Consider the following 44,912-nt stretch of genomic DNA (forward strand, 5'->3'; position numbering starts at 1 on the left):
AGGAGAACGCCTGGGGCGCCTCCCCCAGGACCCGGCTGAGCACGGCGCTGGATTGATCCAGTTCCTGCTCGAACTCCGCCGCGCTGATGGAGCACCGGGGGACGTGGTGGTGGCCGTGGCTACCCAGCTCGTGGCCGGCGTCCCGGGCCCGGCGCAGGTGGGACTCGTTGGGGTAAAGGCGATCGGCCGCTGAGGCCAGCTCGCCGGCCGTGCCCCAGCGCTCCGCCATCTGTGCGAGCAGCTCCCGCACCTCGGCCATGGGGGTGGTGTCCCGCAGCCGGGCGATCAGGGCCGCGCCCTCCAGTTCGGCCGGCAAAGCCAGGCGCTGCTGGGCCAGAGCCGCCAGCTGGGGCGCCAGGACGGGGTGGGCGCCATACCAATAGAGGGCATGCTCCCAGACCAGCCCCCCGCCGGAGAGCATCCCGGAGGACTGGAAGAACACGGCAGGCAGGCCCAGCCCTTCGAGCACCTCCAGCCCCTCTTCGTAGTTGCTGCGCAGGCCGTCATCGAAGCTGACGATCACAGCAAACTCCTCGGCGGCGGGAAAGCGGCCCGCCCGCAGATCGGCGTAGGTGAGGAAGCGGGCGCCGCGGCGCTGCAGGAAGGCCAGTTCCGCGGCCAGCGCGGCAGGGGGGATCGGTGGCACCCCGAAGCGGTCCAGGAAGGGCACCCGGCCCGGCTGGTCCACCCGGTGATACAGCAGACACAGCACCTTCCCCCGCAGGCGCCGGCGCCAGAAGCGATCCAGCGGCGGCAGGAACAGCAGGTCCGCTGCCCGGTTGGCGAGGCGCCCCAGGCGACTCATGGCTGCTCCCCCCGCACCACCCGCACGGCCCCATCGCGGCGTACCTGGTCGGCCAGGTAGGCCCGCACCAGGCCCCGGGCGATGCGGCGGTTGGCCATCAGCCGCTGCCAGGGCTCGTACACGTAGCCGGTGCGCCGCAGGAACAGCTTGCCCTGCTCCCACTGGGGCACCCGGGGGGCGGTGCCGGCTTCAAGCCGGCGGGCCGCCTCGATCAGCAGCTCGATGCCCACCTGGAAGCTGCGCACGTCGATGGTCTCGACGTCGTCGTCAGGCTCCATCGGCACGTGGGCCGACAGGATGATGTCGCCGCTGTCGATGCCGGGGTCGATGTGGTGCACCGTGACCCCCACCAGCTCCGGGTGACCCTCCATGAGCATGTAGAGGTTGCAGTTGGCCCCCCGGGAATAGGGCGACAGACCGGTGTGCAGGTTGATGAGGCCGTGGCGGATCGAGGGGATCAGCTCCAGCACCGGCGCCCGCAGCAGCTGGGTGCCGTTGACCAGCACGATGTCGGCGGCGACCTGGCGCAGGAAGCTGGCGGTGCGCTCCTCGTTGATGGCGGCGGTGACCAGCAGCGGCACCCCCTCCGGCAGCTCGGGCGGGGCGCCGTTGTGGTGGAACAGCTGCCGTTGCAGGGCCGCGCCGCGGCGGTCGTGGGGCCGCAGCAGGACCCGGGCGATCAGCTGGCGCAGCAGCCGCAGGGGCCGGCGGTACTTCGCCAGCCGGGAGAGCGCTCCGCGGCTGGCCGGTGGCGACACCTGCAGGACCACGCCCACCAGGGTGAACTCCTCGGCCGCCCGCCGCACCAGGTGGCGCTGGTAGAGGCCGTCGCAGCAGAGCACGGCCACCCGCAGGGAGCTCATGGCCATGGATTCGCCGCATGCAGAACCATCAGCGGATGGTACGGACGTGGCGCTTCGAAGGCGTCACAGTGGGACCGATCCAGAGCCGCCCATGGCTGTCCGCGACGTCCTGACGATCGGAGACCCCCGCCTGCGGCTGGTGAGCGCGCCGGTGCAGCGGTTTGACGACCCCGCCCTGCCGGCCCTGCTGCAGGATCTGCGCGACACCATGGCCGCCACCAACGGCGCCGGCCTGGCGGCCCCCCAGATCAGCGTGCCCCTGCGGGTCGTGATCTTCGGCCTCACCCACAACCCCCGCTACCCGGAGGCCGCGCCCATCCCGGAGACGGTGCTGATCAATCCGGAGCTCACCCCCCTCGGTGAGGAGATCGACGACGGCGCCTGGGAGGGCTGTTTGAGCGTGCCGGGCTGGCGGGCCCTGGTGCCCCGCTGGCGCTGTCTGCACTACCGGGCCTTTGACCCCGCCGGGCGTCCCTTTGAGCGGCAGGTGGAGGGCTTCCATGCCCGGGTGGTCCAGCACGAGTGCGACCACCTCGATGGCGTGCTGTTTCCGGATCGGATGCCGGCGGGGTTACCCCGTGGCTGAACTCTCCGGAGCCTCCCCCCGCTGGTGGGTGCGCGGAGACCTGGACGGCTTCCTGGGCCTCGGCCTCGACAACCTCATCCAGATCCTGCTGATTGTGGGTCTCTGCCGCGGCGTTTTGGGCTACCCCGATGAGCTGATCTTCGCCACGATCCTGCCGGCCACCGGCGTCAGCCTGGTGGTGGGCAACGTGGCCTATGCCGTCCAGGCCCACCGCCTGGGCCGGCGCGAGGGACGCGATGACCGCACCGCCCTGCCCTACGGCATCAACACGGTCAGCCTGTTCGCCTATGTGTTTCTGGTGATGCTGCCGGTGAAGCTGGCGGCCACCGGCCAGGGCCTGGATCCCCAGGAGGCCGCCTTGCTGTCCTGGCGCGCCGGCCTGCTGGCCTGCCTGGGATCGGGGCTGATCGAAGCGGGCGGCGCCTTCCTGGTGGCCCCCCTGCGGCACTGGCTGCCCCGGGCGGCCCTGCTCTCCACCCTGGCCGGCATTGCCCTCGGTTACATCGGGCTGGGGTTTCTGCTGCGCACCTACGCCGTACCCGTGGTGGGGCTGGCGGTGCTGGCGGTGATCCTGCTGGCCTACTTCGGCCAGGCCCGGCTGCCCCTGCCGGGCGGCGTGCTGGCGGTGCTGGTGGGCATCGCCCTGGCGGCGGCCACGGGCCTGCTGCGGCTGGATGGCCCCACCTGGCAGACCAACCTCGCCCAGGTGGGGCTGCACCTGCCCGTGCCCCAGGTCGGCGCCCTCTGGGCCGGCCGCGATGCGCTGTTGCCCTGGTTGGGGGTCACCGTGCCCATGGGTCTGTTCAACCTGCTGGGGTCGCTGCAGAACCTGGAGAGCGCCGAGGCGGCGGGCGATGCCTACCCGGTGAAAAGCTCCCTGCTGATCAACGGCATCGGCACGGTGGCTGCCGCCCTGCTGGGGTCCTGCTTCCCCACCACCATCTACATCGGCCACCCCGGTTGGAAGGGCATGGGTGCCCGCATCGGCTACTCCTGGCTCAACGGCCTGGTGATGGGCCTGGGTTGCTTGCTGGGGCTGTTCGGCGTGGTGGGCCAGCTGGTGCCGATCGAGGCCGGCATGGCGATCGTGCTCTACATCGCCCTGGTGATGGCGGCCCAGGCCTTCCAGGCCACCCCCCCGGCCCATGCCCCCGCCGTCGCCCTGGGGCTGCTGCCCGGCCTGGCCGGCTGGGGCTCCCTGATGCTGAAGGCGGGGCTGCGGGCCGGAGGCAGCGGCACCCCGGCCAACCCCTTCGGTCCCCAGCTGCTGCTGCCGCTGCAGCAGGCGGACGTGTGGGCTGCGGGCGCCTTTGCCCTCGAACAGGGCCAGATCCTGGCGGCGATGCTGCTGGCCGCGATGCTCGTGTACGTGATCGAGCAGCGCTTCCGCGCCGCCGCCGCCTGCGCCCTGGTGGCGGCGGCCGCCTCCTGGCTGGGCCTGATCCACGCCTGGAGCTTCACCCTGGCCGACACGGTTCTCGACCCCGGCTGGGGCAGCGGCACCCCCTGGGCCCTGGGCTATCTGGCGATGGCGGTGGTCTTCCTGCTGGGGCGACGGCCCCGCTGAAGCCGACGCCAACGGGCGCCATGCTGGCTGAGCCCACGCTTCGGGTCATGGCAATGGAGGACAAGGCCGTTCACGCCAGCGCTCACCAGTCCCATGGAGGACGTCGCCACCGCGAACAGCACCGGAGTCAGCGGGCCGGCTGGTTGCGGGCCGTGGTGCTGGGAGCCAACGACGGCACCATTTCGGTGGCGTCCCTGGTGGTCGGCATCGCCGCTTCCGGTGCCACCCGAGACTTCATCCTGCTCTCGGGCCTTGCCGCCACCGTGGCCGGGGCCATGTCGATGGCCGCCGGGGAATTCGTTTCCGTGCAATCTCAGGTCGACACCGAGCGGGCCGATCTGGCCAAGGAGCAGCGTGAGCTGCTGATGGATCCGGCCGGCGAGCTGGCCGAGCTCACCGAGATCTACCGGCAACGGGGGCTTGATTCGGCCCTGGCCCGGCAGGTGGCCGAACAGCTCACCCTGCACGACGCCCTCGGTGCCCATGCTCGGGAGGAGCTGGGCCTCAGCGAGACCCTGCGGGCGCGGCCGATTCAGGCGGCCCTCTCCTCGGCCGCCAGTTTCGCGGTGGGCTCGGTCGTCCCGATCACCGCGATCCTGCTCAGCCCCCAGCGGCAGATCACCCCGGTCACCACCACCAGCGCCCTGGTGGCCCTGGCGGCCCTCGGCGCCCTGGCGGCTCGTGCGGGAGGGGCCTCGCTCCGGAAGGGAGCTCTGCGGATGCTGTTCTGGGGGGGCCTGGCCATGGCGCTCACGGCGGGGGTCGGCCGTCTGTTCGGCGTGGCCCATCCATGAGCGTTTCGCCATCGCCGGGTGCATCGGATCCGGACACCTGACCGAAACCACAACGCTCCCTAAGGTTGGCCGAACGCATCTCCGGCTCCATGGCCTCGAGTATGAAGGGCCGATTCAAGCGGTTTGAGCATCGCTTCGAGCGGGTTCTGTGGCGCCTGCGGCTGATCGCCATCCTGCCGGTGATCATGAGCCTGGTCAGCACGGTGGTCGCCTTCGTGCTCGGCACGCTCGAGATCTGCAAGGCCCTGGTCAGCCTGGGGGATGTGGCCTCCAGCAAGAAGACCTTCGTGGCCGAACTGCTGGGGGCGATCGTTACCGGGATCGATCTCTATCTGATCGGCATCGCCCTGCTGATCTTCGGCTATGGGGTGTATGAGCTGCTGATCTCGCCGATCGAGGCGGCCCGCGAACACGACCAGGGGGGCGGCGGCCTGCTCGACATCCGCGACCTTGACCAGCTGAAGGAGAAGCTGGTCAAGGTGCTGGTGGTGGCCCTGATCGTGTCGGCCTTCAAGGCGATGCTGACCCTGCCGATCAATGACGGGCCTTCGCTGGCCTTCTTCTGCCTGAGCGTGCTGCTGCTGTCCCTGAGCGGCTACCTGGTCACGGGCAGCGGCGGCAAGCGGCTGTTCTAGAGACTGGGTGACATGAACCGGTTCCTCAAGGCCTCGCGATGGTGACCTCCCGGCTGAGCCTGCGGTGTCCCGACGACTGGCATGTGCATCTCCGGGACGGTGCGCTGCTGCAGACGGTGGCCCCGGCCACGGCCCGGACCTTCGCCCGGGCGATCGTGATGCCGAACCTCAGCCCACCGATCACCACGGTGGCGGCCGCGGTGGCCTACGGCGCCAGGATCCGGGCGGCCTTGCCTGAGGGCAGCCGTTTCACCCCCCTGCTCACCGCCTACCTCACCGACACCATGGAGCCGGCGGAGATCGAACGCGGCCATGGCGAGGGGGTGTTCACCGCCTGCAAGCTTTACCCGGCCCATGCCACCACCAACGCCGCCGCCGGCGTCAGCGACCTGGCCCGGATCGGGGCGGTGCTGGCCACGATGGAGCGCATCGGCATGCCCCTGCTCATCCACGGCGAGGTGACCGACGCGGAGATCGACATCTTCGATCGCGAGGCGGTGTTCATCGAGCGCCACCTGGCCCCGCTCCTCCAGCGGCATCCGGGCTTGAAGGTGGTGCTGGAGCACATCACCACCGCCGAGGCCGTGGCGTTCGTGCGCCAGGCGGGGCCCAACCTGGCCGCCACCATCACCCCCCACCACCTGCACATCAACCGCAACGCCATGTTCCAGGGCGGGCTGCGGCCCGACTTCTACTGCCTGCCGGTGGCCAAGCGCGAACGGCATCGGCTGGCCCTGCGCCAGGCGGCCACCTCGGGGGAACCCTGCTTCTTCCTGGGCACCGATTCGGCCCCCCACCCCCGCACGGCCAAGGAAAGCGCCTGTGGCTGCGCGGGCATCTACAACGCTCCTTACGCCCTGGAGAGCTACGCGGCGGTGTTCGAGCAGGAGGGGGCCCTGGATCGCCTCGAGGCCTTCGCCAGCCTGCATGGGCCCGCTTTCTACGGATTGCCCATGAATGAGGGGACGATCACCCTGGTGCGGGAGGCCCACACGGTGCCGCCCCGGTTGCACGGCAACACGGCGGGAGGCGCCACCACCGAACTGGTGCCCTTTCACGCGGGCCAGGTTCTGCAGTGGCGGCTGGCGGAGGAGGGCTGAGGTCGGTGGATCAGTGTCGCCACTCAGCACGGGATTCCCAGAGGAGAGTCCCCCCATCCGCCAGCGAACTGAGGTGGAGGCGGCCGTCCCGCAGCATGTAGCCCCTCACGTAGGGAAGCTGGCGGGCCAGCGGCTCCCCGAGGCTGGGCGACGGGCAGAGGGCCCTGATCGAGGCCAGGTGTCCGGCGCGGAAGCCGCCGTTGCTGGCCTCGGCACTCGGCTCTACCCGCCATTTGCCAGGTGGTGCCTTGCGGCGGCAGCGTCTGGGGGGCTCCATGAAGCGGTAACCACGCAGCGGGAAGGAGGGAGGCCAGTCCCACCCCGCAGAGACGCCAGCTGAACCGGAGGCGCACGGTGCTGGATGTGGAGGTCATCGGGCTGCGTCGGCTCGCCCCGCTGCAGGGATGAACAACATGGTGAGAAAGCCCACCGAAGCAGACCTCCCGAGATTGAGTTGCTGCCGGCCTCAGCGACTTGCCATTACATCACCATTGCAGCAACCTGGTGTCACCAGGAGGGAAGCCACCTGCTGAGCCCCGATAACTGAATTTAACGAGGAAAGCAACACCCCCGATCCACCTCCCATGGCTACAACCCAGGCCCTTGTCGGATCGGCACTCTTCTGCCTCGGCGTGGCCGCAGGCTCGCTGCTGGCTCCGCTGGCAGCATCGGCTGTTGACTTCACCTTCTCATTCGGAGGGGTTACGGGCCTCATCGAGGGCTTGAGTGAAGGCACAAATCCGTGCCTATCAACTCATGATCCCTGTCGAGTCACCGTCACGAACAATGGAGGCACCGGCGCTCCGGTGGGCCCATCGCACCCTTATTCGGAATTCTCGGGTGGGGAGGGGACTGGCTCGCCCGGGGGGTTTGAGGTTTTCACCCCCAATGGCGGAGCCCCCACCATCGTCTCAGCGAATTGGGTCGGCTTGAGGGGCACCCTCAATCCCGGTTTCATTCCTCCTGGAGCTGGGACGCTCTACTTGGTGAATGATGACGTCGGATTTCTTGGAGGTTTGGTCGGCTGGGGCAGTCGAGTCGGAGGCCCCGCGCATTTCGCAGCCTTCTCTACGGCCGTTCCTGCACCCCTTCCCGTCTTCGGTGCTGCCGCCGCTTTCGGCTACAGCCGCAGGCTGAGACGGCGAATCAAAGGTACCCACAACACCGTCACCACAGCCCCTTTCGCCTGATCAACTCCTCGGCGATACCTGGCACCTACTGGTCCCCTGGGCCCCATTGGCGATCAGCGATTGGGGCCTTGTGCTTCCTCCTTGACAGCACCCAGCAGCAAGCTGGCCGATCCTGCTGGTGGTTTCTTTGCTTGGCCGCCCCTTCCATCAGTCTCCCGCTTCTCTTTGCCTCAGAACACATCCCAGTTGGTTCCCCGGGCTCCATTGACCCGCCGGAAGGTCTCCGCCAGCTGATGCCATTCCACCGGCAGCGGCAGATCCTCCCCACCGCCATGCCACTGCAGCAATCAGGTGCAGGTGATTGGCCATCAGGCAGATCCCATGCAGCCGGAAGCCGAACGTCTCCTGCCCCTTGCCCAGCAACACCACCACCAGCTCCTTGAGCCCCAGCCCTCCACCCGCCGCAGTCCTCAGCGCCTCCCGTCCCCGCCTGCTGGAGGCCCTCTCAATCGTGCTGGTGGTGGTGTTCCTCGCCGCGGTGCTCACCACCGCCCTGCCACCCAGGCTCCTGGATCCCCAGTGGCAGCTGGGTTTCACCGAGACGCTGATCAACAACGCCTCCCTCGCCCTCATCGGTGCTCTGCTGCTGCCCCTGGCCGGCTGGTTCGATCCGGCCCACAAGCGGCTGCGGGCCCTCTGGAAAGCCATCCACCGCTGCGCCCTGGCGGCCTCCCTCGGCTTCCTGCTGCTTGTGCCCCTGCAGGGCTATGCCGGCTGGACGTTCTACAGCACTGTCACGGCCAGCCAGCAGCAGCAGACCAGCCAGGCCAGCCAGAAGCTGGCGGACCTGCGCCAGGCCATCGCCACGGCCACGACCCATGACGAACTGCAGGTCCGGGTGCGGAAGCTGTTCGGACAGAACGCGGGCCTCTCACCGGCGGAATTCCGCACCCCCATGGCCGTGTTGCGCCCCATGCTGCTGGCTCGGGCGCAGCAGGCCTCCAACCAACTGATGCAGCGCGTCGAGGCGCAGGCCGCCATGAAGCCGGATCGGCTGGTGAAGGAAACCATCCGCATCACCGTTTCCGCCATTGCCTATGCGATCGGCTTTGCCTTCCTCGCCGGGGTTCTTCCTCGGAACCACGCGCCCGGTGCTCCCCGTTGGTCACGCCCTTTCAAGACGTAGGCGAAGCGGTGAGACAACACACCTATGCCCCGCCAGCGCTGGGCCGTGGCTCCACCACCACGGCGGTGCCATAGCAGAGCACTTCGGTGGCGGCGGCGGTGCCGCCCTGCACCTCCGAACCGTCGTAGCGGGTCCCGACGATGGCGTTGGCCCCCAGGGTCCTGGCGTGCTGGATCATCTGCTCATAGGCCTGCTCCCTGGCCTGCTCGCACATCTCGGTATAGGCGCCGATCCGGCCGCCCACGATCTGCTTGAGCCCGCCCAGGAAGCCCTGCACCAGGGTGGGGGAGCGCACGACGATGCCGCGCACCAGGCCCCGGTAGGCGGTGATGTCGTAGCCCTCGATCGTGAAGGTGGTGGTCACGAACACGGGTTTCACCATCGGGACAGGGGCGCTGAACGCCCCATCCTGGGGGGCCAGGGCCTGGGCTTCAAGCCGTTGGTGCGAGGGCGGCCTGCAGCAGGGGAATCACCCGCTCCATCGCCACGCCGCGGCTGGCCTTGAGCAGCACCCGGTCCCCCGGCTGTAGCCATCCGAGCAGGACGCCCGCTGCCGCTTCGGGCGAGGCCACCCGCTGCAGCCGCGGCAGCCCGGCGCCGGCAGCTTCCATCGCCTGCGCTTCGGCTTCGGCGGCCACGATCAGCAGCCCGTCGAGACCCAACGCCCGGGCCCGGGCGGCCACCTGGGCGTGCAGCTCCAGGCTGCGCTCCCCGAGCTCGAGCATCGTGCCCAGTACCGCATAGCGACGGCCCCCCGTTTCGGTGCCGGTGGCTGCCAGCAGATCCAGGGCCGCCAGCACCGCCTCCGGCGAGGCGTTGTAGGTCTCATCGAGCAGGTCCACCCCGCCCAGGCGCCAGCGTCGGGACCGCCCCCCCGGCAGCTCCACCGCCAGGTCGACGAGGGCTGTTGCCGGCACGCCCAGGTCCTGGGCCACCGCCACCGCCAGCAGCAGGTTGCGGGCGTTGTGGCGTCCCTCCAGGGGCAGCCCCAGGCTCGGCCCACCCACCAGATGGAGGCGAGGGCCCTCCAGCCGTCCCACCAGGTCCGGCGCCGGGATCCCTGCTGGGAATCCCGCCAGCTCGTCCTCCAGGGCCACCCGCACCACCCGTCCCCCCCAGACCTTCGCCAGGGAGAGCTCCAGCAGGGGATCCCCGGCCGGAATCACCAGCACCCCGTCCGGCCCCAGGCCGGCGGTGATCTCGCACTTGGCCTGGCCGATCGCCTCGCGGCTGCCCAGCCGGCCGATGTGGGCGGTGCCGATGTTGGTGATCACGGCCACATCCGGCTCGGCGCAGCGGCTGAGGCGATCGATTTCCCCCAGGCCCCGCATCCCCATTTCCACCACCAGGGCCGCCGTGGCTTCGTTGGCCTTCAGCAGGGTGAGGGGCGCCCCAACGTCGTTGTTCTCGTTACCGCTGCTGGCCACCACCGGCCCCAGGGAGGCCAGGGCCGCCTTGATCAGTTCCCGCGTCGTGGTCTTGCCCGCCGAGCCGGTCACCGCCACCACCGGTAACTCCAGCCGTCGGCGCCACAGCAGGGCCAGCTCCTGGTAGGCCACCAGGGTGTCGTCCACCAGCCAGATCGGCCGCCCGCCAGTGGCCAAAAGCTGCGTCACCCCGTCCCCATCCAGGCGGTCCTTCTGCACCAGGGTTGCCGCCGCCCCGGCGCTGAGGGCCCCAGCCAGGAAGCGGTGCCCATCGAAGCGTTCTCCCACCAGGGGCACGAACAGGGCGCCGGCCAGCGCGCCGCGGCTGTCGGTGCTCACGCTGGCGAAGCCTTCCGGTGCGGTGGTTCCGGGGGCCATCAGGGGCTCACCCCACAGCTGGCGCAAGGACTTGAACGGCAGCGGCATCAGCCTGAGGCACCGGGATCGAGCAGGATCATGCCGGAGCCCACCAGGGCCCTCCGGGCCAGCAGCCGCTGGCGGCCGTCGACCAGCTCCAACCGTTCGTAGCCCAGGGCCAGGGCGCGCTGCTGCCAGCGCTCCGCCCAGCGCCGCCGGGTCGCTTCGCTGAGGCGGGTGTAGGTCGGCTCCATGGTGAGCACCAGGCGGCCTTCGCTGGGCGCCGGATGGGCCGAGGCGACCAGATGGTCGGGATCGTCCTGGGCCAGCAGCGCCAGGAGGGGATCGAGCTCCAGGGGCGGCGGTGGCTCAGGCTCCGGCTTGGGCCTGGGCATGGACTCGTCCACGGCCACGGGGGCCGGGGCCTCCAGTGCTGGCGCAGCGATGGCTGGGGCCTGCAGCTGCACCGCAGAAGCGGCTGCTTCTCCAGGCGCCTGCGGCGCCGCCTGGGACAGCCCGCGCCACACCGTTCCAGCCAGGATCAGGGCCAGCGCCAGCAGGGTGGCCAGCAGCAACGGCCAGAACAGGGGGGCCAGGCCCTGGGGCCAGAAGCCCGGCACCGACAGGTCCCCCTCCCGGTTGCGCCGCCACAGTTCGCGCAGCTTCAGGCCCAGGGACGCCAGGACGGCCCGCAGGGCGTTGGCGAGCTGGCCCCAGGGACTGGCGTAGGGCGCCGGCAGATCGGAAGGTGGTGGAACCAGATCAGCCATGGGCGCCGGACTCAGGAGTCGTTACGGCGACGCAGCAGGGCCAGGGGGTTGCGGGGGCGCGGCGCCGGTGGGGGTTCCTTGCTGCTCACGTCCGGCCTGGGCTCGTCGTGCAACAGGCTGGGGTCGGCTCCCTGGCCCTGGGAGAAGCGCTCCACCTGGGCGGCGTCGGGGGTGGGCTCCTTGACGCCGCAGACTTCGCGGTACATGGCGTCGTACTCCAGGGCCGAGCGGTTCCAGCTGAAGTCGGTGGTCATGGCCCGGCGCTGCAGCTCCTGCCAGCTGGGCTCGTTGCGGTAGGCCTCCCAGGAACGCACGATCGTGGTGTAGAAGTCGATGGCTTCGTAGCGGTCGAAGCCGTAGCCCGTGCCGGTGCCGGCGGTGGGATCGTTGGGGGGCACGGTGTCCACCAGCCCGCCGACCCGGCGCACCACCGGAATCGAGCCGTAGCGCATGGCCAGCATCTGACTGATGCCACAGGGCTCGAAGCGGCTCGGCATCAGAAAGGCGTCGCTGCCCGCATAGATCAGGCGCGAGAGGGCATCGTCGTAGGTGAGGAACACGGCGAAGCGGCCGGGGTGGCGGGCCGCCATCTGCCAGAGGCCCGACTCATAGCCGCGCTCACCCGTTCCCAGCACCACGAACTGGCTGTCGCTGTAGGCCAGCACCCGGTCGGCCACCTGCAGTAGCAGGTCGACGCCCTTCTGGTCCACCAGCCGGCTCACCATCCCCATCAGGTAGCTGCGGGGACTCACGGTCAGCCCCATCCGTTCCTGCAGCAGTCGTTTGCTGGCGCTGCGGCCGGAGAGATCGTCGGCTGAGAAGGGTTCCGGCAGGGTGGTGTCGGTGGCGGGATCCCAGGCCTCGGTGTCGATGCCATTGAGGATGCCGCGCAACTTGCCGCTGACGAAATTGAGCAGTCCGTCGATGCGCTCGCCGTACTCCGGCGTGCGGATCTCCATGGCATAAGTGGGTGACACAGCATTCACCCGGTCGGCGTAGAGCAGGGCCGCGGCCATGGTGTGGTCACCCTGCATGTACCAGGGACACCAGGTGATCCGGTCCAGCTTCCAGCGCCAGGGGCCCTGATAGCGCAGGTTGTGGATAGTGAACACCGTGCTGATTTCGGGGTCCTGGTGCATCCACACCGGAATCATGCCCGTGTGCCAGTCGTGGCAATGCAGGACCTGGGGTTTCCAGCCACCGTTCCAGGCGAATTCAGCCGTGGCGTTGGCGAAAAAGGTGAAGCGCCAGTCTTCGTCTTCACCGCCGTAGATGCGCTCTGAATCGAACACCGGATGGCCCACCAGATAGATGGGCAGGCCGCAGCTGGGGTGACGGGTTTCGTAGATGGCGAAATCGGTACCCATGGCGTGGCCGCGCCACATCGGCTCAGCAGGAATCTTCAGGCAACTCCATAACTTGCCGTAGCCCGGCAGGATGATGCGAACGTCATGGCCCAGTGCCGCCAGGGCCGGTGGCAGGGAGCCCACCACATCTCCCATGCCCCCCACCTTGATCATCGGAGCGCACTCCGCAGCGGCAAACAGAACCCTCATCCGCTCTCGATCCCTGGTGCGCCAGGAACTCTACGGGCTGCCCCGGTGGGCGGCTGCCGGCGTCAGCGGGCTCAGGGCAGCACTGTCACCGGGGTGCCCAGCTGAACCAGCTCAAACAGCTCCTTCACGTCCTCGTCAAACAACCGCACGCAGCCATGGGACACGGCGCCGCCGACGCTGTCGCGATTCGGCGTGCCATGGAAGCCTGAGGTCACGCACCCCTTCACCTCGAGATGCTCCTGGCCGTTGAACCCACGCCGGCCCTTGCAGTCGCGGTGAAAGCCGATCCAACGGGAACCGAGGGGATTGGTGGGGCCCGGCGGAATGCGCACGCCCTTGGCCGGATGCTCCCAGATCGGATCGGCGGTCTTCTCGATCACGCTGAACGACCCCACCGGCGTCTCCCAGCCGGGCATGCCCACACCGACGCGAAAACGGCGCACCTCCCGTTCCCCTTCCATCACCCTCAGCAGGCGCTGGCGTCGGTTCAGCACCAGCTGGCGCGAGGACGGGCTGGCGGTGGCCGTCTCGGATGGAGGAGAGGCGGCAAGCGATGGCGCCGGCACCAGCACCCCGCTGATGGAGCCGATCAAAGCAACGGCCAGGGGCAGGATGGCTCGGCGATACACGATCGGGTGGCTGTCGGCATGGGGCTGACACTTGATCGTAGCCAGCGAAAAGGTGATATCGGCCCTTGGCCAAGGTTGGCCACGCCAACCGTCCGGCTACGTTGACAGAGAAGGCCGGGATGGTAAGGACGGTTGCATCCAATCTCTGCATGGACGTCTGCCGCTCTGCTTATGGGTCTGGAGATCACGGCTTCATCACTTGGGTCCCTGGAACACCATCCCGGCGTTCTCTACAGCTACAAGAACGACGCCGTACCGCCAACCTGCTCAAGAAGCTTCTGGTTGCTGCATAAGAGCAAGAAAGTCTGGTTCAGACTGGATGAGAAGCTCCGGGGCCTGGCCATGGAGCCAGGGTTCTACTACAGGGGCCGCAGAATTATCTACCGGGGCGATCTGATGAAGCTCCCTAAGGAGAAGAGAACATCGCTGGAAGCCAACAGCATCATCTGGGGCCAGAACCTGGACAATGGTTGGGGACGGGGACCGCAGGGGACGAACTACTACCTTCACCTCTGGACCCGTTGGTCAGTCTTTCAACCCGCCCGTTGTCATCCAGAATTTTTCAGTATGACCCGCCAACCACTCCATCACCGCTGAGCGGGTGGCTCAAAGAAAGGCAATTTGATTGGTCATCGCGTCTTGTGTAGCTGATGGTCCACCCATACGCCTTCTGGAGTTTAAGAAACATCACCAGCCCCCAATGGGCTTCCCTGGCGAGGGGATCCGAAGCGCTTTCTGTGATTTCAGCTTCCACCCTGGCCATGGCCGACTCCAACGCGAACGGTTGGCCGTGATCAATGATCTCCAGAAAGAACAAACTGCTGGACAACCGCAACGAAAGTTGCACCTGGGGCGGCGCAACCAGGTGGGCATGGGCATGACGAACGGCATTGGTGAAACCTTCCACAAGCGCCATTTGAGCCTGCATCCATAGATCCGAAGGAACGTCAGGGTGCTGTTGTCGTTCAAACCAAGACAGCACGGTCTCCAGTTCACCGAGATCGCTGATGACGGCCAGTTCGCTGTTGGGTCGCAATGCATCGGTTGACAGGTTCGGATTCATGTCGCCCCCGAATCCTTGCTGAGCAGCACAAGGAATGTTTTGGCAATCAGCTTCAGGTCATAGCTCAAACTCCAATTCTGTTGGTAGCGGAGGTCGAGCTTGATCACGTCCTCGAAATCACGGATCGACGACCTGCCACTCACCTGCCATTCGCCACTTAGCCCGGGGCGCACATCAAAGCGCTGCCAGCTTGGAATGGCATAGCGAAGGACCTCATCCGGTGTGGCCGGCCGGGTTCCAATCAGGCTCATATCACCGATCAGCACATTCCAGAACTGGGGCAGCTCATCGAGGCTGGTCTTGCGCAGGATGCGACCCACTTTGGTGATTCTGGGGTCGTTGTCGTTCTTGAAGAAGGCGCCCTGGGCCTGGTTCGCCACAGTGCCTTTGAGTGTCTCGGCATTGCTGACCATCGAGCGGAACTTCCAGATGCGGAAATGACGGCCCATCCAGCCGCAGCGAACCTGGCTGAACAGAATCGGCCCCGGGCTGTCCAGACGGATCGCCAGGGCCATGGGCAGGAACAGCAGCCCCGTGACGCCAAGTCCGATCAGCGCACCACAGATGTCCATGAACCGCTTGACTCCGGAGCGCACCGAAGGATGGGTCAGGGGAGGGCGTTGATCTTCGACGTGCGAGAGCTGGGGGAGCAGTCCCTCCGAGTGGGCCGCCACCGGCAACACCTTCTCCAGCCCGGTCATCTGCAGGGCCAGGAACACCTGCCGGTGCAGGCTCCAGGCGCAGAGGGGAACGCCTTGCTCCTTGGCGGTCTTGATGGCGCCCACCAGGGCGCCGATGCCACTGCTGTCAATGACGGCCGTCCGTCCGAAATCCAGGATCACTACGCGCAGGTCTTCCGCCTCCCCCAGCCAGTCGGCGAACCCGGCACGAAAGGCCACGGCTTCGCTGACGGTCAGCCGTGGTGGCAGCTGGAGGAACAGGATGCCGTTCTGTACGGTCCTGACGAAAGCAGAGTGGGGAGACTGACTTCCCATCATGTCGCAGCAAAATTGGCAGAAAAATGGCTCTGGAGACTGCGACACAGGGACTGGGCGGAAATGTCCGTCACATCACTGATGGAGGTCTTGATCGGGGCCTCAAGAAAGCGAACCAGATCGCCCGGACTCCAGGCAATGGGTACACCCATTTCCGTCAGAGCCAGGGCGAGTTCCACCTGGTGGTCGTCGACATGCTCCTGGTAGCGAACGCTGCGTGGCACAAGAATGAAGGGCTGCCGCATTTCATCAAGCAACAGCACCGTGCCCTCTCCGCAATGGGCAATCACCACCCGTGCCTTGCGAATCAGTGAGCGAAAGGTGTCTTCCTTCACCAATCGATAGACCGTGGTGCCACTGGGAAGAAACGTACAGGTACCGTACTGAACGACGATGTCCTCGTTGATCAGCTCCTGTTGGATCAGCAGCTCCACCCACTGCATCAGCCGGTTAAAGGGAAATTGCTCCGTACCGACGCTGACGAGAATCATGATCCGATCTTGCTTTGAACAAGCTCGGCGCGGGGATAACGAAGCTGCAACTGGGGCCAGTGAACGTACAAAATATCAAGAAACGGATGGACGAGCCGTGCCGAAAGACTGAGCGTTTGAATGCGGGTCACGGATTCGATGAACACGGTCTTGCATCCAAACAGCTTACCGATCAGAAGAAAGGGAACGGCAACTCCGGCGCCGGTTGAAAGGATCACGTCAGGCCGCTCGGTGCGGACCACCTGCAAGGCCAACCAGAGGTTACGCAGCAGATTGGGTAGGTTGCGGTTGGTGGGGCTGTGGGCCCAGAGCACCTGCTCCTGGGCCAGGGCCGTTTCCGTGGTGGCGGTTCGAAACGTGACCCAGAGATGGGGATGGCGCTGCCAGAAATCGGCCAGCTGCTGCAGCGCCTTGAAGTGCCCCCCTGATGAGCAGACCAGCAAGACCTTCATCGGCTGAGTTCCCCACGCATACGCCGCTGCTGGCTGGCTCCGGTGGAGCGCAGCATCAGACCCTCCAGCCAGCGATAGGGACCCTCCGGCAACACCCTCAGCAGGTAGGCGGCCAGCAGCGTGATCAGGGTGCGTCGTGGTTCCTCCAGCAGCACCCTCCAGTCGGTGGCCAGGGATTGGTGCAACAGACGCACGGCCAGGGCGCCATCCCGCTGGCGGGTGGCGCGGCGGGCCAGGTAGCGCAGCTGATAGGCGCGGGCCCTGGAGCCCCACTCGGCGACAAACTCCGGATGGGTGGCTTCGGTCTTGAGCAGAACCCGCTCCCAGGAGGCGTACTGCTTCATCAGGTTGGCCGAGAGTCCACCGTCGCTGATGCGGTAGAGCGTCAGCGCCTCGGGGAGGCCTTCGATCCGCCAGTGGGTCTGGAGCGCAATCCGCAGCCAGCATTCAATGTCTTCGGATTGTCGAAAGGTGTCGTCAAAGTAGAAGTCTTCCACCTCGCCGTAGAGATTCGCCTCAAAGCGAATGGCGGCAAAGACGTCCCGGCGGATCACCACAGCCGAGCCATTGCCGATCGGATTGCGGCAGAAGACGATCTCCGGGGTGATGTCCTGCAGCTTCGGCATCTGGTAGATCCCGATCGGCCTGGAGCTCTCATCGATGAATCCGGAGCGGGAAAAGCTGACGCCCACTTCCTGCCTCGATTGAAGATGGGCCACATGGCGCTCCACTTTGGTGGGCAACCACAGATCATCACTGTCCAGAAATCCCAGGAATTCCCCTTTCGCCTGCCGGATGCCTGTGTTCCGAGCCCCGGCCAGGCCCCGGTTCTGCTGATGCACCACACGAAGGCGCGCGTCCTCATACCTCTGGCAGATCGCCACCCCGTCGTCGGTGGAGCCGTCGTTCACCACCAGGATCTCCAGGTTGGGGTAGGTCTGGCTGAGAACGGATTCCAGGCTTTCCCTGACCGTGGCGGCGGAGTTGTAGAGCGGCATCACCACGGAGACCAGGGGAGATTGGCTCATGGGAGTGCGCTCACAGGCAGAAGGGCGTTGACATAAGTCATCATGGCCTTGCTCTGTCGTGGCGGCTACCCAGGCGCCGGAAGGGGGCCAGCAGCTGGCGCGCGAAAATGGCCAGGGCAGTAAGCACGCTACGGCGCGGTTGCCGCAGCAGGATCCGCCAATCGGAGCGCAAGGCCCGCAGCATGAAATCGGTGCCGATGGCGGGGGCTCCTCCCAGGCGCAGCGAGCGCCGGGCCAGGTAGCGCAGGTGGATGGCCTGGGCCGTGGCGAAGTGTCGCGCCACCAGCTCGGGCGCATAGCGACGGGCTTCCTGGATCAGCCGCAGCCAACCCTGCTCCATGCGCTGCAGGCTTGAGGAGAGTCCCCCGGCCGAGGTGCGGTAGTAGGTGAGTACCTGGGACAGTCCGGCGATCTGCCAGCGGCCATCGCAGGCCACCCGCAGCAGCCATTCCAGATCCTCCGAATAACTCATGTCGGCGACGAATCCGCCCACCGATTCGAACACCTGCCGCCGCAGCACCCAATTGGATGTGGTGTTGGTGGGGTTCTCACAGAGAAAATCCACTGGCCGATGCGATTCCCGGGGCAGGGCCGCCAGCAGGCCCGTGGGCGTCCCCTCGGGAGACAGGAACTCGACGCGGGCGAAAGTCACGCCCACATCAGGATGGTTGGCGTGGTAACCCGCATGCAGGCGCAGTTTGTCGGGATGCCAGAGGTCATCGGCATCGAGGAACGCGATCAGGGGCGCACGGCTGCGGGCCACCCCGCGGTTGCGGGCCAGCGAGACTCCGGCATTGGGCTGGCTCACAAGGTGCACCCGGGGATCATCCCCGAACAGGCGGGAGACGATGGCGAGGCTGTCATCAGTGGACCCGTCATCCACGGCGATCAGTTCCCAGTTGCTCAGACTCTGCGACTGCACCGAGCGCAAGGTTTGCTCGAGGTGCGGCGCCGCGTTGTAGATCGGAACCACCACGGAAATGGACGGTGCTTCCAGCTCTGCTGACTCTGGAACAGCTGGAGCAGTCTCGTGTTGATCAATGTTTGCCATCGTGGCGGCTACGACGTATGGCTGGAGCGGTGGCCACCTAGAAGCCGACGCAGGAAGGCCTTGAACCGCCCCATCAAGGTGATCCGGATCATCCGCAGGCGTTTGGCGTAGTAATCGAACTGGTTGATCGTTGGCGGCTGACCCTCCTGGAAGTGGTTCAGCTGGCGCGCAGGCAGCAGTTTGGATGTCCAGTCGACCGAGTTGATATGGCGAAACTGTTCATGGCCGAAACGGGCCTGAAGCTTCTCCTTGATCTGGTCAGGAGTGCGGTACGGGTAGTGGCGATTGTAGAGACGCTGCGAGCAGGCTTTGGTGAGTCCGTTGGGCCACTGTGGGGCCACCGCTTCGTTCCAGGCTTGATGGGGCTGGTTGCGGAAGAAGCGATACTCTCGCCAGTTGGCTGAGTAGTACCGTCGCCGTTCGGTGATGGGTCGGTTGGGCTCTAACTGTTCGGCCTCCCAGTTCTTGTAATCGGCATCCGTGTAGTAGAACTGAAGATTCCAGGCCGTCACGAAGTCGGCCTTTTCACGGTTTGCCTTGGCCAGCACCTCCCTGGGGTCCCCTTCGAGGAACTCATCCCCATCGAGCCGCAGCCACCAATCCTGATCACCCAGTTCGTGGTTGTATTTGTTGTAGACGACCGAGCGCATCCCATCGCGGAAGGGCACCAGGAGCTGTTCTTCAATCACGATCGCTGGATACTGCCGAGCCAGGGCGTTCACAGTTTCCCAGGTGCCATCCGTGCTGCCGTTATCAAGAACAAAGATCCGATCGCAGAACTTCAGCCCATGAGTCAGACAATCAGCAATGACATCACCCTCATTCTTGATCAGGCAGATGGCGTAGATCTTCACGAGTGAATCAGGCGGGTGGATGTCAGGGTTGGCTCTGATGGCACCCATGGCACCACGAACGTGATCCAGGCCTGCGGCGGGAGCAGCGAGGCACGAATGCTTCAATCACCATAACCGCGCGTTGCTCGCGGCCCCAACGGCGCGACGATGTTGATGTCTAAGGCTTGCGACGCTGCGTCAAAGGCTTGCCGGCTGAGCCACCTGAATTTTTCGCAGCAGCCGTTGCCCCATCATCAGGTAGATCGGCTGAAGCGTGAGATGGGACGCTGCCACGGCCACGGCCACGCCCAGGGATCCCCAGGTCGTGCCGATCAGGATGGCCACCGTGAGGGCCACGGTGAAGGCCAGGTTCCAGAGCAGATCCACCTGGGGCAAGCCCACAGCTCGGAACAGCATCGAGGAAGCATTGGCGAAGGGGCGTGACAGGGCCGACAGGCAGATCAGCATCAGGATCGGCACGGCACCCTCCGACACCCACTTCTGACCAAAAACGATCGGTACATAGAGGGGGGCCAGGCTGCACTGCAACGCCACCACGGGCACGATCACCTTGGTGATGGTGAGCAGATTCTTGCTGAAGCGCCTTTTCAGTTCAGCGGGTTGGCTTCTGACGTCACAGAAGTCGGAGTAGATGGAGACGGACAGAGCGTTGATCACACTCAGGCTCAGGCCCAATCCTGCGTTGAAGGCGAAGAAGTACACCCCAAGCGCTTTGACACCGATGAACCGACCGATCAGCAGATAGTCCACATTCTCCCGGAAGGTGTTGAGCATCTCCACACCCAGGATGCGACTGCCGAATCCCAGCACGGACTTCCAGCGCTTGAGCGTTAATGTCATCACGGGCCGCCAGGGCTCGAAACGCAGCATCATGGCGACCCAGACTGGAGCCACCAACAGCTTGGGCAGCACAATCGCCCACATGCCCATGCCCATCAGTGCGAAGACCCCCGTCAACAGATTGTCTGTGACCACAGCTGCCAGGTTGGTCATGCTGTAAAACTTCAGCCGATTCTGCCTGCGTACCAACGCCGTTTGGACCATGGAGAGTGGGTAGATCAAATAGCTGAAACTCACCACGATGATCGGCAGAATCAGCGCGTTGTCTTTGTAAACGCTAGCAAAGATAAACGAACCAATGATCTGTACGAGAAAGAGGCTGAAGCCGATCATCCAGTTCAGGCTCCATGCCGTCTGGCAGATCTCCTGGACATCCTCCTCATCGGCCTGCACGATCTTGTCGCCGATGCCATTGCGTGTGAAGACCTTGATAAGCTCACCGGACGTCAACACGATGGCGGCTAGGCCATAGTCCCTGGGGCTCAGCAGCCTGGCCAGCAGAACCGTGGCCAGGAGCCGCGAGACGCGAATCCCCACTTCCCCTACGCCCATCCAGCCAATGTTGCGGATGAATCGATCCTTTGGGATGAACTGTTTCAGGCTGCTGAGCAGGCGTATCAAGGGATAACCCCACGCGGCCGAGCTTTCATTGGCCGGCCTCCTGCCTTTGGATTGCACATCATGGCATCAAAGCGGCTAACGGCTGGCAGAGTGGATGATTCACGATACGGTTTGAACTTCAGGCTGGAGGGGGCTTTTCTTCTCCTGCAGGGCCATTCCCATGATAAGCATTCCAGGCCAGAAGAGGTAAACCAGAATCTCGAGATTTTCGCCAAATGTATACATGAATAGTAGAATGATGATCCCCAGCCCGGCTGAGCCAAGTTGATAGCGGGAGCTGGCAGCGCGGCGCAATAGATCAAGCGCTGTAACCAACATGGGAACAGCCAGGGCGACAAAGCCAACAATACCCTTCACAAAAAGAACTCCGGCCCAGGTGTGATGGGAGCCAATGGCCATGTACTCAACCAGATGGGGTCCGCCCTCTACAACACCATGCCCCCAAATCGGAGCCTCAGTCTCCCAGCGATGGAAGGCTATTCTCTTTAATGCAAAGCGAACACGCGTAGAGCCAGCCCGTGCACCTTTAAATCCTTCCCAGTAATCGTTTATGGCAGTCAGAATAGAAGTGGCAAAGATTCCGCCAAGATAAGATAGAAAGCCAAGAGAAATCAGCATAGACGGTTTGCGGAGCCTGGAAACCACCGCCGTAACGGTTGGGATCAAGATGATGGCAAGCTGGGCAAGACGCGACTTGCAGACGAAGCACATAACGATTGAGCCAGTAATGCCAAGAATCTTCCATCTGCGATCCTTTTCCAGAAGACAAATCATGAAGTTGATGTTACCCACAAAGCCAAGGGCCGGCCCCCATGGAGAGAAGAGTCGCCAGCGAAGGTCACCGGTAGTACCGTCAATCTCGTAAAGTGGAACATCAAAGAATTCATTCCCTGGACCACCGACGGCCCTCAATGGCGAGACATAGAGCACTTCTGGCAGGCCCAGATGCGGGGTTAGCAGCAGAAGCGGCATGATCAGGAGCGTATGAAAGCCCACGATGCAAATGGCACGTGTCGGGATGCTGCTCCGAATCGGCAGCGCTCCTGCTAGGGGATAGAGCGCGAGTGCGGCCCAGCCTTTGGCCCAACCAATCGAGGACTTGATGATCGCTCCAGTCCCGAGGTTGAAGTTCACATGACCTGCAATCAAGGCAACTTCCATGATGATCATGCCGATGATCCAAACCCAGATCACAGGTGATATGGAGATTTCTTCATTGTCCTCTGGGTGATCCATTCGGGCCAGGATCTTGATCAGTAGGCACCCCAGGAGCAGCCAGCACAGAACAGACCCCACAACATAAAGGCCCCCGAATAACCAGATAGGGTAAGTGCACACAATCGACCACCAGACCAAACGCTCTGGCCAATTTCTCGGCTGAAGATCATCCTCAGACTGGAATACCCTTGAAAGAAGCGTTTTAAGTCCCAATGAAGTCCCCTTGCTAAGTCGAAATCCAATTGGCGACCCGTTTGATCCAGGGCTTGCGGATCCATAGGATCCAAAGACCTACAGTCGTCAGGATGGAACCAAAGGCTGAGCCAGCAAGCACCAACGTTCGCTTTGGTGACGTAGCTTTTTCTGGCAGAGTCGGCTCTACAGCAATCTGAATCAGCGGGAAAGCTGCAAAGATGTTCGCCTGACCAAGATCCAGTTTGGCCAACGTGGATGCAAAGACTGCTTCTGCGATCTGTTCATTCCGCTTAAGGTTCTCCAAAGAAGACTGCCTCTGGGACATCAACCTGAGTCGCCCCTCCAAGGAGCTGATCTGTTGGTCAAGCTTGCGAACCTGTGATGCTGCACCAGAAGCATCTGACTGGTAGTTCACCAGGTTCTGGAATAGAGAATCACGGCCTGAACTGGCACCAGTCAATGCAAGTCTTGAGAGCGTCTGGGCGGAGGCAGGGCGACCAAGCAACACAGTGGCACGTTGATTCATCGCTTGCCTTGCAGCTTCTTGCCGCTTGATCTCTTTGAGAATCCGAGGATTATTGCGGCCGAACTTAGAAAGTTGTACCTTGAGTATAGCAGTGGCTTCGCTGTAGTCCTTTATATTCTGCTGGAAGATTTGATCAACCTGCAACTTGAATGCATCGGCGGCCTCTGATGGAGACAGGCCCAGGCTAAGGCTCAACTCCTGCAGCCGGCTCTCAGCCTGGGATTGCTGGGCAGCAAGTTCGGCCCTTTGCTTGCGTAGTTGTTCAATATTAGCTGACAGGATTTCAACTTGTTCTATAGAGGTGAGGCCAGATGTGCGCTTGTATGCAGAGACTTGTTGCTGCGCAGTCTCAAGCTTCTGTTGCGTTTCCAGCAGAATCTTCTGTGCTGGACCTTGCCGTTGCTCGATCTCGCTGACACGCAGCTCATTGAGACGCTCTACCATGGCGTCATGCAACGCATAGGCACGTTTGCGTGCATCTACAGGAGACGGACCGGTGGCATCAATTTGCATCAGCGTTGTATTGTCAATGTTCTTAATGCGAGGCTTCGCGAAATCCGCCTTAGGAATATTGGCAATCTTTGCAGCCCGCGCGATGACCTGCTCGCTAACGAAGATGTATTCATAGTTGGCACGAGGATCAAATGTGGCCAATCCAAGGGATTCGTTTGATGCTGTGGCTTGACCAATCTCAGGCAGGCTTAAATTCACAGCGTTAGCGCTTCCAGGTAGGATTAGAGCCCAAGAACTGGTATAGACTGGCTTGGCAAGCACAAGATACAGAATGCTGGAACCCCATATCAGACCATTGGTGCATGTACATACGAATAGATAACGACTCCAGCGAAGCTTGTCAGTTCGACTCAGTCCGTGCCACCAGCCCTTTGGATTGGGAATCTTCAATCCAGGAATATTCTTTCTCTGCTCAGCAAAGAGCCGCGCTGCCTTGCTCAAAGGTTCTTGCACGGCCAGCACATGAGGCCTGAGTCGACGAAAGATATGAGGTGAGTCTTTCACTATGCTCTAGGGAATACTGCGATCATAGATCAAAACGGCTGGATTCAGAAACTGAGTCAAAATGCCAAGGACAGCCTGGAAGTTGGTCATCTTGGAGTCGTAACAAGCAACACCATCGTCTGCCATGAGATAGGGGTTATTGGTGCTGTCTGTAGACGCGCGAAGAAGATCTTCTACCCCTCTTTCGTAGACAGCCGTCTTGCCCGAGATCCTTTCAGTTCTCACCAGGATGGCTCGGCGTCGCGCATTGGTGACCATCGTTCCACCCGCACAGTTGGCCGAGACAACCGCATGGGAGAGACGAGATCCATAGGGAAAATTCCTGGCCTGAGTGCCAATGCCAGCAACGGAGTTTCCAGCGGCTGGAACGGTCAGATTTGAGATGTTAATCTCAACTTCAGTGGGCGTAATCTGAGAAGGGCGAACGATTAGTGGATTAACGGTACCAGTGTCCGGAACAATGACTTGATCACCGGCAATGAGTGGGATGTCGTTAAAAGGTTCTCCCGTGAAAGCACCGGACATGTCAATCACTTGCCTTTTTGAACCTCGTTTCACCTGTATAGCGGCGACATCGGCCGTGGGAGTAATGCCTCCAGCACGACGGAGTGCCGTTGTGAGCATACGATTGAGCGGGGCTTGCCCAGAAAGTTGAACAGGAGTCTGGGTCTGCTCTACATCACTCAACTCGTTGATCAATAACCGTCCAGGCTGAAAAGCAGATCCAATCACAAAGACCGGGACAGGTGCCCACTGGACGACGCTCAGGCTGACCCTGAGGAAAGATGGCTGAAAAAAACCTTGTTGTACAAGGGCTTGAAAGACACGCTTCTGTAACTGTTCCGGCTCAAGACCCACGGCCAAGATTCCCTTGGTAAACGGAAGTTCAAGCTCTCCGCTCAAATTAACTTCAAAGATTCCGCTGAATTCATCCCCTTCCGGAATTGTCACCTTGACACGATCCCCTGGCGAGATCGGTAAGGCTAGAGACGTTCCTGCATTGCCAAGAATGCAAGCCACTCCAAGAAGCCATAAGAGGATTTTCGACATGTGTGTCGATTGGGGAGGGTTTCATTGATTTACAAACCCAAACAACCATAGCGTATCCATAGTCGGAGAGCTACGGGCTTCATCTCTGCGCAAGAATGAGGAGTGAGCGCACAAAAACCTGATGATTTCAATCCCCTGGAGGCACGGCCGTCAAAAAGTCTGCCCGTGTGGCCGCTGGCGGGGCTGTCAGTATTGGGTTTTTCGGCAAATCTCACCGTTCGCGATGTCCGAGACCCATCCCTGCCCCAGTCGATCAGTGGGCGCACGCTGATCTAATCAGTTCACTCAAGCACATCCCGAAAGGTCGCTAGCGCCGTGGGGTGCATTATCCGCAGTGGTTCCCGCTGACGGTGACGAGGCTGGGTTCCTGAGTGGCTGCCACTGCTCCCGTGATCTGGAGGGTCTCGCCTCGTTGCACCGAGAGCCCCTGAACCAAGCGCTGGGCCTGGAGTTCAAGCCCTGGTCGTCCGACGCCACCTTCGTCTAGCTGTTCATTTGCGTCCACCTGCAGGAGTTCTGCGAGGTTCTACACGTCTGGACGATCAGCCAGATCCCAGGCGGAGACGACGCCCTGGAGCAGTGGCTGTGCGACGGAATGTCACTGCGGGGCTCTGCTGTCAAGCCCGAGGATGGCCAGCATCGGTTCGTTGCCGAGGTCAGCGTCTACGCCTGGGCCCTTGGCACGCCCCTGCCCTGGCCCAGAAAGCCCTGTCCAGGCGGCACCGGCATGACATCACCTGAAAGCTGCGGGACAGGGAATCCCCGGATCTCATCCAGACCAACCGGCTAGGTAGCCCCTGCTGCATGGCGGCGATCACCGGAAACCAGCTCCATGAGGATGGCCACCGCTACCGGGGCAATGGAGCCGGGCCGATGGCAACGTTCAGGACGACGGTTTTCACCCTGTGGCGCCTGGCTGGATTTCAGCCGTTCCGGGTCGGACGGCATGCAAGCGGTGATGCACGACATCACGGCGCCAACCACGCCAGAACCAGTGCTGAAACGTTGCACCTGCCCTGGTCCCCCTCCGAGGGTCCTTCTGGCGGAAAGAAGCGTGGATCGCTTCCAGATCCAGTTCAGCCGCCAGGTCCAGTTGGAAGAACACCAAGTGGTTTTCCCTAGCCAATCCACCGGTGAGGGCGGCCGTTAACGGGCCTTCACGGAGTTCCAGGGGCTGAAGATCTCGGTCTTGTCCCCATTGTTCCAGCCTGATCCCTTTCTGTCACAGGCCTCTGGTCGCGTTACACTCCAGGGACATCCTTACCACTCTCTGACGAGCGGGCGAACTCTTCGTCGTTCTGATGTCTGCTTTGAGAGCTTGCTGTTACGCCGGACGGGTCACCCCTTGGGGCAACTGCTTGGTCAAAGACAGAGGCTATATTCTTTTAAAAAGCTTTTTATCGTAACATATCTTTCCCTGGGAAAGACAACCCCTAGGGAACAAGCTTTGGGATTCCCAGGAGTCGTGTCAGATTTTGCGGCCAATTGGCCATCAAGACGGGTCTGAACCAAAATGCTGAGCTAAATTCAATCAGCAAGGTCCCTAGAGGCACAATGGTTAATATTGTGATTGTGGCAACGGCTAATTATCTTTGGGGGGCAGCGGTCACCGTTCGCTCCGCCTTGGAAGCCTGTAGTACAACCCTTAATGCTTATGTCATTAGCGTCGATTTATCTCTAGCAGATAAGCAGCAACTCTCCAATTCCTGGCAAACCTCCAATCTCGGCAATATTACGTTTATTGATTTTGATCTTGATAAGGTTAACAAGTTTAGAAGCACGTTACTCGTCAAGAGCAAGTCTCCATATGCCCGTTTTTTTATACCCGAATATTTGGCTGACGTATCTCGCTGCATTTACTTGGATACAGATTTAATTGTTTGTTCTGACCTGAACAGCTTACAAACCCTTGATCTGCAAGGAAAATCCAGTGCTTGTGTCATTGATGGTGGCATTTCGACCCCAGAGCAACAGCAACGCCTCCGTGTCAAACTAAAACTACAAAACCCCCTTCAGTATTTTAACTCAGGGGTGATGGTGATTGATCTGGACGCTTGGCGACGTCGTCAGATCCAGTCTAAAGCTCTTGACATTGCACTTGATAACTATGATTTGCTTGATCAAATGGATCAGGATGCTCTGAATATAGTCTTAGCAGACGACTGGGTGATCCTCGATCCAAAATGGAATACTTCTAAAGGCAAGGCCGATGCTAACTTCTCAGACGGTATTATCCATTTTTTGGGTAAAGTCAAACCCTGGCATGCAGATTATGCCGCCAATTTTCAAGATCGATGGTTTGCACTACTTGATCGCACCGCATTTGCCGGTGAACGCCCTGTTCGGCTGCTCGGAATAGCCGCCGCCTATCAAAAATTTGCCCGTTCTATCCCAACCTTGGAGATGGTGAAGGGAAAACTCCGCCGACTCATGCGGTCTGCGTGACTTTGTCTCATATTTACTGTCTGTTGACCATTTCGGGTCTTCAGTCTTGAGGAGCAAACTCTCTCTCGACTGGGGACTTTTAAAAAGGCTGAGAACCACTCCCAGGCCAACGATCTGATGAAGCTCTTGCTTACCTGTGTTTGATCCTCAGGATGCGGTTGGCTGATTGCTCAGGAGTGGCACTACAAGGAGATAACATGAATCCAGCAGCCTTACGACGTTCATCACTAGTAAAGCCAATGCAATGGCTGATTCTTGCGTAGCAGGCGATGGCAACGTCAGTGCTCACGGATGCAGTGCTTTCTCGACTTGGTTGCTCTCAATGAGGGCTGTTCGTGGTGCCTTTCGTAGCTGCTGTGGCTGGATCTGCACGGATTGGAACCTGTGTCGGGCTGATACGATGACAACCAATGTCAAGTTCCTGCTTTACGCTGGAACCGGGCGCAACGTGTTGAACGTTCAAGCGCCATATCCATAACACTTTCTTTCTTATTTACCTTCCGTGCGCATTGGCCTGATCAACGCCTACAGCACCCTTAATCTGGGTGATGCAGCCATCTACAGTGCTTTTCGCAAACTGTTACCAGACGTAGAGCTGGTGGGCTGTGTTCAGGATGAAAGTCCGGATCTCACGCTCGGGGTCAATTTCCTGCCCGACAGGCCTCGAAACTGTGACGCTTACGTCAGTGTGGGTGGGGACATTTTCAATAACTCGCGCGAATGGTTCGTCACCAAAGCGTTTCTCAAGAATCTGGCCGAACTGCGCCACAGTCCCAAGCGCACGATTCTTTTCGGCCAGTCGATTCCAAGATCCTGCCACGGCCTCAGCTTCCTGCTACTGCAGCGCTATTTCAAGCGCCTTGCGGCTGTCTGCGTGCGGGATGCCGAAAGCCACAAGCGACTCTGCGCCGCTGGCGTGAAGTCTCGGTTGTCGTACGACATAGCGTTCGTCCTTGAGGGTTCGCCCCTGGCGGCGGCCATGGCGCGTCAATGCCTTGAGAGGTTGGCCATTGATCCCAGCAAGGCGGCTGTGCTGTCGGTCCGTGGCTTTGACAGCATGTATGGCCACGACAATGAGGCCTTTGTGGCCAGGATCGCCCAACTCTGCGTCGAACTCATCGCGGCCGGACTCAGGCCCATCGTGTTGATCCAGTCGGGTGCCTATGGCTCTGACAATGATCTCGAGGTGGCTGCCGCCATCCAGGAACGGGTTCCTGGCACCGCCATTCTCAACCCGTTCGTGGACGACCACATGGTGCCGAGTTGGCAGCTCGCCATGGCCCTGTTCGCCTTGGTGGATCTCGTCATTGCCGTGCGCTTTCACACGGCTGTTCTGGCGCTGGCGGCCGGGCGAGTTCCTTACCACCTCCACTATTCCAATAAGGGACGGGACCTGTGCCGTCGGCTTGACCTCCCCGGCTGTGATCTTGCCAGCCTGGAGCCCGCGTCTGTGATGCCGGCCATCCTGGCCACCCGAGGACGCCTGTTCGATCACCAGCCAGTTCGCGCACAGGTTTGTCGCGACTTCCAGTGGTGCCTCGATCAACTGCCCGGCGAGGCTTGAGAGTAGTTTTCCTGACCATCTGGGCTAGATTCAATTGATTTGGCCGTTAGGGCATGTACGGGCTTGACAACCGGGCGATCCAGCGGATGGTCTGCACCCATCATGGTGAGGATGCCTGGCAACTGATCAAGGACAGGGCCGACCTTCAGGATCTTGATTTCTTCCTGTTATACCAGGTCTATTCCGATGCTATGACCCATCGTCTTGTGGCGGCGGCCACTGAAGAACTTGGCCTATCGGGTGATCAGAATCATGCAGGCTTTTAGTGAGTACTGGCTCACCTACACGGCAGCGGAAGGCTACGAACAGCTGCTTGAGAGCACGGGCGAAACGTTGCCCGAATTCCTCGATCAGCTCGATGATCTCCACGCCCGGGCTGCTGTCGCTTTCCCGGAGCTGCAACCGCCCTCCTTCCGCTGTGAGCACAGGGCTGATCAGTTCATTGCATTGGACTATCGCTCCAAGCGACAAGGCCTGTCTCTGATGGCGACGGGCCTTTTGCTCGGCCTGGATCCACGATTTCGACTCTCTTTGACGGTTGATCAGATCGCTTCTCGGGAGCACGGCGAAGCGCAGGACCTCCCCCACGTTTGCCTCTCTCTGCCGGCAGACGTTCCAGTTGGACATCCTGTTTCAGTTGCCGCGCGCGCATGAAGACGAAGACTCGCTGTTGATCATGGATTCCCTCCCCCAGCTGCCTGGGCCACTTCTCGATCCCCTCTTTCCTTTCCATCTCGTTCTCGATGGTGAGCTGAGGATCCAGTCAGCTGGCTCTGTGCTTCGCCGCATTCTTCCCGGTCCGGATCTGCTCGGACAGTCCCTCTGCGAACAATTCGAGCTGCTGCGTCCTGACGTCCCCTTGGACTATCAAGGGCTTTGTGATTCCGTTCATCGGCATGTGATCCTGAAGGCGCTTTCCACTCCCTTGCAGTTGGAGGGACAGGTCTGTCGCTTTGATGAAGCTAAGCGTCTGCTTTTTGTTGGCAATCCCTCTCTGCTGCATCTCGCAGATCTGAGCTTACTTGGATTGAAGATCGATGACTTTCCTTTACACGGTTCCCTTGTTGACTTTCTATTCCTCTTGCAATCGCGCAATGTGGCACTTGCGAAAAGTCAGAAGCTCAATGGCATTCTGATGATGCAGCGGGCAGAACTTGACGCCACCAACCAGCGCCTCTCCACGCTCAACGCTGAGCTTGAGGCGGCAAGGCAGGCCGCCGAAGATGCCACTATCGCCAAGGATACGTTCCTGGCCACAATGAGCCATGAGATCCGAACGCCCATGAATGCCATCCTCGGCATGGCAGGGCTGCTCCAGGACTCCCATCTCGACCCGGTGGATCGGGAGTATGTCGAGATCATCAACAGCAGTACCGACTCCCTGTTGACGATTATCAATGACATTCTTGACTTCTCTAAGATTGAATCCGGTGCCATGCAACTGGATGAGCAGCGTTTTGATCTCCGTATCTGTATTGAGGAGGCCCTTTTTCTGAGCGCTTCCCGCCTGCTGGATCAGGAGGTGGAATTGATCCTGGACATCGAGCCAGGCACCCCCTCGGCCGTGATCGGCGATCTCACCCGCCTGCGTCAGATCCTATGGAACCTTCTCAGCAACGCCGTCAAGTTCACCTCCCAGGGTGAGATCCTTGTCGCTGTTTCGGCGGAGCCCATCAACGTCGACACCGGCCTGCCGCCATCCTGCCGCTTCAGGTTCCAGGTCCAGGACACCGGCATCGGCGTCTCCAGCGAGCTGATTCCCCACCTGTTCCAACCGTTTCGGCAGGCCGATCCCTCCATGGCCCGGCGCTATGGGGGGACAGGGCTTGGTCTGGCGATCACCCGTCGCCTGTGTGAACTGATGGGCGGCACGATCACGCTGGCAAGCCAGGAGGGCCAGGGCAGCGTCTTCAGCTTCTCGGTGCAGCTACAACTTGATCCTGTCTGTCCTGCGCCCACCACCCCCAGCCCCTCCCTGCTGTTGCCTTCCCAGGCCCCAGCCGCGGTTCTCCTGCTGGTTGGCAATCCCACCCTTCGCCGTCTGCTGCAGCAGCAAGTGGGTCAGATGGGGCTCCGCGTGTTCGCCCCCGATCCTGACGGGGACTCCCTGCGCTCCGATCGTCCCCAGAGTCCAGAGTTCAAGCCTGGCGTCCTGGTGATCGATGGCCGTCTGCTCTGCCGGGAGGGGGATCAGGCTCCAACAACCCTTCTGCAGGACCCCTGGCTTCTCGCCTGTCCATGGATCGTTCTGGCGGACCATGGCAAGTTGCCTGAGCTGGTGTCCCCTTCCGCAACTCCACCAGTGGTGGTGCGCAAGCCTGTTCGATTGGAGCAGCTGCGCCTGGCCCTTCTGCAGCAGTTGAAGAGCCCATTGGAGAATCACCCATCGATGGACACCGGGCTCCCACCGGAGGCAGGTCTACCGGCTCAACCGGCCCCAGAAGCAGGCTCCTATCATCTCGCCGACCGGCTGCCGCTGCGCCTTCTTGTGGTGGATGACATCCCTGTAAACCGCAGGCTTGCCGTACAGATGCTGCAACGCTTCGGCTATCTTCCCGATACGGCGGCTTCCGGTCCCGAAGCGCTCAGCGCCGTGCAGGAGAACTCCTACGACGTTCTGTTCATGGACGTTCAGATGCCCGAGCTTGATGGCTACGGCACCACGCAGGCCATCCGTGGGCTCCCGCCTCCATTTGTGCAACCCTGGATCATCGCCATGACGGCCCATTGTCGTCCAGAGGATCGACAGGCCTGCCTTCGTGCTGGCATGGACGACTTTCTGAGTAAACCGATCCTCCCTGCGCAGCTGTCCTACTCCTTGGAGCACTACCAACCTCGCCCCCAGCCCGTCGCTCCAGTGGGGGGTGATGGGCCCGACCCGATCGATGCCGCTGCCTGGGAGGAGCTGGAGCAGGCCATGGGTGACGGGGCGGCGGCCGTTTTCCAGGAGTTGATCGACCTGTACCTCGATGACGCGATGCGCCTGGTGTCCGCGGTGGTGATGGCTCACCAACATCAGGATCCTGCCGCGATGATCTCCGCCGCCCATGCCCTGCGTTCCCCCAGTGCCAGCCTTGGCGCGTTGCGGCTGGCCACGTTGTGCGCTCAGGTCGAGGAGTCCCTGCGCTCGGATTCGCAGGCGTGGCCCCAGCTCAGAATTGATCAGTTGCTCGTTGAGGCTGGGCGGGTGACCGAAGCCCTGCGGCTCCGCCGCCCCATGGAAACCTGATCCCCCATGGACGAGAGTTCCGCCCCGATGACGATCCTTCTCGTCGATGACGACCGCATCCATTCCCGCATTCTTGAGGTTCGTCTGAGGTCGCAGGGGTATCAGATCCTGGTGGCGGATTCCGGTGAAAGCGCCCTCGCCCAGGCCCGTCTCCTCCCTCCCACCGTGATCCTCTGCGACTGGCTGATGGACGGCATGGATGGTCTTGATGTCTGCCGGGCCTTCAAGGCGGATCCTGCTCTCAAGGCGGCCTATTTCATCCTGCTCACCTCCCGTTCCCGGGTGGAGGACCGGGTCAACGGGCTGGACTGCGGAGCCGATGACTTCCTCAGCAAGCCGGTCGATCCAGAGGAGCTGCTGGCCCGCGTCCGCTCTGGCATCCGTCTGCACCAGGCGAACGAACGGCTCAAGGCCCTGGCAGAGGAGCTACGTCACCAGAAGCTCCGACTGGATGAGGAGCTGGAGGAGGCGGCCAGCTATGTGCGATCCCTGCTGCCACAGCCCATCAGAGGCGCCGTCCGGGTGGATTCCCGCTTCGAACCCACCCATGAACTGGGAGGCGATTCCTTCGACTTCTTCTGGCTCGATGACGATCACGTCGTCATCTACCTCGCCGATGCCTCAGGCCATGGACTGGCGGCGGCGTTCCCCTCGATCTCCGTCCACAACCAGTTGCGTTCCCGTTCGTTGCCCGTCGACCTGCGTGATCCGGCCGCCGTGTTGCAGACCCTGAATTCCGGCTTCCAGATGGAACGTCACCAGGGCCGGTACCTGACGATGTGGTACGGGGTGTACCAACCCTCCAGCCGGACACTGCGCTTTGCCAGTGCGGGCCATCCCCCTGCCCTGCTCTGGAGCCGCTCTGGCGCCTTTTCCTGCCGCTGGCTCACGGGCCAGGGCATGGCGGTGGGTCTGTTCGAAGACTCGACCTATGGCACCGAGAGCCTTGAGGTTGGTGAGGGGGGCTGTCTTCTCGTCTACAGCGATGGCCTCTACGAGGTGCCCAGGCCCGGTGGAGTGATGGGGACGCTGGCCGAATTTATGGAACTGGTAGAGCAATGCCGAGGTCTGCTCGCTGATGACAATGGCCTGGATCGGTTGCTGTCCCAGATCCACGACGTCACGGACAATGCGCCATTCACGGATGACTATTCGGTGATCCGTGCTTTGCTGCGCTGAGGTCTGTTGGTTCTTCTCTGGGATTCAGGCGTCCGATTGATCAGCTGACAGGAAGGCGACACAAGCTTCGCTGCTCGGAAAAATGGTGAAAACCCTTTCGGTGCCGGTGAGTTCAAGAACGATCCGCACCTGGCTGTTGAGCCCACAGAGAAACAATTGCTTTCCCTGTTCCCTGACCCGCTTGAGTACCGAGATCAGGGCGCCGAAGCCGCTGCTGTCCATGAAATCAATCCCCTGGCAATCGATCAGGATGTCCCTGGACTGTTCTGCCAGAACCGAGCCGATGGATTGCCGCAAGTCAGCCCCACTCTGGGCATCAAGCAAGCCCGCGGGCTTCAGGATGTAAAGATCATCCACAAAGTGAACCTCAAATTCTAATGATCCTACCATTCACCAATGGGTGGGGCTCTGCCATCAGCCGTCACCTCATGTCTGGCAGCGCTTGCCAGTTGATCCCTGAATGGCAGCACGACAGTGCTTCAACCCCTGGAATTGGGACGCTGAGCCCTGCCCTGGGTGGAGCTCCTAGGTGTTGGCCCGGAAACACGTCCCGGTTCCGTGGTGGAGGCAGGAACGACCAAATGGACTTCGGCGCTAAGGTTTGTGACTAACCTGGCAAAATCAGCCTCGAGGTTCATGGTCACGATCGAAGAGCTCCGTAACAAATCCCTGCCCTTCGTGGCCGCTGACGAGGAAGGCCTGATCGTCGAAATCAACGACCTGTTTGTGTCGATCTACGGATGGTCATTGGATGATCTCAAGGGCCAGTCGCTTTCCATGATTCTGCCAGCCGCGTATCAAGACGCTCATCACCTTGGCTTCTCACGCTTTCAGATGTTTGGTGAATCACAGATTCTCAACCATCCCCTGGAGCTGATGACCATCTGCAAAGACAGTCGAGCTATCAACTCCGAGCATTTCATTGTGGCCGAGCGCCGTGGGGAGAGCTGGGTGTTTGCGGCCACCTTGCGCCCGCTGACGTGAGGCTGGAATGCCGGATCTGAATCTTCTCAGTCAGCTGCGCACCACCCTGGGGAGGCTTGAGGCGGCCTTGGGAGTTGTTGATGAGGCCCTCGTCTTCACCGATCTCAACGGAATCGTGGAGTGGACGAATGCGTCGTTTGATCGCTTTGTGGGCCTTACCCGCTTGCAGTGCCTTGCCAAATCCCTAAGTCAGATTGTTCCCAGACCTCAGATCTGCGAACTGTCTGATCCCCAAGCCGGCCTACCGTTCTGGGCTTCAGGTTCAGAAGGAACCATCACCTGGGCGTTGCTGACTGAGCCTCCCCGTCGTGTCATCGAGGTGTCATGGGCCACCGTCAATCTCCCCAATAAGCCATCTCTGGTGTTCACGTTCAGGGATCGGAGCGCGATCGTCCAGGCCCAGGACAAATTGATCGATGCCCGGGATCAGCTGGAGGACCAGGTGGCCCAGAGAACCCGCGAGTTGCAGCAGGCCCGTGATGTGGCGCTGGCAGCCAGCCAGTCCAAGACCCGGTTTCTGGCCAACATGAGCCATGAAATCCGAACCCCGCTGAACGCTGTGATCGGCTTGACCGACTTGCTGCTTGCCGGCTCCATGGAGGGGCAGCAACGGGAGATGCTCGAAACGATTCATGACAGTGGCGAGTATCTGTTGAGCCTGATCAATGACATTCTGGATATCTCGCAAATTGAAACCGGGCGCCTTGAACTTAATCCCAGGGGCTTTGAGATCCACTCGTTGCTCCAGGACCTTGCCAATCAATTCCAGCACCAGGCTTCTGCCAGAGGCCTCAGCCTGAAGCTCTACGTCCCAGCGGAAACTCCGAACTGGCTGATCGGCGATGATCTCAAGCTGCGTCAGATTCTTGTCAACCTCTTGGGCAATGCTTGCAAGTACACCAATCAGGGGGAGATTCGCCTCAGCGTTGAGGAATCTCGCAAAGAAGGCAACGAACTGACCCTGTTGTTCCGAGTTTCGGACACGGGCATTGGCATTGCCGCTGAGATCCTGCCACTCATCTTTGAAGAATTCATGGGCCATTCCAACCCAGCCCAGACCCATCAAAGTGCCGGCCTCGGCCTCGCCATCTGCTCAAGACTGGCCCATCTGATGGGGGGTGAGATCTCGGTCGACTCGCGCCTTGGCATTGGCAGTTCTTTTTCCGTAACTCTCCCCTTTGCGTTGGCGATGCCAGCGCATCAAGAGGCCACTGCCACTGGCATCAGTGAGCGCTTTGATTCGGTCATAAGAATCCTGGTTGCTGATGACAATCGCGTCAATCAACGGGTGCTGGAACTGATGCTGGCCAGACTGAATCTCACGGCAGAATCGGTGGGAGACGGTCATGCGGCCGTTCAGTCCGTCAAGGATGGAGGCGTTGATCTTGTGATGATGGATATTGCGATGCCAGATCTGGATGGTGTCGCAGCCACGCGCCAGTTGCGCGCTGAGGGATACTCAGATGTCTACATCATCGCCTTGACAGCCTATTCCTTTGACTCCCATCGACAGGAGTGCCAGGAGGCGGGGATGAACGACTTTCTCTCCAAGCCCCTTCGTCTCGCCGACCTCTGTTCGGCCTTAGATCGCTATCGTGAATGGCGCGACCTCAGGCGGGTATCCCCAGCGACCTGACCCTTCGGCCGCCGCTGTTTCAACCCTGCACCCGCCCCATTGATGGTTCGCTGGGCTCACCCCGGCTGAGCCATTCCCGACAGCCTGGCCTGGTTCAAAGCCCCCGCGGCCCGTTGGAACAGATCCTGGAACCCCGTGTCATCGGACCTGAGGCAGGCCAAACCCCAGCTGACGGGCAATGGATGGCGGACGCCCTCCACCACCCAGCCATGGAGGGCCAGCCCGGCACGGACACCCTCAGCCAGGACTGTACCCTCCTGCCCCTCCAGGCCCGGGCACAGCACGGCGAACTCGTTTTCGCTGACGCGTCCGTAGAAGACACTCTCCCCAAAGTCCGTTTGCAGTTGCCTGGACACCTCCTGAAGCACCCGATCGCCTTGTTGTTGGCCGAATCGCACGCAGAAGCCATGAAGGTCATCAAGACCGAAGAGCATCAGGGTCATCGGTTCACTGCTCTGACGTGCCCGCTGGAACTCCAGCTGACCAGCATCGAAGAAGGGGCGTCGGTTCTTGAGGCCCGTCAGTGGGCAGAGATAGCCATTCCGCCGGGATTCCATGTGCTGGATCACCATGCCGGCGAGGTCCTCCAGCAACTGTTGCTCATTGCCAGTCAGTTGCCTCGGCTGGGGGCTGATCACGCACAGGGTTCCCAGGTTGAAGCCAGAGCGGGTCTGCAGCGGCGCGCCGGCATAGAACCGAATGTGGGGATTTCCGGTGACCAGGGGATTGTCCTTGAAGCGCTCATCCTCGCTGGCGTCATTGACGACCATGACCTCATCGGAGCAGATGGCGTGGGCACAGAAAGCCACGTCCCGGGGTGTTTCACTCGCCTCCAGACCCACCCGGGAGAGAAACCACTGCCGCTCGCGATCGACCAGGGAGATCAGGGCGGTGGGCACGCCCAGCATCTGGCTGGCCAGACGGGTGATGCGGTTGAAATCCTCATCGGACTCCTTGTCGAGAATGTGCTGCTCTTCGAGGGCCGCCTGGCGCTCAGCTTCGTTGTCCGGTATCGGATAGGCGGACATCGCTCGGCGCAGGTTCGGTGGATGGGTCTTGGTCGTCGTGCGTCGGCCATTCTTCCCAGATAATTCAGTATGTCTTGCCTTGTCGCGGAGCCGGGGCCGCTCAGGGCAGCCAGGGCGCTTCTGAAAAGTCCGGATCCCGTTTCTCCAGGAAGGCATTGCGGCCTTCCTGGCCTTCGCTGGTCCGGTAGAAGAGGTGGGTGGCCTGGCCCGCCAGTTCCTGGATCCCCGCCAGGCCATCGGTTTCAGCGTTGAAGGCGGCCTTGAGGCAGCGGATCGCCGTGGGGCTGTGCTGCAGCACTTCCCGGGCCCAGGCCACCCCCTGGCGCTCGAGATCCTCCAGGGGCACCACGGCGTTCACCAGCCCCATGGCCAGGGCCTGATCCGCGTCGTAACGACGGCACAGGAACCAGATCTCCCGGGCCTTGCGCTGCCCCACCACCCGGGCAAGGTAGCCGGCACCGAAGCCACCGTCGAAGCTGCCCACCCGGGGGCCCGTCTGGCCGAAGACGGCATTCTCGGCCGCCAGGCTCAGGTCGCAAAGCAGGTGCAGCACCTGGCCGCCGCCGATGGCGTAGCCGGCCACCAGGGCGATCACCACCTTGGGCAGGCTGCGGATGATCCGTTGCAGGTCAAGCACGTTCAGCCGCGGCAGCCCGGCGTCGTCGAGGTAGCCGCCGTCGCCGCGGACGCTCTGATCACCCCCGGCGCAGAAGGCCCAGACGCCGTCGGCGGCCGGCCCCTCGCCGGTGAACAGAACCACACCGATGGTGGGGTCGTCCCGGACCCGGTTGAAGGCATCGCAGAGCTCCTGCACCGTGAGGGGCCGGAAGGCGTTGCGCTTCTCGGGCCGGTTGAGGCTGATCCGGGCGATTCCATCACCGCTGGTCTCGAAGCGGATGTCGGTGTAGGTGCCGGCGCTGGTCCAGCGCGGCAGGGGCGGGGGAACGGGGGTCATGGGGAAGGGATCGGCCCGGTCGCCAGGGAGGCGGCCATCGCTGCGGCCATTGTGCGCAGCCGCTGCCGCAGGGCGGCATCACGGCGCCGGTCGGTGCTGATCATCAGCAGCGCCATCGGCTGCTGCCGTGCCCAGGCCAGGTCGCTCTCCAGAGCCTCCAGGTTCGCAACCCGCCGGCCAGGCACCCCATGCACCGCCGCCAGCGCCAGGGGATCCACCGCTTGGGGCATGGCGAACAGGCGCTCGAAATCCATCGCCGCCGCCGGCTCGGTGCGGATGGGCAGCTGCTCGAAGATGCCGCCGCCGCCGTTGTCGATCAGCACCACGGTGAGCCGCCCCCGCAGCTGGCTCCGCCACAGCCAGCCATTGGCGTCGTGGAGCAGGGCCAGATCGCCGCTCACCAGCACCAGCTCGCCCAGGGCCTCGGCCAGCCCGCAGGCGCTCGAGAGGGTGCCGTCGATCCCCGAAGCCCCCCGGAAGCCGTGCATCGCCCGCGTGGGGGCGCTCGGGTGGGCAAAGCTTTCCCAGTCACGTACCGGACTGCTGTTGGCCAGCAGCACCGGCAGCCCCGCTGGGAGCAGCCGGCTGAGCCGGCGGGCCAGGGCCGGCTCCCCCTCCTCGTCGGCCAGTTCCTGGTCCAGCAGCGCCTGCACAGCCGCCTCCGCCTGGCGCCAGCGGTCCGCCAGCGCCAGCGATTCCCCAGCGGCCTCGCCCGCCCCGGTGTCCTGCGGTTGCCCCGCCAGCCAGGCCGCCAGACCCTCGCCGCACTGGGCCCGCACCCGCCTGAGGGGATCGAGGGGGCGAGCATCCCCTTCACTCACCAGCACTTGGGGCCCGCCCTGGGCCGCCAGCCAGCGCTGCAGGCGACGGCTGGCCGGCAGGGGCCCCAGGCGCAACACCTGCAGGCCACCGATTGCGGCCGCGCTGGAGGAGCCCTCCGCCAGGATCAGGTCATAGGCGTTCACACTGCCGAGCCCCGGCAAGCCCCGCAGGCCCGAGAGGGCATCGGCTAGCAGTGGCCAGCCGCTGCGCCGCTGCCAGCGCCGCAGGGCTTCCACGTGGGCGGGCCAGGCGGCGGGGCTGCCGCGCCAGGGGCCGGCCACCACCACGCCGGGACGGTCCCGCTCCAGGGTCGCGGCGTCTCCGGTGGCGAAGCGGGGAGGTGCCGGCGGGCTGCCCAGCGGCGGCGTAACGCTGGCGTCCGGTGGCTGGCTGGTGAGCGCCGCGGCCAGCTGCGCCAGCTCCCCGCCGCCGGCATGCAGGGGTTCGGCGAAGGGCAGGTTGAGGTGGACCGCTCCGGCGCTGCGTCCGGCCCCATCCCCTTGGGCGGCGGCCAGGGCCGTGCTGGCAAGGGCCTCCAGAGACTCCGCTGCCATCGCCGCCAGCCCCTCGGGGTCCCCGCTGCCCAGCCAGCGGCAGCTGCAGGCCAGAAAGGCCTCCTGGTTGACGCTCTGGTTGGCGCCGCAGCCCTTGAGCTGGGCCGGCCGGTCGGCCGTGAGCAGCAGCAGGGGCAGGCCGCCGAAATCGGCCTCCACCGCGGCCGGCAGCAGGTTGGCCACCGCCGTGCCCGAGGTGGTGATCACCGCCGCCGGCTGGCCGCTGCCCCGGCCCAGGCCGAGGGCGAAGAAGGCGGCGCTGCGCTCATCGATGGCGGTGTGCAAGCGCAGGCCGCCCGGCTCCAGCAGGGCGGCGGCCACCGCCAGGGGCGCTGAGCGACTGCCCGGGCAGAGCACCGCATGGGCCAGCCCGCCTCGGCGCAGGGCACGCAACAGCGTCAGGGCGGCCTCCACATTGGCCAGTGATGACGGGGGCCCGGCCACCGGGGAACTCCACTGTTCAGGATGGGGGAATCATCCTGATCGACGGCTTCGCCATGGACAGCGACTCCACCATCGCCAGGCCCGCCTCAGCCCCCCCGCGCAGCCCCAGCGGGCTGCTGCAGCAACTGGCCCGCCTGCTGCTTTGGGTGCTGCTGGCCCTGCTGCTGCGCTGGGCGGTGGTGGAGCCCCGCTGGATCCCCTCGGGCTCGATGCTGCCCACCCTCCAGCTCCAGGACCGGATCCTGGTGGAGAAAGTCACCCCCCGTTTCGGCTCGCGTGTGCGCACGGGCAGCATTGTGGTGTTCCATCCGCCGGCCCGGCTGCAGGAGGCTGGCTACGACGCCCGCTCGGCCCTGATCAAGCGGGTGGTGGCAGTGGCCGGCGACCAGGTGGAAGTGAGGGACGGCCAGCTCTGGCGCAATGGCACCCCCGCAGAGCCGGACTGGGCCCGTGAACCGATGGACTACGCCCTGGAGCCCTTCGTGGTGCCCGCCGGCGCGGTGCTGGTGCTGGGGGACAACCGCAATGCCAGCCTGGATTCCCACCTCTGGGGACCCCTGCCGGAGGCGGATCTGATCGGCACCGCCATCTGGCGCTACTGGCCCCTGGCCCGGTTCGGTCCGGTTGGGTTCTCCTCTCCCCACGCAGGGGAAGCCTCCTGAAAGACTGCGTTAGGGTGCGTGTCGTGTTGCAGCGCACACCGGACGGCAAATGTTCAACCCGGAGTTCCTGACCGCCGACAACGAGGCGATCAGCGACAATTCGCTGATCCAGTACCTGCAGGAACAGTCCCCGGACGTGCTGCAGAGGGTGGCTCGCTCGGCCACCGGCGACATTCAGGACATCATCCGCCACAACGTCCAGGGCTTGCTGGGCATGCTCCCAGGCGAGCAGTTCGAAGTGAAGATCCAGGCCAGCCGTGAGAACCTCGCCGGCCTGCTGGCCTCGGCGATGATGACTGGCTACTTCCTGCGCCAGATGGAGCAGCGCATGGAACTGGAATCGGCCATGCTCGGCAGCGGTGGTTTCGAGGCCGGCCTCGACGACGATCCCGGCGAGCTGGAGCTCTAGGGCTGAGGCTTGTGGCCTTGAAGGGCCTCCCCTGGCACCAGCCCCAGGCGCACCAGCGTTTTGTCGATCCCGGCCAGGGTTTGCCAGGACCCTTGATCAGGCGCCCATTCCCCCGTCTCGATCCGATCCGCCAGGGCGGTGAGTTCCGACGCTGAGCTGGGCACGGGGGCCTCGTGGTGGGCCGGCACCACCCAGCGCAGATCCTTCAGGCCCGCCAGGAGCCGGATCCAGGCCACCAGGGCGGCCCTCTGGCGGGGGAACACCAGACGCTCCAGCACCGCCGCCACCTGCAGGCTGCTGCGGCCGCCCGGCGTCAGGGCCTTGAAATCCTCCTGCCAGCCGGGCAGCCAGCGGAACGGGTAGAAGCCGAAGTGGGCCCTGGCGCCCCGGCACCCCGGTGCCAGGCAGTGGCGCAGCACCTCGCCCAGGGGCGGCACCTCCAGGGGCCGGGGGCGCAGGTAGGTGGCGAACAGCACCATCCGCCACCAGCCCTTGCGGCGCCGCTCGGGATCGTCGAGCAGCGGTTCATCGCCCCGTTCGCGGCCATGGAACAGCAGCGGGGTGGGATCCAGGTTGAACACCTCCGGCGGTTCCGGCGGGATCGCCACCAGGGCATCGGTGAGCAGCAGGCTGCCGCTGCCCCGATCGAAGCAGGCGATCTCCAGGAAGGTGCCCAGCCCCAGCTCCAGGGGACCCAGAGGCAACCAGTCGAGCTGATCGCCATGGGGCACGCCATCGCTGAGCAGCACCTTGGTGCGGGAGGCGGGGAACCCCAGCCAGGCGGGCGGCAACGGCAGCGGGAAACTCCATTGCTCTGGCGTCACCCACACCTGGGCCCCGGGGAAGGCCCGGGCCATGGCCGGCACCGGCAACTTGTGCTCCAGCCCGGAAGCGGTGGGCAGCACGATGGTGCACACCCGGCCGTGGCGCTCCTCCAGGTCCCACAGGCGGGCCCGCACCTCGGCGGTGGGCGCCACCGGGGCATAGAGCAGCAGTCCCTCCCGCACCCGCAGCACCAGCATCCGGATCGGCACCGCCACGTACCAGACCCCCTGAACCTGCTCGAAGCTCCACAGCCTGCCGGCGATCAGCTCCCGCACCAGGGTGCGGCGGCGGCCATAGGGGTAGAGGGGCAGCAACGGCCACCAGGGCCAGCGTTGGTCGGCGGGGGAGGGCGTTGCAGCGATGCTGACGGAGTCGCTCACTAGGACGGGAATCGGGAAGCCCGCGGTGAACGGCGCCGCTGGGCCAACAGACCATGGCGAGGCGCCAGCAGGAAGCAGAGCAGGAACAGCAGCGTCTGCACCAGCACGATGCAGCCGGCGGTGGAGGCATCCATCCAGTAGCTCCAGTAGATCCCGGCCACGCTGGAGATCACCGCCGACAGGATCGAGAGCCAGACCATGCGGTCAAAGCGATCGGTGAGCAGGTAGGCGGTGGCCCCCGGGGTGACCAGCATCGCCACGACCAGGATGATGCCCACGGTCTGGAGGCCGGCTACCGCCGCCAGCGACAGCATCGACAGCAGCAGGTAGTGCAGCACGCCGGTGTGGAGACCGATCGAGCGGGCGTGGGTGGGATCGAAGCAGAACAGAAGCAGGTCCTTGCGCAGAACCACCAGAACGGTCAGCACCAGCAGGCTGATCAGCACGGTCTGGAGGATGTCGGAGGAGCTGATGCCCAGCACGTTGCCGAACAGGATGTGCGACAGGTCGATGCTGCTGCGCACCTTGGAGATCAGCGTCAGGCCGAGGGCGAAGAAGCCGGTGAACACCAGCCCGATCACGGTGTCCTCCTTGATCCGGGTCATCTGCTTGATGTAGCCGATCAGGGCCACCGAGCCGACGCCGAAGACGAAGGCCCCCACCGCGAAGGGCAGATTCAGGGCATAGGCGATCACCACGCCGGGCATCACCGCATGCGACACGGCATCGCCCATCAGGGCCCAGCCCTTGAGCGTCATGTAGCAGGAGAGCAGCCCGCAGACACAGGAGACCAGGGTGCTGACCAGCAGGGCCCGCACCATGAACTCCTGCTGCAGCGGTTCGACCAACCAGGTGAGCAGGGTGGTCATGGCGCCTGCGGATCGGGGTCCGTGGCTGCTGCGGGTGTGGCCTCGAGCCGCAGGCCACCGAAGGTCAGGGCCAGGTTCTCGCTGGTGAACACCGACGCGGTCTCGCCGTAGGCCAGCACGGTCTTGTTGATCAGCACCACCTGGTCGCAGAAGCTGGTGACGTGGGAGAGGTCATGGGTGGAAATCATCAAGGTGCGCCCCTCACGACGGAACTGCTCGAACAGTTCGATCATCAGCTTCTCGGTGCGGATGTCGACGCCGTTGAAGGGCTCATCGAGCAGCATCACCGAGGCGCCCTGGGCCAGGGCCCGCGCCAGGAAGGCCCGCTTGCGCTGGCCTCCGGAGAGGGCACCGATCTGGCGGTGGCGTAACGGCCAGAGATCCACCCGATCCAGGGCCTCCTTCACCGCCTCCCGATCGACCGGCCGCGGGATCCGCAGCAGATTCATGGCGCCGTAGCGGCCCATCATCACCACCTCATGGACGTTGACCGGAAAGTTCCAGTCGACGCTTTCGGTCTGGGGGACGTAGGCCACCGCCCGGGCCCGGCGGGCCTCTTTCAGGGGCAGCCCGTTGATGGCGATGCTGCCGGCCGACGGGCGCACGAAGCCCATCAGCGCTTTGAACAGGGTGGATTTGCCGGCTCCGTTCATCCCCACCAGGGCGCAGATGCTGCCGGCATCGAGATGCAGGGAGGCGTCGTGGACGGCCACCACCCCGTGGTAATCGACACAGAGATGGAGGACCGAGATGCGCTCGTTTCCGTCGAGTAGAGGCTGGCCGGAGGGCATGGGTTCAGCTCCCCGCCAGACCCGCTCGCAGGGTCTCCACGTTATGACGCTGCAGCTCCAGCAGGTTGGGGGCCGGGCCGTCCGGAAGGGAGAGGGAGTCCACATGGAACACCCCCCCGAAGCGGGCCCCGGACTGCCTGGCCACCTGTTTCTGGGGCTCGGCGCTGACCGTGCTCTCGCAGAACACCGCTGGCACCTGGCGCTCCTTCACCAGGGCAATCAGCCGGGCCATGCGCTGGGGAGTGACTTGGGATTCGGCGTTCACCGGCCAGAGGTAGGCCTCAGTGAGTCCGTAGTCGCGGGCCAGATAGGAGAAGGCTCCCTCACAGGTGGCGAGCACCCGCTTGGGAGGGGGGATCCGGGCCAGGGAGGTCTTCAGCTCCCTGTCGAGGGCGTCCAGCTGGGCGCTGTAGCGCTCGGCGTTACGGCGGAAGGTGGCATCGCCGGCGGGGTCGAGCTGGGTGAGGGCACGGCGGATGTTCTCCACATAGACCTTCGCCAGCCGCGGGGACATCCAGGCGTGGGGGTTGGGCTGGCCCTGGTAGGCGTCGCCGGCGATCGGCAGGGGGATGATCCCCTCGGTGAGCGTCACGTGGGGGACATCCCGGAGGCTGGCGTAGAAGCGCTCGGCCCAGCGCTCCAGCCCGAAGCCGTTCTCCAGCACCATCTGGGCGCCCGTGGCCCGCTTCAGGTCGCTGGGGGTGGGCTCATAGCCGTGGATCTCGGCGCCGAGCTTGGTGATCGATTCCACCCGCACCCGCTCGCCAGCCACCTGGCGGGCCATGTCCGCCAGGATCGTGAAGGTGGTGAGCACCAGGGGCCGCCCGTCCTGCGTCCCGCCCGTGTCACGGCTCCCACAGCCTCCGGCCAGAAGCGGCACGACAAGGGCGGCGCCCAGCAGAGCCCGCGTCAGATGTGTTCGGAGGCCGCGAAGGCCCTGGCCATCTGTGCGGAGCTCGGGCATGCCGCTGGGGGGAGTAAGAAAGCTTGGAATGAACAGTTTGGCGGTCCTTCGCCCTGGTCGGTGACCGGGCCAGCCCACAGAAAAGCCCCCTCCTCAGAGGGGGCCGGGGGATGGATCACCAGGCCAGTGGGGCCTGGCCAATCGCTGGATCAGCCGATCGCCGGGGCGCGCAGGGCGACGGGAATCGACCCGGTGGTGGCCAGATCGAGCGGGAAGTTGTGCGCGTTGCGCTCGTGCATCACTTCCATGCCCAGACCGGCACGGTTGAGCACGTCGGCCCAGGTGTTGATCACCCGGCCCTGGCCATCCAGGATCGACTGGTTGAAGTTGAAGCCGTTCAGGTTGAAGGCCATCGTGCTCACGCCC

43 protein-coding genes and 1 pseudogene (1 of these 44 only partly in view) are annotated in these 44,912 nt (G+C 63.4%); 16 read left to right on the plus strand and 28 right to left on the minus strand.

The genetic code is table 11. The features are described from left to right. Together KQ305_RS09430 and KQ305_RS09435 are read right to left on the minus strand one after the other, a co-directional pair. Positions 1–805 carry the 5' portion of a polysaccharide deacetylase family protein gene (locus KQ305_RS09430; RefSeq protein WP_259725156.1) on the minus strand. 203 nt of this gene lie to the left of the window's left edge, so the window shows 805 of its 1,008 coding nt (coding positions 1–805); the start codon lies at positions 803–805; the stop codon falls past the left edge of the window. Then, complete coding sequence (locus KQ305_RS09435) at positions 802–1,674, minus strand: formyl transferase (protein ID WP_259725157.1); 873 nt, start codon at positions 1,672–1,674, stop codon at positions 802–804. The genes KQ305_RS09430 and KQ305_RS09435 overlap by 4 nt, the downstream gene beginning before the upstream one ends. An 85-nt stretch (positions 1,675–1,759) precedes the next feature. Here KQ305_RS09435 and def point away from each other — a divergent pair, with 85 nt between their 5' ends. The 5 genes from def to pyrC all read left to right on the plus strand — a co-directional run bounded on the left by def (position 1,760) and on the right by pyrC (position 6,350). Then, complete coding sequence (def, locus tag KQ305_RS09440; RefSeq protein WP_259725158.1) at positions 1,760–2,254, plus strand: peptide deformylase; 495 nt, start codon at positions 1,760–1,762, stop codon at positions 2,252–2,254. Continuing rightward, positions 2,205–3,821, plus strand: coding sequence for an NCS2 family permease (locus tag KQ305_RS09445; RefSeq protein ID WP_259725159.1), 1,617 nt, complete (start codon positions 2,205–2,207; stop codon positions 3,819–3,821). Before def ends, KQ305_RS09445 begins: the two co-directional genes overlap by 50 nt. A gap of 53 nt (positions 3,822–3,874) precedes the next feature. Beyond that, positions 3,875–4,615: a VIT family protein gene (locus tag KQ305_RS09450; protein WP_399231202.1), complete on the plus strand. Its 741-nt coding sequence runs from the start codon at positions 3,875–3,877 to the stop codon at positions 4,613–4,615. A gap of 89 nt (positions 4,616–4,704) precedes the next feature. Further along, a complete protein-coding gene (locus KQ305_RS09455; protein WP_259725161.1) occupies positions 4,705–5,250 on the plus strand; it encodes a YqhA family protein in 546 nt (181 codons plus the stop codon). 38 nt (positions 5,251–5,288) lie between these two features. Then, complete coding sequence (pyrC, locus tag KQ305_RS09460; protein WP_259725162.1) at positions 5,289–6,350, plus strand: dihydroorotase; 1,062 nt, start codon at positions 5,289–5,291, stop codon at positions 6,348–6,350. Between the two features lie 10 nt (positions 6,351–6,360). Here the strand turns inward: pyrC and KQ305_RS09465 are convergent, their stop codons facing one another. After that, positions 6,361–6,627, minus strand: coding sequence for a hypothetical protein (locus tag KQ305_RS09465; RefSeq protein WP_259725163.1), 267 nt, complete (start codon positions 6,625–6,627; stop codon positions 6,361–6,363). Between the two features lie 1,265 nt (positions 6,628–7,892). Here KQ305_RS09465 and KQ305_RS09470 point away from each other — a divergent pair. Next, positions 7,893–8,666 carry an HpsJ family protein gene (locus KQ305_RS09470; RefSeq protein WP_259725164.1) on the plus strand — a complete coding sequence of 258 codons (774 nt, stop codon included), beginning with the start codon at positions 7,893–7,895 and terminating at the stop codon, positions 8,664–8,666. Between the two features lie 22 nt (positions 8,667–8,688). On the opposite strand, the gene KQ305_RS09475 is transcribed toward KQ305_RS09470, so the two are convergent. The 16 genes from KQ305_RS09475 to KQ305_RS09550 form a co-directional block, all read right to left on the minus strand. Continuing rightward, a complete protein-coding gene (locus KQ305_RS09475; protein ID WP_259725165.1) occupies positions 8,689–9,048 on the minus strand; it encodes a YbjQ family protein in 360 nt (119 codons plus the stop codon). 49 nt (positions 9,049–9,097) lie between these two features. Then, positions 9,098–10,519, minus strand: coding sequence for a UDP-N-acetylmuramoyl-tripeptide--D-alanyl-D-alanine ligase (gene murF, locus KQ305_RS09480; RefSeq protein ID WP_259725166.1), 1,422 nt, complete (start codon positions 10,517–10,519; stop codon positions 9,098–9,100). Next, a complete protein-coding gene (locus tag KQ305_RS09485) occupies positions 10,519–11,220 on the minus strand; it encodes a hypothetical protein (protein WP_259725167.1) in 702 nt (233 codons plus the stop codon). The genes murF and KQ305_RS09485 overlap by 1 nt, the downstream gene beginning before the upstream one ends. Before the next feature lie 11 nt (positions 11,221–11,231). Further along, on the minus strand, positions 11,232–12,776 hold the full coding sequence (gene glgA / locus KQ305_RS09490; RefSeq protein ID WP_259725168.1) for a glycogen synthase GlgA: 1,545 nt from the start codon (positions 12,774–12,776) through the stop codon (positions 11,232–11,234). A gap of 71 nt (positions 12,777–12,847) precedes the next feature. Continuing rightward, positions 12,848–13,405, minus strand: coding sequence for a L,D-transpeptidase (locus KQ305_RS09495; protein WP_259725169.1), 558 nt, complete (start codon positions 13,403–13,405; stop codon positions 12,848–12,850). Between the two features lie 562 nt (positions 13,406–13,967). Further along, positions 13,968–14,468 carry an ATP-binding protein gene (locus KQ305_RS09500; protein ID WP_259725170.1) on the minus strand — a complete coding sequence of 167 codons (501 nt, stop codon included), beginning with the start codon at positions 14,466–14,468 and terminating at the stop codon, positions 13,968–13,970. After that, positions 14,465–15,466: a sugar transferase gene (locus tag KQ305_RS09505; protein WP_311134339.1), complete on the minus strand. Its 1,002-nt coding sequence runs from the start codon at positions 15,464–15,466 to the stop codon at positions 14,465–14,467. Before KQ305_RS09505 ends, KQ305_RS09500 begins: the two co-directional genes overlap by 4 nt. After that, positions 15,463–15,954: a glycosyltransferase gene (locus KQ305_RS09510; RefSeq protein WP_259725172.1), complete on the minus strand. Its 492-nt coding sequence runs from the start codon at positions 15,952–15,954 to the stop codon at positions 15,463–15,465. Before KQ305_RS09510 ends, KQ305_RS09505 begins: the two co-directional genes overlap by 4 nt. After that, positions 15,951–16,406 (minus strand): PssD/Cps14F family polysaccharide biosynthesis glycosyltransferase, encoded by a 456-nt coding sequence (pssD, locus tag KQ305_RS09515; RefSeq protein WP_259725173.1) that lies wholly within the window; start codon positions 16,404–16,406, stop codon positions 15,951–15,953. The genes KQ305_RS09510 and pssD overlap by 4 nt, the downstream gene beginning before the upstream one ends. Beyond that, a complete protein-coding gene (locus tag KQ305_RS09520) occupies positions 16,403–17,434 on the minus strand; it encodes a glycosyltransferase (RefSeq protein ID WP_259725174.1) in 1,032 nt (343 codons plus the stop codon). The genes pssD and KQ305_RS09520 overlap by 4 nt, the downstream gene beginning before the upstream one ends. Positions 17,435–17,474: 40 nt before the next feature. Continuing rightward, positions 17,475–18,410, minus strand: a complete 936-nt coding sequence (locus tag KQ305_RS09525; RefSeq protein ID WP_259725175.1) for a glycosyltransferase family 2 protein — start codon at positions 18,408–18,410, stop codon at positions 17,475–17,477. Between the two features lie 83 nt (positions 18,411–18,493). Further along, the gene (locus KQ305_RS09530; protein ID WP_259725176.1) at positions 18,494–19,339 is read right to left on the minus strand and encodes a glycosyltransferase family 2 protein; all 846 of its coding nucleotides are present in this window, start codon (positions 19,337–19,339) and stop codon (positions 18,494–18,496) included. 177 nt (positions 19,340–19,516) lie between these two features. After that, entirely contained in the window at positions 19,517–20,857 is a 1,341-nt protein-coding gene (locus KQ305_RS09535) for a lipopolysaccharide biosynthesis protein (RefSeq protein ID WP_399231188.1), read from the minus strand. A 42-nt stretch (positions 20,858–20,899) separates the two neighbouring features. Beyond that, positions 20,900–22,036, minus strand: coding sequence for an O-antigen ligase domain-containing protein (locus KQ305_RS09540; RefSeq protein WP_259725178.1), 1,137 nt, complete (start codon positions 22,034–22,036; stop codon positions 20,900–20,902). 208 nt (positions 22,037–22,244) lie between these two features. Further along, complete coding sequence (locus KQ305_RS09545) at positions 22,245–23,714, minus strand: hypothetical protein (RefSeq protein WP_259725179.1); 1,470 nt, start codon at positions 23,712–23,714, stop codon at positions 22,245–22,247. A gap of 48 nt (positions 23,715–23,762) precedes the next feature. Beyond that, complete coding sequence (locus KQ305_RS09550) at positions 23,763–24,806, minus strand: polysaccharide biosynthesis/export family protein (RefSeq protein WP_259725180.1); 1,044 nt, start codon at positions 24,804–24,806, stop codon at positions 23,763–23,765. A 1,485-nt stretch (positions 24,807–26,291) separates the two neighbouring features. On the opposite strand from KQ305_RS09550, the gene KQ305_RS09555 reads away from it, so the two are divergent. From KQ305_RS09555 to KQ305_RS09580, 6 genes are all read left to right on the plus strand, one after another. Continuing rightward, positions 26,292–27,251, plus strand: coding sequence for a glycosyltransferase family 8 protein (locus KQ305_RS09555; RefSeq protein WP_259725181.1), 960 nt, complete (start codon positions 26,292–26,294; stop codon positions 27,249–27,251). A gap of 502 nt (positions 27,252–27,753) precedes the next feature. After that, complete coding sequence (locus KQ305_RS09560; RefSeq protein WP_259725182.1) at positions 27,754–28,815, plus strand: polysaccharide pyruvyl transferase family protein; 1,062 nt, start codon at positions 27,754–27,756, stop codon at positions 28,813–28,815. Positions 28,816–28,868: 53 nt separating this feature from the next. Further along, positions 28,869–29,081, plus strand: a complete 213-nt coding sequence (locus KQ305_RS09565; protein WP_259725183.1) for a heme NO-binding domain-containing protein — start codon at positions 28,869–28,871, stop codon at positions 29,079–29,081. Beyond that, positions 29,044–29,469: a heme NO-binding domain-containing protein gene (locus KQ305_RS09570; RefSeq protein WP_259725184.1), complete on the plus strand. Its 426-nt coding sequence runs from the start codon at positions 29,044–29,046 to the stop codon at positions 29,467–29,469. The genes KQ305_RS09565 and KQ305_RS09570 overlap by 38 nt, the downstream gene beginning before the upstream one ends. A 22-nt stretch (positions 29,470–29,491) precedes the next feature. Beyond that, positions 29,492–32,044, plus strand: coding sequence for an ATP-binding protein (locus KQ305_RS09575; protein ID WP_259725185.1), 2,553 nt, complete (start codon positions 29,492–29,494; stop codon positions 32,042–32,044). Positions 32,045–32,071: 27 nt separating this feature from the next. Continuing rightward, positions 32,072–33,223, plus strand: coding sequence for a PP2C family protein-serine/threonine phosphatase (locus tag KQ305_RS09580; RefSeq protein ID WP_259725186.1), 1,152 nt, complete (start codon positions 32,072–32,074; stop codon positions 33,221–33,223). A gap of 24 nt (positions 33,224–33,247) precedes the next feature. Here the strand turns inward: KQ305_RS09580 and KQ305_RS09585 are convergent, their stop codons facing one another. Next, positions 33,248–33,613, minus strand: coding sequence for an STAS domain-containing protein (locus KQ305_RS09585; RefSeq protein WP_259725187.1), 366 nt, complete (start codon positions 33,611–33,613; stop codon positions 33,248–33,250). 246 nt (positions 33,614–33,859) lie between these two features. Between KQ305_RS09585 and KQ305_RS09590 the strand changes: the two genes are divergently transcribed. Then, positions 33,860–34,207, plus strand: coding sequence for a PAS domain S-box protein (locus KQ305_RS09590; RefSeq protein ID WP_259725188.1), 348 nt, complete (start codon positions 33,860–33,862; stop codon positions 34,205–34,207). Between the two features lie 7 nt (positions 34,208–34,214). Further along, positions 34,215–35,843 (plus strand): ATP-binding protein, encoded by a 1,629-nt coding sequence (locus tag KQ305_RS09595; protein ID WP_259725189.1) that lies wholly within the window; start codon positions 34,215–34,217, stop codon positions 35,841–35,843. A gap of 56 nt (positions 35,844–35,899) precedes the next feature. Here KQ305_RS09595 and KQ305_RS09600 read toward each other — a convergent pair whose 3' ends face one another. The 3 genes from KQ305_RS09600 to menD all read right to left on the minus strand — a co-directional run bounded on the left by KQ305_RS09600 (position 35,900) and on the right by menD (position 39,646). Further along, entirely contained in the window at positions 35,900–36,871 is a 972-nt protein-coding gene (locus KQ305_RS09600) for a sensor domain-containing diguanylate cyclase (RefSeq protein WP_259725190.1), read from the minus strand. A gap of 100 nt (positions 36,872–36,971) precedes the next feature. Then, entirely contained in the window at positions 36,972–37,826 is an 855-nt protein-coding gene (gene menB / locus KQ305_RS09605) for a 1,4-dihydroxy-2-naphthoyl-CoA synthase (protein WP_259725191.1), read from the minus strand. After that, a complete protein-coding gene (menD, locus tag KQ305_RS09610; RefSeq protein ID WP_259725192.1) occupies positions 37,823–39,646 on the minus strand; it encodes a 2-succinyl-5-enolpyruvyl-6-hydroxy-3-cyclohexene-1-carboxylic-acid synthase in 1,824 nt (607 codons plus the stop codon). The genes menB and menD overlap by 4 nt, the downstream gene beginning before the upstream one ends. Between menD and lepB the strand changes: the two genes are divergently transcribed. After that, on the plus strand, positions 39,628–40,308 hold the full coding sequence (lepB, locus tag KQ305_RS09615; protein ID WP_259725193.1) for a signal peptidase I: 681 nt from the start codon (positions 39,628–39,630) through the stop codon (positions 40,306–40,308). The two genes, menD and lepB, sit on opposite strands and share 19 nt — an antisense overlap. A 49-nt stretch (positions 40,309–40,357) precedes the next feature. Next, on the plus strand, positions 40,358–40,717 hold the full coding sequence (locus KQ305_RS09620) for a DUF760 domain-containing protein (RefSeq protein ID WP_259725194.1): 360 nt from the start codon (positions 40,358–40,360) through the stop codon (positions 40,715–40,717). Here KQ305_RS09620 and KQ305_RS09625 read toward each other — a convergent pair. The 5 genes and pseudogenes from KQ305_RS09625 to KQ305_RS09645 form a co-directional block, all read right to left on the minus strand. Beyond that, on the minus strand, positions 40,714–41,922 hold the full coding sequence (locus KQ305_RS09625; protein WP_259725195.1) for a DUF4336 domain-containing protein: 1,209 nt from the start codon (positions 41,920–41,922) through the stop codon (positions 40,714–40,716). The genes KQ305_RS09620 and KQ305_RS09625 overlap by 4 nt on opposite strands. After that, complete coding sequence (locus KQ305_RS09630; protein WP_259725196.1) at positions 41,922–42,791, minus strand: metal ABC transporter permease; 870 nt, start codon at positions 42,789–42,791, stop codon at positions 41,922–41,924. The genes KQ305_RS09625 and KQ305_RS09630 overlap by 1 nt, the downstream gene beginning before the upstream one ends. Further along, positions 42,788–43,582: a metal ABC transporter ATP-binding protein gene (locus KQ305_RS09635; RefSeq protein WP_259725197.1), complete on the minus strand. Its 795-nt coding sequence runs from the start codon at positions 43,580–43,582 to the stop codon at positions 42,788–42,790. The genes KQ305_RS09630 and KQ305_RS09635 overlap by 4 nt, the downstream gene beginning before the upstream one ends. Positions 43,583–43,586: 4 nt before the next feature. Further along, positions 43,587–44,546: a metal ABC transporter substrate-binding protein gene (locus KQ305_RS09640; protein ID WP_259725198.1), complete on the minus strand. Its 960-nt coding sequence runs from the start codon at positions 44,544–44,546 to the stop codon at positions 43,587–43,589. A gap of 149 nt (positions 44,547–44,695) precedes the next feature. Next, positions 44,696–44,912, minus strand: a pseudogene (locus KQ305_RS09645) (photosystem II q(b) protein); the annotation flags it as partial.

It is taken from the genome of Synechococcus sp. CS-1332 (assembly GCF_025127995.1).
In the GTDB taxonomy this organism is placed as follows: Bacteria; Cyanobacteriota; Cyanobacteriia; order PCC-6307; family Cyanobiaceae; genus Cyanobium.

Excerpts from the sequence above, each read along its gene's own strand:
- KQ305_RS09435 (WP_259725157.1), bottom strand. The coding sequence starts at position 1,674 with ATGGCCATGAGCTCCCTGCGGGTGGCCGTGCTCTGCTGCGACGGCCTC.
- def (WP_259725158.1), top strand. The coding sequence starts at position 1,760 with ATGGCTGTCCGCGACGTCCTGACGATCGGAGACCCCCGCCTGCGGCTG.
- KQ305_RS09445 (WP_259725159.1), top strand. The coding sequence starts at position 2,205 with ATGGCGTGCTGTTTCCGGATCGGATGCCGGCGGGGTTACCCCGTGGCT.
- KQ305_RS09450 (WP_399231202.1), top strand. The coding sequence starts at position 3,875 with ATGGAGGACAAGGCCGTTCACGCCAGCGCTCACCAGTCCCATGGAGGA.
- KQ305_RS09455 (WP_259725161.1), top strand. The coding sequence starts at position 4,705 with ATGGCCTCGAGTATGAAGGGCCGATTCAAGCGGTTTGAGCATCGCTTC.
- pyrC (WP_259725162.1), top strand. The coding sequence starts at position 5,289 with ATGGTGACCTCCCGGCTGAGCCTGCGGTGTCCCGACGACTGGCATGTG.
- KQ305_RS09465 (WP_259725163.1), bottom strand. The coding sequence starts at position 6,627 with ATGGAGCCCCCCAGACGCTGCCGCCGCAAGGCACCACCTGGCAAATGG.
- KQ305_RS09475 (WP_259725165.1), bottom strand. The coding sequence starts at position 9,048 with ATGGTGAAACCCGTGTTCGTGACCACCACCTTCACGATCGAGGGCTAC.
- murF (WP_259725166.1), bottom strand. The coding sequence starts at position 10,519 with ATGCCGCTGCCGTTCAAGTCCTTGCGCCAGCTGTGGGGTGAGCCCCTG.
- KQ305_RS09485 (WP_259725167.1), bottom strand. The coding sequence starts at position 11,220 with ATGGCTGATCTGGTTCCACCACCTTCCGATCTGCCGGCGCCCTACGCC.
- glgA (WP_259725168.1), bottom strand. The coding sequence starts at position 12,776 with ATGAGGGTTCTGTTTGCCGCTGCGGAGTGCGCTCCGATGATCAAGGTG.
- KQ305_RS09500 (WP_259725170.1), bottom strand. The coding sequence starts at position 14,468 with ATGAATCCGAACCTGTCAACCGATGCATTGCGACCCAACAGCGAACTG.
- KQ305_RS09505 (WP_311134339.1), bottom strand. The coding sequence starts at position 15,466 with ATGATGGGAAGTCAGTCTCCCCACTCTGCTTTCGTCAGGACCGTACAG.
- KQ305_RS09510 (WP_259725172.1), bottom strand. The coding sequence starts at position 15,954 with ATGATTCTCGTCAGCGTCGGTACGGAGCAATTTCCCTTTAACCGGCTG.
- pssD (WP_259725173.1), bottom strand. The coding sequence starts at position 16,406 with ATGAAGGTCTTGCTGGTCTGCTCATCAGGGGGGCACTTCAAGGCGCTG.
- KQ305_RS09520 (WP_259725174.1), bottom strand. The coding sequence starts at position 17,434 with ATGAGCCAATCTCCCCTGGTCTCCGTGGTGATGCCGCTCTACAACTCC.
- KQ305_RS09540 (WP_259725178.1), bottom strand. The coding sequence starts at position 22,036 with ATGGATCACCCAGAGGACAATGAAGAAATCTCCATATCACCTGTGATC.
- KQ305_RS09550 (WP_259725180.1), bottom strand. The coding sequence starts at position 24,806 with ATGTCGAAAATCCTCTTATGGCTTCTTGGAGTGGCTTGCATTCTTGGC.
- KQ305_RS09565 (WP_259725183.1), top strand. The coding sequence starts at position 28,869 with ATGTACGGGCTTGACAACCGGGCGATCCAGCGGATGGTCTGCACCCAT.
- KQ305_RS09575 (WP_259725185.1), top strand. The coding sequence starts at position 29,492 with ATGGATTCCCTCCCCCAGCTGCCTGGGCCACTTCTCGATCCCCTCTTT.
- KQ305_RS09580 (WP_259725186.1), top strand. The coding sequence starts at position 32,072 with ATGACGATCCTTCTCGTCGATGACGACCGCATCCATTCCCGCATTCTT.
- KQ305_RS09585 (WP_259725187.1), bottom strand. The coding sequence starts at position 33,613 with ATGGTAGGATCATTAGAATTTGAGGTTCACTTTGTGGATGATCTTTAC.
- KQ305_RS09590 (WP_259725188.1), top strand. The coding sequence starts at position 33,860 with ATGGTCACGATCGAAGAGCTCCGTAACAAATCCCTGCCCTTCGTGGCC.
- KQ305_RS09595 (WP_259725189.1), top strand. The coding sequence starts at position 34,215 with ATGCCGGATCTGAATCTTCTCAGTCAGCTGCGCACCACCCTGGGGAGG.
- KQ305_RS09600 (WP_259725190.1), bottom strand. The coding sequence starts at position 36,871 with ATGTCCGCCTATCCGATACCGGACAACGAAGCTGAGCGCCAGGCGGCC.
- menB (WP_259725191.1), bottom strand. The coding sequence starts at position 37,826 with ATGACCCCCGTTCCCCCGCCCCTGCCGCGCTGGACCAGCGCCGGCACC.
- lepB (WP_259725193.1), top strand. The coding sequence starts at position 39,628 with ATGACGGGGGCCCGGCCACCGGGGAACTCCACTGTTCAGGATGGGGGA.
- KQ305_RS09620 (WP_259725194.1), top strand. The coding sequence starts at position 40,358 with ATGTTCAACCCGGAGTTCCTGACCGCCGACAACGAGGCGATCAGCGAC.
- KQ305_RS09630 (WP_259725196.1), bottom strand. The coding sequence starts at position 42,791 with ATGACCACCCTGCTCACCTGGTTGGTCGAACCGCTGCAGCAGGAGTTC.
- KQ305_RS09635 (WP_259725197.1), bottom strand. The coding sequence starts at position 43,582 with ATGCCCTCCGGCCAGCCTCTACTCGACGGAAACGAGCGCATCTCGGTC.
- KQ305_RS09640 (WP_259725198.1), bottom strand. The coding sequence starts at position 44,546 with ATGCCCGAGCTCCGCACAGATGGCCAGGGCCTTCGCGGCCTCCGAACA.